Consider the following 57671-nt stretch of genomic DNA (forward strand, 5'->3'; position numbering starts at 1 on the left):
AAATAGTAGAACTATTTGAAAATCATAGATTTCCAATTCCTTATTTTGGTAAACGCTTCGCTTCTTCCCAAAATACATCCATTTCAGCTAAAGTCATATCTGCTAATGATTTTCCTAATTCACCAGCTTTATTTTCTAAATATTGAAATCGCTTCATAAATTTTTTATTGGTTCGCTCCAATGCATCTTCTGGGTTTACTTTTAAAAAACGAGCATAATTAATCATAGAAAATAAAACATCACCAAATTCTGCTTCCATTTTATCTTGATTACCCAATTGAATTTCATCTTGCAACTCTTGTAATTCTTCTTGCACTTTGTCCCATACTTGATGTGGCTCTTCCCAGTCAAAACCTACACCTTTTACTTTATCTTGAATGCGGCTAGCTTTTACTAAAGCTGGCAAACTCTTTGGTACACCTTCTAAAACCGATTTCTTTCCTTCTTTTAACTTCAATTTTTCCCAATTTCTCTTCACCTCTTCTTCATCCACCACTACTACATCTCCATAAATATGAGGATGACGGTCAATCAATTTATCACAAATAGAATTAGCCACATCAGCAATATCAAAATCATTGGTTTCACTTCCTATTTTAGCATAAAAAACAATATGTAACAACAAATCACCTAACTCTTTTTTTATTTCCTGCATGTCATTATCTAAAATAGCATCACCTAGTTCGTAGGTTTCTTCAATAGTTAAATGTCGTAGACTTTCTAGCGTTTGCTTTTTATCCCACGGGCATTTTTCTCTTAAATCATCCATGATATCTAATAATCTATTAAAGGCTTGCAATTGACTTTCTCTATTGTTCATTGTTTTTGTTATTTAGAATTCCAAAACGAATGCTGTAAAATTAAGTATTATTTTAAGAAATGATGCTATCCATCCTATATAATTAAAAATTCAACTTTTGTTAATTCACCAAAAGAAATAATTATTAATATTTATTGTTTTTCAATAAATTTTTATTTATTTTTGACAAATATTAATTACTAATCAAATACAATATGTCAAAGAAGAACAACATCGTTTTTAAAGGTTTAAGTATTATAACTTGGCTTATTTTTGTAGGTTTATGTATTGAAGCAGGTGGCTTATTGGTTAATTTCTTTATCAGTATTTTTAAACCAGAATGGATACCGAATTTGTATCAGAAATTAGATTTAACAGCAGTATACAATCAAAATAAATTCCTTTTTTTTGGAACGTATAGTTTTATCTTGTTTATTGCTGTTTTGAAAGTTGTCCTTTTCTACATGATTATTAAATTAACTTACAAAATCAATTTAGAAAAACCATTTAGCCCATTTGTTTTAAAACAAATTTCCCACATTAGTTATTACACTTTTTCTATAGGTATATTGAGTTATATTGGACAACAATCTAATAAAAACTTAATGCATAAAGGGTTTGACACCAATTCTATACATCCCTTTTTACCCGATAGTCAAGCTTTTATTCTCATGGCAGGAATTATCTATATAATTGCTGTTATTTTTGCAAAAGGAATTGAACTACAGAATGAAAATGAATTAACTATATAAGTATGCCAATAGTTGTAAATCTTGACGTAATGATGGCAAAAAGAAAAATGTCATTGAACGAGCTCTCAGAGAAAGTGGAATTAACACTCTCCAATCTTTCTATTTTAAAAACAGGTAAAGCGAAAGCTATTCGATTTAGTACGCTAGAAGCTATTTGTAAAGCTTTAGAATGTCAACCTGGCGATATTTTAGAATATATTGATTAATTTTCCTTTTTAAAGTATCTTTATAATCCATTTTAAAACAAAATTATGAATCACCAAGCCAAATCCATACGTCCTTTTATTGGGGCCAAGAATTATGAAATATCTAGAAAGTTCTATTTAAACTTAGGTTTTCAAGAAAGTATTTTAGAACCAAATATGAGCTATTTCTATTCAGGTGATTTTGGCTTTTATCTTCAAAATGCCTACGTAAAAGATTGGGTAGACAATACTATGGTTTTTATGGAAGTGGAAGATGTGTATACTTTTTGGAATGAATTACAAAAACTAGGATTACCTGAAAAATATGAAGGAGTAAAAATTGTTCCAGTTAGAGAACTTCCTTGGGGAAGAGAATGTTTTGTTCATGATCCTTCAGGAATATTATGGCATTTTGGAAATTTTAATACATAAAAAAAGTCCTAATTTAAGGACTTTTTTAGTATACGATAATTTTAAAATTATTCTGCTTTTTCTTCTTTAGCTTCTTCTGTTAAAGCTTCAACCGATACAAAACCTTTTGGCTGTAGTAAGTTGTACCAATTTAAAATCTTTTTTATATCAGAAGTATACACTCTTTCCTCATCAAATTCTGGTAATACTTCACGAAAATAAGCTTTTAATGTAGCATCATCTTCTTTGTGAGAAATAGTTGTTCCATCGTTTTCTTTTGTAGCAATTGCTTTAAAAACGTCTGATAAACGAATTTCTTCAGTATAGGTATAAACAGCTATTTCAGATAACAAACTTACATTACTTCTCATTCCTACTGTAATACGTTTTCCGTCTAATAAAGACTCTGCAACAAATCCTGTTCTTGTTTGTATTTTTAATTCATATAAACCTGGTTTCCCAGAAATAGCTAATATTTTTTGAATACTCATGTTGTTTTAAATTTTAAAGATGGCAAATATATAATTTTAGTTGAAAGATTAAAAGATTAAAAGCTGAAAGTTCAAATTTATTAAATATAGATTTAACGCCTTTTATCTTCCTTTAACTTTAGCAAATTTCATTTTATAATCTGGTCTTGCTTTACCTTCTAAAATATTATTTAATTTTTTTCCTATTAATTTCTTTTTCAAGGCAGACAAATGGTCTGTGAATAAAATCCCTTCTATATGATCATACTCATGCTGAATAACACGAGCAATTAACCCAGAATAATTTTCCGTTTTTTTATTAAAATCCTCATCATAATATTCAATTGTAATTGTCTCATGTCTAAAAACATCTTCTCTTACATCTGGAATACTTAAACAACCTTCATTAAATCCCCAAACATCGCCTTCTTCTTTAACAATTTTAGCATTTATAAATGTTTTTTTGAAAGATTTCAATTCTGCTGCTTCTTCTTTAGAAACATCATCACTATCCGCAAAAGGAGCTGTGTCAACAATAAAAATTCGAATGGGTAATCCTACTTGTGGAGCAGCTAAACCTACTCCAGATGCATGATACATCGTTTCATACATATTACTTATTGTTTCTTTTAAATTAGGATACTCTGGTGTTATTACTTCTCCTACTTTCCTTAAAACGGGTTCACCGTATCCGTATATTGATAAAATCATTAGTTAGTACATTTTAATAAAGTGCAAAATTAAACAATTAAATTATATGTTTCACTAGATTTTTTACCTCATAAAAAGATAATTTATTTACAAAAACTATTTAAAAAGATAAAAAATCTAAATAGTAAAATTTAAAGTATTATTTATCTTTTTTTAACTAAATTTACAAATAATAAATCTATATTTGCTGCCTATTATTAATTTTAACTATGCAATTTACAATTGAACAAGCTTCAGAAAAGCATTTACATTATGCCGAAGCTATTTGTAACGAAATGGAAGCCTCTGCAAAAGTTAGAGGTACTGGTATTGCTAAGCGTTCACCAGAGTATCTTCAAAAAAAGATGATACAAGGAAATGCAATTATTGCTGTAACAGAAACTGGTAATTGGGCTGGATTTTGTTATATTGAAGTGTGGAGTCATGAAAAATTTGTTGCTAATTCTGGTTTAATTGTTTCACCTGAGTTTCGGGAATTTGGCTTAGCCAAAAGAATAAAGCAAGCTATTTTTAAATTGTCTAGAAGTAAGTACCCTAATTCTAAAATTTTTGGACTAACCACAGGTTTAGCGGTTATGAAAATTAATAGCGATTTAGGTTATGAACCGGTAACGTATTCTGAATTGACTCAAGATGAAGATTTTTGGAAAGGTTGCACTTCGTGTATTAATTACGAAATTTTAGTTAGTAAAGACAGAAAAAATTGTATGTGTACTGCTATGATTTGGGATCCAGTAGAAAAAGAAAAAGACAAAAAGTTAAAAATAGAACAAAAAGTTATCGCCAAAGAGCGATTAAGTAGAATGAAGAAAAAACATTCTTTATTGAAAATAATATCAATGAAATTTAAAAAAAAAGTAAAACTTTTTTAAACCTTATTTAAAATCGAATTATAGCAATGAAAAAGAAAATCGTTTTAGCATATAGTGGTGGTTTAGACACGTCTTTTTGTGCCGTTTATCTCTCGAAAAAATTAAAGTATGAGGTGCATGCGGTAACCGTAAATACGGGAGGCTTTTCACAGGAAGAAATCGATGCTATTGAAAAACGTGCTTATGAACTAGGTGTACATTCCTACACTTGTGTAGATGCAATGGAAGATTACTATACAACTTGTGTAAAATATTTAATTTTTGGAAATGTACTAAAAAACAATACTTACCCTTTATCGGTTAGTGCAGAAAGAACCATTCAAGCAAAAACCATTGCCGATTATGCTCTTCAAATTCAAGCAGAAGCGGTAGCACACGGAAGTACAGGAGCTGGTAATGATCAAGTACGATTTGATGTCATTTTTAATATTCTTTGCCCAAATATTACTATTATAACACCAATACGCGATTTAAAACTTTCTAGAGAAGCAGAAATTCAATTTTTACAAGAGAATGGTTTTGAAATTAATTTTGAAAAAGCACTCTATTCGATTAATAAAGGCTTATGGGGAACGTCAGTTGGAGGAAAAGAAACGCTTACTTCTCATGGCTATTTACCAGAACAGGCTTTCCCGTCTCAATTAAATACGGCAGTAGCTCCTTCTACAGATGTAACACTTCATTTTGAAAAGGGAGAAATAGTAGGTATTAATAATAAAATATTTTCCAATCCTGTAGAGGCCATTCAACATCTTGAAAATATTGCAGCTCCTTATGCAATTGGAAGAGATATACATGTTGGTGATACCATTGTAGGTATAAAAGGAAGAGTTGGTTTTGAAGCTGCTGCTGCCATTTTAATATTAAAAGGACATCATCTTTTAGAAAAACACACCTTATCAAAATTTCAATTGAATCTGAAATCGCAATTAGCAGACTGGTATGGAAGTTGGCTACATGAAGGTTTGTTTTTAGATCCAGCGATGAGAGATATAGAAGCTTTCTTTGAAAGTACTCAAGATAAAGTAACTGGAAAAGTATTTATTACGCTTTTGCCTTATCGTTATATTTTGAATGGTATTGAATCTGAAAATGATTTAATGAATGCTAAATTCGGTAGTTATGGTGAAATGAATTTAGGATGGTCTGGAGAAGATGTAAAAGGGTATTCAAAAATTATTAGCAATTCACTTTCTATTTATCATAAAGTGAATGCCGCTCAAAAAGAAGTCAATGCAAACTAAAATAAAAGTAGGAATTATAGGTGCTGCCGGTTATACAGGTGGCGAACTCATTCGATTATTACTCCATCATCCAAATGTAAAAATTAACGCTGCTATCAGTAGAAGTAATACTGGTAAACCAGTTTATGCTGTACATACGGATTTATTTGGAGAAACTGAATTACTATTTAAGAATGAATATGTTAACTCAGACGTTTTATTTTTGTGTTTACCACACAAAGAAAGTAAAACTTGGTTAGAAGAAAATACCGTTTCCGATACAACTAAAATCATTGATTTAGGAAACGATTTTAGATTAGATGGTAATTTCTCAAAAGGTGAATTTATTTACGGTTTATCAGAAACCAATTGGGAAAGCATAAAAAAAACAAACTATGTAGCTAATCCTGGTTGTTTTGCAACTGCTATACAATTAGCATTATTACCATTGGCTCAAGAAAAATTATTAAATAAAGTGTACACAACGGGTATAACGGGCGCAACGGGCGCAGGACAACAATTGCAACCTACCTCACATTTTAGTTGGAGAACTAATAATATTTCGGCTTATAAAACCTTGACACATCAACATGTACCAGAAATTTGTAAAACCTTAGAACGTTTCAACAAAGAGAAAGTACAATTACAATTTGTGCCCTGGAGAGGTGATTTTACGAGAGGAATTTTTACCAGTTCTACAGTAGAAACGTATTTGTCTTTGGAATCAGTTTATGCGATTTATGAAACCTATTATAAAAACAATCCGTTTGTATTTGTCTCTCGTAATACGATTGATTTAAAACAAGTAGTCAATACCAATAAATGTTTGATTCATATTGAAAAACAAGGAGAACAAGTGGTTATCCACTCTATTATAGACAATTTAATTAAAGGAGCTTCTGGTCAAGCCATTCAAAACATGAACATTATGATGGGTTGGGAACCAACTTTAGGTTTAAAACTAAAAGCATCCGCATTTTAAAAATATTCACATTATGAAACTATTTGATGTATATCCCTTATTTGATTTAAACTTCATAGAAGCTGAAGGCAGTTATTTATGGAATGATAGAAATGAAAAATATTTAGACCTATATGGTGGTCATGCAGTTATATCTATTGGTCATAGTCATCCAACTTATGTAAAAATGATTACTAGACAATTGCATAATATTGGTTTTTATTCTAATTCGGTACGCATACCCATACAAGAAGAAGTGGCCAAACAATTAGGGAAATTAAGTGGGTATGAGGATTACGAATTTTTTATGTGTAATTCAGGAGCAGAAGCCAATGAAAATGCTTTAAAATTAGCTTCTTTCCATACCAATAAGAAAAAAGTAATTTGCTTTACAAAAGCGTTTCACGGAAGAACTGCTGCAGCTGTTGCCGCAACCGATAATAAAAAAATTATTGCACCTATAAATGAAACAGATAATTTTATCTTTTTACCTTTTAATGAAATTGAAGTTTTAGAAGATGCTTTTAAAAATAATGAGATTGCTGCTGTAATTATTGAAGGAATTCAAGGTGTGGGCGGTGTTCAAATACCTACTACTCCATTTTTACAAAAGATACGAACCCTATGCGATCGTTATCAGGCGTTACTTATTTTAGACGAAATTCAATCGGGTTATGGAAGAACGGGTAAATTCTTTGCACATCAGCATGCTAATATTAAAGCCGACATCGTTACGATTGCAAAAGGTATGGGAAATGGTTTTCCTGTTGGTGGCGTAATTATTTCTCCTGAAATTGAAGCTAAACATGGTTTGTTAGGAACTACTTTCGGAGGCAATTATCTTGCTTGTGCAGCATCAAAAGCCGTTTTGGAAGTCATGGAATCTGAAAAATTAATGACAAATGCTAAGGAAATGGGCGATTATTTGTACCAACAATTAAAAGAGGATGAAATTATCAAAGAAATCCGTTATCAAGGACTTATGTTTGGTATTGAATTAAAAATGCCTTGTGCGCCTTTTAGAAATCAATTGTTGCAAGATTTTAGAATTCTAACTGGAAATGCCTCTTGCCCTAACACACTTCGGATTTTACCCGCTTTGAACATTTCCAAAAAGGAATTGGATGTTTTCATCAGTGCTTTTAAAACCGTTTCAAAATTAAACATAAAAAAAAATGAACAAATTCTTCTCTGTTAACGATATAACAGATTTAAATATTTTAGTTAAGGAAGCTATTGCATTAAAAAAAACACCATTACAAAACCAACATCTAGGAAAAGGAAAAACTATTGGTCTGGTTTTTTTAAATTCTAGTTTGCGTACGAGGTTAAGTACTCAAAAAGCAGCTCAAAATTTAGGGTTACACACCATTATATTAAACGCAAATCAAGAAGCATGGACTTGGGAATTTGAAGATGGTGCTATCATGAATGGAAATACAGTAGAACATGTTAAAGATGCAGCCAATGTATTAAGTCAGTATTGCGATATTATTGGTATTCGTTGTTTTGCTGGTTTGACCAATAAAGAAGAAGATGTTTCAGAAAAAGTGTATTCCCTTTTCGAAAAATATGCTAAAGTTCCAGTAGTTTCTTTAGAATCTGCTACTTTACATCCTTTTCAAAGTTTAGCGGATTGCATTACCATTGCGGAACATTTACCAGTAAATAAAAAACCAAAAGTAGTATTAAGTTGGGCACCTCATATAAAACCGATTCCTCATGCTGTAGGTAATTCTTTTGCGCAATGGATGCAAGAAACTGATTACGATTTTGTGATTACACATCCTGAAGGTTATGAATTAGACCCTCAGTTTACAAATGGTGTAACCATTGAATATAATCAGGAAAAAGCGCTTGAAAATGCCGATTTTGTATATGTAAAAAATTGGTCCTCTTTTAAAAATTATGGTAAACTAATTCCTGTTGAGGAAGATTGGTTACTAACTAATGAAAAACTAAAAGCAAGTAATAACGCCAAAATCATGCATTGCTTACCCGTAAGAAGAAATGTTGAAATTAGCGATGAAGTATTAGATAGTGAAAATGCATTGGTATATCAACAAGCCAATAACAGAACCTATGCTGCTCAAATTGTATTGCAGAAAATATTAGAAAATCATGAATAAAGAAAAGGTTTTAGTAATAAAAATTGGTGGTAATAGTATCGACAACCCAAAAGAATTAGTTGCTTTTTTGGAAACTATTGCTACTATTAAAACGCCTTTTATACTCGTTCATGGTGGTGGAAAACTAGCAACAGATTTAGCCGAAAAACTTAATATTCCTCAGCAATTAATTGATGGAAGAAGAATCACAGATGCAGAGACCATTAAAATTGCAACTATGGTTTACGCGGGTTACATTAATAAAAACATTGTAGCATTACTCCAAAAAAACAATAAAAATAGTATTGGATTATCGGGTGCAGATGCTAATCTTATTCAAACCACAAAAAGAGTCCATCCAACTATCGATTATGGTTTTGTTGGCGATTTACACGCCACTAGTGTAAATATCGATTTTATAGAAAATCTATTAAGTTTTGGTTTAACCCCAGTGATAAACGCGATTACACATGATGGAAAAGGTGAATTATTGAATACCAATGCCGATTCAATAGCCAACGCTTTAGCGGTAAGTTTAGCTAGCAAATATGAGGTTTCATTATTGTATTGTTTCGAAAAAAATGGAGTTTTAACCGACCCCAGTAATGATGATTCCGTTATACATGAATTGAATCATCAACAATTTGAAGAATTAAAACAGCAAGGAATTATTTCTAAAGGGATGTTACCAAAATTAGACAATTGCTTCCATGCTTTACAAAATGAAGTACAAACAATAGCCATCTTAAAAGCAACTACTATTTTAGGCTTTTTAAACCACACCAATCATGAATACACAAGAATTATCAAATAATACAGTTACACAATTATACGAAACGGGTCTTTCATTATTAAAGCAATTAATTGCAACACCTTCTTTTAGTAAAAGTGAAGATAAAACGGCAACAATAATTGAAGATTTTTTTAAATCGAATGGAATACCAACACAAAGAAGTATGAACAATGTTTGGGCCTATAACAAACATTATGACACTTTAAAACCAACTATTTTATTGAATTCTCATCATGATACAGTGAAACCAAATTCTGGCTATACCCTAAACCCTTTTGAACCTATTGAAAAAGATGGTAAACTTTTTGGACTAGGTAGTAATGATGCTGGTGGACCATTGGTAAGTTTAATTTGTGCCTTCTTATATTTCTACGAAAAACAGAATTTAAAGTATAATCTAATTATTACTGCTACTGCAGAAGAGGAAATTTCAGGTGTAAATGGTGTCGAATCAATTTATAAGAAATTAGGACCTATTGATTTTGCTATTGTGGGCGAACCTACAGAAATGAATTTGGCTATAGCTGAAAAAGGATTGTTAGTTTTAGATTGCGAAGCTTCTGGAACCTCTTCTCATGCAGCTCATCCTAATATGGATAATGCTATTTTAAATGCCATTCAAGATATTCATTGGTTTACCCAATATAAATTTGATAAAATATCTCCTATTTTGGGAGAAGTTAAAATGACACCTACAATTATTAATAGTGGTTCCCAACATAATGTGGTTCCCAATACCTGTCATTTTACTGTAGATGTAAGAACCAACGAATGTTATTCTAATGAAGAAGTATATCAATTAATACAGGAAAAAGTAAAATCTAATGTTACAGCTCGTTCTTTACGATTGAACTCCTCTTCTATTCCATTGGAACATCCTTATGTTAAAGCAGGATTAGCTCTAGGAAGAACCTATTACGGTTCGCCAACATCTTCCGATCAAGCCGTTATTCTTTGTCCGTCTTTAAAAATAGGCCCAGGTTTATCTACTCGTTCTCACAGTAGTGACGAATTCATTTATTTGAATGAAATAAAAGATGCTATCCAAATTCATATTTCAATTTTAACCCAAATACTATAAGATGGCTACTAAAATTTGGCAAAAAAAAGAAACATCAAATGAAGAACATGCAGCAATAGTTGAAAAATTCACCGTAGGTAATGACGTGGTTTTTGATTATTTATTGGCGAAATATGATGTTCTAGGATCTTTAGCACATTGCGAAATGCTGCATCGTATTCATTTATTGACAGATGTGGAATGGGAAAGTATTCAAAAAGAATTGAAAAATATTCTAACAGCAATAAATGCAAATGATTTTGAAATTGAACCTGGAATTGAAGATGTGCATTCTCAAGTGGAACATCTATTAATTCAACGCATTGGAGACATCGGTAAAAAAATTCACAGTGGTCGTTCCAGAAACGATCAGGTTTTAACCGATTTAAAGCTCTATTATAAAGCAGAAATACAAGAAATAACTAAATATACTGAAACACTTTTCAATACCTTAATTGAATTAAGTAACCAACATAAAGATATCTTATTACCAGGATATACCCATTTACAAATTGCAATGCCTTCTTCTTTCGGACTTTGGTTTGGTGCTTATGCAGAAAGTTTAATTGACGATTTAGAATTGTTTTTAGCCGCCCACAACATCGTCAACAAAAACCCATTAGGTTCTGGAGCTGGATATGGTACTTCCTTTCCATTAAACAGAACCTTAACAACACAACTATTAGGCTTTAAAACCCTAAATGTTAATGCTGTGTATGCGCAAATGACTAGAGGAAAATCGGAGAAGGTTTTTGCAATGGCTCTAGCTGGAATGGCAGGAACTCTAGGTAAATTTGCTTATGATACCTGCTTATATTTGAATCAGAATTTTAATTTTATTTCCTTTCCAGATTCTTTAACTACAGGAAGTAGTATTATGCCCCATAAAAAAAATCCGGATGTTTTTGAAATTATGAGAGCCAAATGCAATCGCATTCAAGCGGTACCTAACGAATTAATTTTGGTTACCAATAATTTACCTTCAGGTTACCATAGAGATGTTCAGGTAACTAAAGAAATTTTATTTCCAGCTATCACTTCCTTGAAAGAATGTTTGGAAATGTTAGACTTTATGTTGGCTCATATTCAAATAAAACCCAACATTGTAGCAGATGAAAAATATAAATATATGTTTAGTGTAGAGAATGTGAACCAACAAGTGTTAGAAGGTGTTGCCTTTAGAGATGCATACAAGAATATCGGTTTGGCAATAGAAAATAATACATTTGAACCCAATTATAATGTAAATCATTCGCATGAAGGCAGTATTGGCAATCTATGCAATGATTTGATTGTGGAAAATTTTAGAAAAATATTGCATAAATTTCAATAAAAACAAAGAGAATGTCCAAAAAAATAGTGATTTTTGTCAATCTGAACTTGTTTCAGATTCTAAATTAAACAAATAATCTATATTTTAAGATTCTGAAATCGAGCATTCAACAAAGTTAAATAAATTCAGAATGACATTTTTGTAGACTTTTTGGACATCTCCGTTTTTTTATTCTTTAATTCCAAAAGGATAAGCTGTTTCTTTTTTGCATTCGTTCATTACAATGCTGCTATGGTATTGACCAATATTAGGAATATTCGAAATAACATTTACAACAAAATCATTATAACTGCGAATATCATTGGCCACAATTTTCAGCATATAATCATAATTTCCAGACAAACTAATAACGTCTAAAACCTGAGGAATAGGTGTAATAATTCTTTCAAATTCGTCTAAAGCTTCTTTTGATTGTTCTTTTAAAGTTACATTACAATATACAACAATTTCAACCCCTATTTTAAAACGATCTAACAAAGCTACATATTTCTTAATCACACCATTGCGTTCCAAATTTTTAATACGTTCGTAAGTAGGTGTAAACGAAAGTCCAATTTTTTCACCAATATCTTTTACAGAAATGGTAGAATCATTTTGTAAAATTTCTAAAATTAATTGGTCTTTAGCATCTAATTGATCTCTCATTATAGTTATCTTTTATATTGTAAATAATCCTGCAACATAATTGTAGCTGCTATTTCGTCTATTAAAGCTTTATTTTTTCTTTGACTTTTCTTTAAACCACTATCAATCATAGTTTGAAAAGCCATTTTAGAAGTAAATCGTTCGTCTACTCTATCCAAAGCCATTTGTGGAAATTCTTTTTGAAATAGAACAATAAACTTTTCGATAATTACAGCACTTTCAGAAGGCGTTCCATCCATTTGTTTGGGTTCTCCAATAATTACTTTTTCTACTTTTTCTTTCGAAAAATAGTCTTTTAAAAATGCGAGTACTGTTTCGGAAGGAATGGTTGTTAATCCAGAAGCTATCAATTGCATTTCATCCGTAATGGCAATTCCTGTTCGTTTTAATCCGTAATCTATAGCAAGTATTCTGGCCATTGTTTTGTTTTAGTATACAAAGATACGCAAAGACGCAGTGATTTACCTTTTAAAAAAGCAATAAAAAAAGGGCTTACTAGCAAAAAACTTCACTAAAAGAAGTAAATTACTAATAAGCTTTTTCTTTTTTATATTAGTTTACCAACTTCAATGTTGTACTCGTCATGGCTCTAATTTGAGTGCACAAATCGTCATTTTCATTTAACGATTCTCCAAAAGCAGGAATCATTTCTTTGAATTTATTTTGCCATTCAGCAGATTGGTATTTTTTAGCAAAACATTTACTGATAACTTCAATCATAATAGAAACTGAAGTTGAAGCACCAGGAGAAGCGCCTAATAAAACGGCTAAAGAGCCATCATCATCATTTACTACTTCGGTACCAAATTCTAGAACACCTTTACCGTTTTTATCTTTCTTAATAACTTGTACCCTTTTGCCTGCTGTTTCTAAAACCCAATCTTCGCTTTTTGCATTAGGAAAATAATGCTTCAAAGCTTCCATTCTATCTTCCTGAGATTGCATTACTTGTTCAATCAAATATTTGGTCAATGGAATATTGTGAATTCCAGCGGAAAGCATTGGTCGAATATTATCCGTTTGAATTGATTTAATCAAATCGAGATAAGAACCATTCTTCAAAAATTTAGTAGTAAAACCAGCGTAAGGGCCAAATAGCAACTCTTGTTTGCCATCAATAATTCTCGTATCGATATGTGGAACAGACATCGGTGGAGAGCCAACGGATGCTTTTCCATATACTTTGGCTTTATGTTGTTTTATAATTTCGGGATTGGTACAACGTAACCATTGTCCGCTAATTGGAAAACCTCCATATCCTTCTCCTTCTTCAATATTCGCTTTTTCTAACAAACGTAATGAACCACCACCTGCTCCAATAAACACAAAAGCTGTGTTCTTTTTTCTTGATTTTTTGGTTCCTAGGTTTCTCACTTTTACTTTCCAACTGCCGTTGTCTTCTTTTTTTAATTTTTCTACTTCAGTATCAAAAAACAACTCAATACCGTCCTGATTTTTTAAATATTCAAACAATAATCGGGTCAAAGAACCAAAGTTAACATCTGTTCCTATAGGCATATAAGTTGCTGCATGAACTTCATCTTTGGGTCTATCGTGCATTACTAATGGCATCCATTCTTCTAAAACCGTTTCATCACTACTGAATAACATTCTTTTAAAAAGACTTTTTTGAATTAAAGCTTCATGCCTTTTTTTTAAGAAAGCCACATTTTCTTTTCCCCAAACAAAACTAATATGTGGTATTGAATGAATAAAATCTTCTGGATTCTTAAGCACTCCTTTTTGAACTAAATAACTCCAAAACTGTCTTGAAACTTCATAAGCTTCAGAGATTTTTAATGCTTTAGAAATATCGATGGAACCATCTTCTTTTTCTGGAGTATAATTTAATTCACAAAATGCAGCATGACCTGTTCCTGCATTATTCCATGCATCACTACTTTCAGAAGCAGCTTCAGACAATCGTTCGTAAATTTCAATTTTACAATTGGGATCTAACTCTTTCAACAAAATCCCAAGGGTTGCGCTCATGATTCCAGCACCTATTAAGACTACATCTGGATTTTCCATTTAATTTTCTTCTTTATAAACTTATTCTTACCTAAAAAAGCTATACAAAGATAAATAAACAGATAAAAAGAAAGACATAATTATATCGTAAAAATAGTGCCTAATTCTTAAGAAATACTTAATTTTTAACGCCCAAAAAAGCGACTAAAAAAACCTTTTTCTTCTTCCACTTTTGTTGATTTATCATTTTTCTTTTCGTGATTATAAATCAATTCCATAATATATTGCACATAGGTCTTGTTTTTCTCTTCTAGAAAACCATTTAAGTATTTTTCACTATACTGAATACCGCTAGCCGCTTCTATTTGTAACAATTTTTTATATAAAGGTTCAATATGATTTGTAATTACCTCTTGCGGCACAGCTCTTCTTCTTGCAAAATAATTTTCAATTACACCTTCTTCATTTTTAGAAATTTCAAAATCAGTAATTACCCAATAATATCTTCCCGATTTAGCTAAATTTTTTACTATAGCGTGAAAATTTTGCCCACTTTGTAATTTTTCCCACAACACTTTAAAAATAACTTTAGGCATGTCTGGATGTCTAATTATATTATGTGGTTGTCCCATTAACTCATAATCTTCATATCCACAAACATCTACAAAGACTTCGTTTGCATATTCAATAATTCCACGAGCATCTGTTTTACTCATGATTACTTTAGATTTATCCCACGTTACTTCTTTATCAACAAGTACAGGTTTGTTTGCTGTTTGATTGTGTAAATTCATACTATCCATTTTTAATATTTAACTAATTGTGTTATAACTGGTACAAAACTAGATAAACATTGTTTTTTAAAACCTGATAAAAATCAGTTCTCAATTTATAAATTGCGTTATATAACAGGAATGACAGGCTTTTAAACAAAAACACCATAAAACTAACAGATCTAATTTAAAATCATACATCTGTAACTAAAAACAAATTATGATTTAAAAAAAAACAAATTATCTTTGCCTAAAATAGAAAAATAATCATGATACAATTACAGTCTACAATAGAAGAAGCTTGGGAAAACAGAGCATTATTACAAGAAGAAAAAACACAAAAAGCTATTAGAGAAGTCATTGAATTAATCGATTCTGGAATTTTAAGAGTAGCTCAACCAATAGAAAATGAAACTTCTTGGCAAGTAAATGAATGGGTAAAAAAAGCAGTGGTAATGTATTTTCCAATTCAAAAAATGGAAACCTTAGAAGCCGGAATTTTTGAATATCATGATAAAATGCCTCTAAAAAGAGGATATGCAGAAAAAGGGATTCGCGTTGTTCCTAATGCAGTGGCTAGACATGGAGCTTATATTTCTAAAGGGGTAATTTTAATGCCGAGTTATGTTAATATAGGTGCTTATGTAGATGAAGGAACTATGGTAGATACATGGGCAACAGTAGGAAGTTGTGCACAAATTGGTAAAAATGTACATTTAAGTGGTGGTGTAGGCATTGGTGGCGTTTTAGAGCCTTTACAGGCTGCTCCAGTAATTATTGAAGATGGAGCTTTTATTGGCTCAAGATGTATTGTTGTTGAAGGAGTACGCGTTGGAAAAGAGGCTGTTTTAGGTGCCAATGTAGTCTTAACAGGTTCAACAAAAATTATTGATGTAACAGGTTCAGAACCAAAAGAGTCTAAAGGTGTTGTACCTCCAAGATCTGTAGTTATACCAGGAAGTTATACCAAAAAATTCCCAGCAGGTGATTATCAAGTCCCTTGTGCATTAATCATTGGCCAAAGAAAACCTTCAACTGACCTTAAAACATCTTTAAATGATGCTTTGAGAGAATATAATGTAGCGGTTTAATGAAAATTCTCGTTATACAAAAGAAAAAGATAGGTGATGTACTTACAAGTACCGTAATTTTAGAAGCGATTAAAACTCAATTTCCTGATTACAAAGTACATTACCTAATTTATGAGAATACTAAACCCGTTGTTTTACACAATCCATATATAGATGAATTAGTTATTCTTTCAGAAACCACTAGAAAAAGTTTTAAATTATTTTTTAAGTTTCTAAATTATATTAGAAAACAAAAATATGATGTGGTTATAGATGCCTATGCTAAACCAAACAGTGTTTTAATTGCTTGGTATTCTCGTGCAAAAAAGACCATTTCGTATGAAAAATCATATACAAAGCTTTTCTTAAGCCATACAACCAGTAGAAAAGAAATTGAAGGGAGAACTACCGCTTTATCTGATCGATTGAATTTAGTAGAACCTCTTGGAATTTATAACCAAGATGTGACACCTAAAATTTTTATGCAGGAAAGTGAAATCGTTCAGGCGAAACAAAAATTAATTGAAAATAATATTGATAGTCATAAACCTATTGTAATGATTAGTGTTATTGGTAGCGAACCAACTAAAACGTTACCTCTTAAATACATGGCGCAAACTATTGATATTATCGCTTCTTATAATTCAGATATACAAATTTTATTTAATTATATTCCTTCTCAAATAGATCAAGTAAAAGAAGTATATGCCTTGTGTGAACCAAAAACACAACAACAAATTTTCCTTGATTTTTTTGAAAATGATTTGCGTGGTTTTTTAGCAGTTACCAAATTATGTAAAGCTCTTATTGGAAATGAAGGTGGCGCTACAAATATGTCTAAAGCACTTGGAATACCTACATTTAGTATTTTCTCCCCCGATATTCTAAAGAAAAAATGGTTTATTTCTGAAGATGGTGTAAAAAATGTATCTATTGAACTTTATGATTATGTACCAAATGTAGATCAAAACACCACTGTTTATGATAGATACGAACAATTCAAACCTATACTTTACAAGGAAACAATCATTCAATTTTTAAAAAGCAATATTTAAACCATGAAGATAGGTTTTGAAGCAAAAAGGGTATTTCACAATAAAACTGGGTTAGGAAATTACAGTAGAGATTTAGTACGCATGATAGCCACAAAATTTCCAGAAACTTCACTTTTCCTGTATAATCCCAAAAAAGCTAAAGAGCCTATATTTACCTATAAAAATGAAAATATTTTCGAAAGAAATCCTAAAACTAAGTTTAAAAATTATTGGAGACAAAAAGGAGTTGTAAGAGATTTATTACATGATAAAATTGAAATTTTTCATGGGCTGTCTGGTGAAATTCCTTCAGGCTTAAAGAAAAATAAGATCAAAAGCATAGTGACCATTCATGATTTAATCTTCATGCGTTATCCTAATTTATACTCCTTTTTCGATAGAGAAATTCACTTTTATAAATTTAAAAAAGCAGCGCAAAATGCAGATATTGTTATTGCAATAAGTGAGCAAACTAAAGAAGACATCATTCAATATCTAAAAATTGATGCCCAAAAAATACAAGTTGTTTACCAAGGTTGCCAACCTATTTTTAAAACAAAAATATCTGAAAACGAACTTAAAACTGTTAAAAACAAATACCTTTTACCTAATCAATTTGTACTAAATGTTGGTACCATTGAACCGAGAAAAAACGCCTTAACCATTGTTAAAGCCATTCAAAATATAGAGACAACTCTCATTTTAATTGGTAAAGAAACAGAATATGCAAAAGAAATTCATCAGTATATTACTTCTCATAATTTACAACATAAAGTACGCTTTCTTAAAGGAATTAATTCATTTGAATTAGCTGCCATCTATCAATTGGCTACAATTTTTATTTATCCATCTCTATTTGAAGGTTTTGGGATACCAATAATTGAGGCTTTATATTCTAAAACTCCAGTAATAACCTCAAATTCAGGTGTTTTTCCAGAAGCTGCCGGACCAGATTCGGTATATATAAATCCTACCGATGCTTCCGAATTAGCAACCAAAATCCAATTTTTATTAGAAAATCCTGAAAAAAGAAGCGAAATGATAGAAAAAGGCTGGCATTTTGCACAACAATTTAACGATGACGTAATTGCAAATCAACTAATGAATATTTATACCTCATTATTATCCTAAATACTGATTTAAACCATTCTTAGTTTGAATAACATGGTGCTTTTGATTATATGCTCTGATTTTAAGATTTTTATTCCATTCCTCTTTGTTTAAATAGCCTCTCTCATGATCTAAATGCAAGCAAATGGCTGAATATCGTATTTGTTTGGCTAAAACTCCATAATTAAAAAGTCTTTCTCCTACTTCCCTATCCAAACCACCATATTTCATATCTTCATTAAAACCGTTTATCGCAATTAAATCAGATTTAAAACAAGACGTATTATGTCCATTAAATGTTTTTTTGGTTGTGGTTATCCAGTTCATAAACAGAGTAAAGGGTTTAAACCGGACTAACTTAGACAATTTAAAATTCTTTTTTACATTGTTTTTGGCTAACCAAAACGGATGGAAGCATTTTTTAGAAACAATATCTATTGTTGAAATACTATTTGAAGTAGACATTGGTAATTTAAAATAACCGCCAGATAAAAAGTAACCTTTCTCTTTATATTTCAAATGAGTTGCCACAAAATCTTCTCTAGGAATACAATCGCCATCCGTAAAAAGTAAATACTCAGAGTGTGATTTTACAATTGCTTTGTTTAAAATCTTACATTTTTGAAAGCCTTTATCTTCTTGCCAAACATGAATTATGGGATATAAAAATGAAGGTTCAAATTGAGATAATAATACTTTTGTTTTTGAAGTAGAGCCATCATCTGCAATTACAATTTCAAAATCCTTCTCTGTTTGGTTTGCATAACCAACAAGAACTTTTTTGAGCCATTCTTCCGAATTGTAAGTGGTAATAATTACAGATAATTTCATTCAGGTCTTTACAAAATGCACATTAAATTGTTTTTATAAAAGATTTAAAAGTACCAAATGTATATTTTTTTTCTTTCATCCAAGTAATTAATTGATCAAATCGTTGAATCATTTGGTCTCCACTGTTTTTAGAAACATATTTAGGAAAATTAAATTTCTCAGACTGATTTAAATTGGTAAACTCCCACGGATGAAAGTATATATTTAAATACTTGTCCTTCTTTAATGTCCATTGTACTAAAAAACGATATACTCGTAATGGCAAATTATGAAAACTTAACCAAAATAAAGGAAATCGAATTAACGGGCTGACAGAAGCAGGTATTTGTAATACATTCTCTTGATAAAAAAAACGTCTCGGTTTATTAAAATTATTATAGCGCCCAGGCAAATACGTTGGATTAATTGAGGAATTATACGTGTAACCAGCGTTGTAAATTTCTTTTTCATCGACAGGATACATTCTTGGCATTCTAAAACCAATTACTTCTGTTCCTGTTAATGCTTCCAATTTTTCTTTAGATTCTTTTAAATGAGCTATTTCAAATTGACTATGATGATAATTATGTGACGCTATTTCATGTCCTTCATTAATAATACGATCAATTACATCTTTAGCATGAATGGCAAAAACAGCAGTCGAAAAAAAGGTTGCTTTTACATGATGTTTAGCTAATAAATCTAAAATAGCCATTGTACCAGTAATAGATATTTGAATTTGTTCTTCGAAAGAGATCTCTTTCCCATATTCAAAAGGCATATCAAATTCTTCTATGTCAAAACTCAATAAAACCATTAGTTAAAGTTTGTTTTTTTAATTAAATAATTTGGTCTTCTTTTCGATTGTATAAATAGTTTACCTATATAAATGCCAATAATTCCCAAGATAGTTAGGTTCAACCCTCCAAAAAAAACAATCGTACTGATTACTGAAGCCCATCCAGAAATTACATGCCCAAAATAAACACTATAAATGACGTAACCAAGATAAAATATAAAAGCAAATAAAGATAAACCCACACCTAAAAAAATAGCCATATGTAAAGGTCTGGTACTGAAAGCTGTAATACCTTGCAAAGCAAAACGAATCATTTTACTTAATGTGTATTTACTTTTTCCAGAAAAACGAGGATTTGATTTGTAATGCAAAGCATATTGATCAAACCCAATCCAGTTGATAATGCCTCGTATGAAAAGCTCGTTTTCTGAAAAATCTGAAAAAACAGCCACCACTTTTTTATCCATTAATCTAAAATCAGCAGTTCCTGGTTCAAATTTTACATCAGAAAGTTTATTCATCAAGCTATAAAAAGCTTTAGATGTTTTTTTCTTAAAATAAGATAATGTAACATCATCTTCCCTAATCGTATATACCACATCATGACCTTCTTCCCATTTTTCTAAAAGTTGGGGTAATAATTCTGGAGGATGTTGCAAATCGCCATCCATAGTAATCACAGCATCTGAAATATCTTTTACTGTGTCTACACCAGCTTTTAATGCATTTTGATGTCCAAAATTACGAGACAAAGAAATATAAAATAATTTTTCATCTTCTTTTGCGAGTTGTTCCAAACAACTTAAACTATCATCAGAACTGCCATCATCTACAAAAACAATACGATAATAATAAGGCAATAGATTCATAACACCATGAATCGTTTTGGCTATCATTTCAATGTTAGATTCTTCGTTAAAAGAAGGAATAACTATAGATACTGTTTTCTTCATTTTTGCTTACTTTCTACTATTGTTATAGATTCTTCTTTTTTTAAAACCACCATCTCATATATTATTTTAAACCAAATTAGAACACACGGCAATGCCTTTAAAGCATACGGTTTAACTAATGATTTATATAGTATTTTAGGGAATAAATCTGTAGCAGATAAACTGGTTACAATTAACGCAAATATAAGTAAAAACCAATTGAATTTTGAAATCGGTTTATCTTGTATAACAAACCAAATAGCTATTCCTGTAAAGGCTATAATATAAGTAGGTGATTCTGATCCAGAACTAAAAATTACGGTAAAAAGCAATACTGAACATAACAATAAAAACCTAAATTTCAAATTTTTATACATTTGAATTCTAAGATAAGGCAATCCAAAAACAAGTAGTCCAAAAAGCAAGAATGGTAAATTAGATAACATTGGATTACCTACGACTCTTCTGATAATTCCCATAAATGAAATATCTTGCATTGAATCTAAAGAAGCATTTTCTCCATTTTTAACCACTAATCTTTCAAACCATTCAATATAACTATTGTTAATAAATTCTGGTGTAGCTAAAGCCATTGGTAAAACGTAAAACACTAAAGACCAAATCAATAAATACATGATGAATTTAAGCTTATGTTTTGAAAAAAAGAAAAATGCTAAACCTACAATGCCATACAATTTTATGAAAGTACCAAGCATTATAAAAAAGGCGGCTCTTCCTTCTTTTTCTTCTTGAATAGACACAAAAGACATAATAATAATCGCTGTCATTATTGGATTAATCTGAAAACTGAGTGTTGTGGTAACAAACTCGTTTAAGATGATCCATAAAATAATACTATGATTGACCGATTTTACAGGCAATTTACGAATAGACCAAATTAAAATTAAAGCATTAAACACACTCCATAAAACCATACCTATAGCATTGGGTAACAAGGCAAAAGGTGCTATTAACAAACTAAAAACCGGACCGTAATGATTATGATCAAAATACTCATTAGGATATTCGGCATATAATGAGGTTTGACGAATGGTATGATAAAAAACATTTTTATAAATCAAATAGTTGTTACACTTTTGAATTAAGAATTGCTTTGTAGCTGAAAATGCTGCAATTAAAAGTAATATCGCAGAAACATACTTAGGGTTCTGAAAAAAAGACTTTTGTAAAATATTTTTGAAGTGTAAAATTAGATTCATTTATTACAACTTAATACTTTTTTTTAATTTTTTCTTACGGTGAAATCTTTTCTGAAAATCAGTTGTTAATTGCCACATGGTTTCAAAAACAACTGTTTCATCCTCTCCTGATAATTTTGCATATTCATTGCTCATAATCATTACCATTTCCTTCTTTGGTGTTAATCTGGAGAGGTTTTTCATTCTGGTTTTAAAGTTCATTTGAGTGTGAAAATTCATTCTATTTAAATCTACCAAATAGAATTGATAACTTCCATCATGTTTATTTTTTATTAATGTATTGCCTGGAGAATGATCTTTAAATTCAATTCCATTTTGATGCAATTTATAGGTAAAATGTACAAATTGTCTTAATATGTTTTCTCCATCTGGATAATCTGTTTCTACCAATTCTTTATACGTTAAATCACATAAAATATGCTCACAAACATAATAACTATCCTGCAAACCAATAAAATTAGTATTGGTCTTAAAAGCTATGGGTTGTGGTGTACCTATTCCCTTTTCTAAAAGAATACTCGCATACTCAAAAGAACGTTGGGCTTTTGATTTACGGAAATAATTATAAATAATCTGATTGATAACAATAGGTTTCTTAAATGACTTAATATTTAAAGTTAGCACTTCATCAACTTGAAACAATTTTATCGTGTTTCTTTTTCCGGCTGCTAATAATTTTCCAGAAGTATGAAAATTATCTATACTAGATAGAATAAGTTCTTTTATGTTTTTATATGTAGGAAAAATACGAAACATCTTTTTTTTTCAAAAATAAGGATATCCAATTAATTATTTAGAAACATATCTTATTTTTACTAAAATTTATTTCATGAACGTTTTTTTAGAATCTCATAATATCAATAATAAAGCAGGTGGTCTTGGAACCTTTAATTATCAATTAATTAATGCTCTTTCAAAATTAGACATTTCAAATTTAGAAATCACTCTAAATGCTAAACATCCTGAAAAGTTAAAAAAAGAATTTGGAAAAACCTTTCATTATGCCAAATATAAGAGTTTAGAACGCTATCCTTTGTTCCGAAAAAAAACAAAATATGATGTTTGGCATAGCTTAAATCAAAATACTAAAGTAGAACCATTTTTTAAACCAAAAAAATACATTCTAACCATTCATGATGTTAATTTTGTAGAGGAAATAGCTTCAGATATGAATCATGAAGTAAATAAACGATTTCTTGAAAAAATAAACCGAGCAGATGTTATTACTTACATTTCTGAATTTGCAAAGCAACAAACGCATCAGTATTTTTCTATAAAAGACAAACCAGAACATATTATTTATAATGGAAATCCATCAGAAATACTAATTGAAAATAGTTCATTTACTCCTACTAATCATCCTGTAAACAAACCATTTTTCTTTTCTATTGGTGATTTTATCCTTAGAAAAAACTTTTTATCATTAGTTCAAATGATGAAACATGTAGACGAATATTATTTAATTTTAGCAGGAAATAATGACAAAGAATATGGTTATGAAATTCAAAACTATATTAAAAAAGCAAATTTAGAAGACAAAGTATTCTTAGTAGGAAAAATTAGCGATGCTGCTAAACAGTATTATTTACAGCACTGTACTGCTTTTTTATTCCCATCTATTCGAGAAGGTTTTGGTCTTCCTCCTATTGAAGCAATGAAATTTGGCAAACCTGTCTTTTTATCAACGTATACTTCTCTTCCTGAAATAGGTGGAGATGCCGCTTTTTATTGGGAAGACTTTAATTCAGAGTATATGAAAGACTTTTTGTTTTCTAAATTAGATTCGTTTGAAAAAAACAAAGAATTTTTCATCCAAAAAATAAAAACTAGAGCAGATTTCTTTACTTGGGAAAAAGCGGCAAAAGCCTATTTAAATTTATATAAGGAATAAAATTATTTAAATAGAAACTTAAACCATTGTCCAATATTTTTCTTCATAAGAAACCAATTACTTATTTTCATTGATGAGTCGTTCTTGAAATTATTTAAAACTTCATCTAATGAATTACCATTCATAAATTTTAACGTTTTCCAATCCATTGGATCTAAATAAAAGAATCCTTCAAAATCATTATAATTGGTTTCATTAACGGCATCCCATTTTTGCATGAAACTCTCTTTGTCAATTTCTTCATTATGCCCCCAATTATCTAATTTCTTAATTAAATCCTCTCTTTCTCTCGACAAACAATCGTGTAAAGCTATAGAATTCACATAAATTGAACGGCATTTTCCATGGCGTCCTATTTTATAATCTGGAATATTGGTAGCCACCATAAACTTATCAAACAAGTCTACATACAAAACACCACCGTTAACATTTTTGTAAAGATTGATTTTAAAACAACAAATTTGAACGTGTTCTTTACTTGTAAGATAATGATTATACGATTTTAAATAATCTGTAAACTTTTTAAAGTCAAAGAAATATTCATCTGCATCTAATTGAATTAACCAATTTCCACGTCCCATTTGTTCTGCTAATAGCTTTCTCTCTCTAATTTCACAATCCATAGTAGAAAGTCCTTCTACAAAAAAATCATCTTCGTAAATGCGTATTTTATTTTTAGTGTCAAATTTTTTTACCCAATCAAAAAATGAATTATCAATATAAATATCAGAACCATTCCATGTCTTTCTATTTTTATCTACTGCCAAAAAAATAGTATCTGCCGATTCATAGACCGGCGGAATAGCAAATTTTAACAATTCGTAATCGTATGAAACTAGAAATCCAACTTGAATTTTATACATTAAAATAGCAATTTTTGTTCATTTATCATAACATTTCAAGTAACATAAAATGTTAATTTAAATCTTAATTTTTTCTTAATTTTTTACAAATATAGAATTTTAATCCTCTTAATTAAAGCTTATATTTGCATAAACTAAAAGTTAAAAAAATTAAAATGAAAAGATTATCGGTCATTATGCCAGTTTACAATGGAGAGTTATACATTGAAGAAGCAATTGAAAGTATTTTAAATCAAACATTTACCAACTTCAATTTAATCATTTTAAACGATAATTCTACTGATTCTACTGTTAAAATAATTGAAAAATTTCAAGAAAAAGATGATCGAATAATTTTAATTTCTAAAACTAAGAATTTAGGTCCTGCAAATTTAAGGAATGAAGGAATTGATATAGCTGACACTGAATATGTGGCTTTATTAGATGCCGATGATATTGCGCTATCTACTCGTTTTGAAAAACAAATTAAAGTTTTAGATAGTAATCCAAATTTAGGTCTTTGTGGTACATGGTTTACTATTTTTGGAGACAAAAAAGAAAAAGTATTACGACATGAAGTAGAACACGATGCTTTGAAAGTTCAATTTTTATACAGTTGTGGTTTAGGGAATTCTACGGTTATGTTTCGCAAGAGTGCATTAGGTGATTTACGATTTGAACATCAATATGTACCTGCAGAAGATTATGGCTTATGGAGCGAATTTATTGCTAAATCCTATTTTTATAACATTCCAGAATCGTTAGTAAGATATCGTTGGCATCCAGGAAATATCAGTCAGACCAAAGAAGAAAATTTAAGAATTGCTGAAGTTGCCATTAAAAAAAGACAATTAGAACGATTAGAAATTTCTTCAAATGACCCTAAAAGTATTTATTATGTAAATGCCGTGTGTCTAAAAAGAAAGCAAACTCCAGAAGACATAATAGGAACCATTACAGCAGCTAAAGTAGTCTTAGAAAAAAATAAGAAATTAGGCATTTACCATCAAGCTATTCTTACGAAACATATTGATGAAGTAATCATTCGAACCATTCGAAATGCTAGTAGCTACCATTCTAAATTTTATACCTTTATAAAAAAGGAATCGGGTTATTTCAAAAAGATGCCTTTACTAGACAAAATAATGTTCTTTTTTAAATGTAAAATATAATTTATTTCTTTTTTAAAAATCGATATTGCAATATTCTTTTATAATATTTTAATTTAACTGAAAAGGTTGCTTTAGGAAAATACGAAGTAAGTAATCCTTCTTGTTCTTCTGTAGCTTCATTACTCGTATATTTAATTTTTAAGGCTTCAAAAGCAGCATTTCTCAATAAAGTTTGCAGTGTTTTTTCTATATTTTTAGTATGTGATTCTGGTAAAACATCATAAATTTCTTTTAAATTCAAATAAGAAGAATAGCGTTGAAAGTATAACGATTTCAAGGAATAAACACCGCCTTCATGTATACGATATACAGCTGTTTTATAATTTAAAAACGCACCTAAACCTTCTTTCAAAAGCAAACAATATAATGAATTATCTTTCATTCTTTTTAACGAACTTAACAAAGGTAAATCTAAAGCACTTTTCAAGAAAACAGTGGTTAAGGAATAAGTACAATAGGGGTTAAAAATCGTATTAAAATCGATAGTTACCACATCTTCATTAAATCCAAATTCATTTTTCTGAAAAGTACTTCCATTAAAATTAAGGTAATCGGTCCAGCAAATTACATACTTTTGATTTGATTCTAAAAAGTCTACTTGTTTTTGTAGTTTTTCAACATCGGTCCAATAATCATCCCCTTCACAAAGCGCAATGTATTTTCCTTTACAAGCTGGAAAAGTAAAATTAGTCCAAATACTTATCCTTTTGGAATATTTATTTTCATCTTGTAAAATTAATTTAATAATACTTGGATATTTTTGTTGGTACGATTTAATTATAGAGACGGTCTGATCTGTAGAAGCGTCATCATGAATAATCACTTCAAAAGAAAAGGTTGTTTTTTGATTTAAAAAACTAATAATGGCTTGTTCGATAAATTTTTCTTGATTAAAAGTATGGCAAACAATACTAACAAACGGTAAATTATTTTCGGTTATAGTCCAATTTTTAATAATATCATTTTCCGACCTTAAATTCATCATATTTTATTTATTTTTGCTTTTGGCAAATATAGCTCAATATAGTTATTAATAAAAAATGATAAACGTAACAAAAACTTTTTTACCTTCTCAAGAAGAATATCAATCCATTTTAAAACGCGCATGGGACAAAGTTTGGTTAACTAATAGAGGTATTTTAACTTTAGAATTAGAAGAGAAATTAAAAAAGTATCTTACCATTAATAATATAATTATTACTAATAATGGTACTATTCCTTTACAAATTGCTTTAAAAATACTAGGCAATAATGGAGAAATAATAACCACTCCTTTTTCCTATGTTGCTACAACATCAGCCATTGTTTGGGAAAATTGCATTCCTGTTTTTGTAGATATTCATCCAGAATATCTAACTATTGATGAAGAAAAAATAGAAGCCGCAATTACACCAAATACCAAAGCAATATTAGCTACTCATGTTTTTGGGAATCCTTGTCATGTGGAAGTAATTGAAAGTATTGCAAAAAAACATAGTTTATATGTTATTTATGATGCTGCACATGCTTTTGGAGTAACTTATGCTGGAAATTCGCTTTTTAATTTTGGTGATGTAAGTACGTGTAGTTTTCATGCTACAAAAATCTTCCATACTGGAGAAGGTGGTGCTTTGTTTTGTAATGATGATGAGCTATATCATAAATTATTTTATAGCCACAATTTTGGACATAATGGCCCAACTGATTTTCACGGATTAGGAATCAATGCCAAAATCTCAGAATTACAATCAGCTATGGGGCTTGCAGTTTTTAATCATATAGAAACCATTTTTGAAGAAAGAAAAAAAGTGGTTCAATTTTACAACGAAAATTTAAAATTCAATACATTTTCTACTTTTAAAATTAGAGAAAAAACATCTTGGAATTATAGTTATTATCCTATCGTTTTTAAGTCAGAAGAACTATTATTACAAGCCGTTTCAATATTGAACAAAGAAAATATTTTTCCTAGAAGATATTTCTATCCTTCTTTGAACACTTTAAATTATGTTTCACCAAGTGTCATGCCAATTTCTGAATCTATATCACCAAGAATATTATGCTTACCTTTATATGTAGGTTTAGAAGAAACAGATTTAAATAAAATTGCAACGATATTAAATACTTTAGAATGTTAGAAATTGGTGGTAAAAAAGTGAACTTAGATGAAATTATTTTACATCTAAAGGATAACGCTATAGATTATCAAATTGTAGAAAACGCAACATGGCAAGATACTTACAAATTTGCAAGTATAAAAAACGTAGTACCTAATGGAATTTACTACTTTGAAAATACTGAATTTATAAGTCGTTTTAACATTGAAAATAGTATCCTAATTGTTTCTGAAGCAGTACAAGTAAGTTCTGGTAACAATTTAATTATAGTAGAAAATCCGCAATTAGCTCATTATTTACTTTGTGCTTCCATTAATAAAGTAAAAATAGATGGTATTAGTGCTTCATCTAAAATCAATTCAGAAGCTACTATTGGAGAAAATGTGAGTATTGGAGAAAATTGTGTCATTGGAAAATGTATTTTAGAAGATGGGGTTGTTTTAAAACACAATGTAGTTATTGAAGACAATGTAATCATTAAAAAAAACACCTTTATTGATAGTAATAGTGTTATTGGTGCTGGTGGATTAGCCTGGATTTGGAATTCAAATGGAGAAAGAATTATCCAGCCTCAATTAGGCGGTGTAATTATTGAAGAAGATTGTATCTTAGCTACAGACATTACTATAGTAAAAGGGTCATTATCTGAATGTACAACTATAGGAAAAGGAACGGTAATGGCTCATGGTACCAAAATAGGACATGGGGTACAATTAGGAGAGCAAGTACATATTGCCAATAATGTTAGTATTGCTGGAAATGCCCGTGTAGGAAACCGATGCTTTTTAGGAAGTGCCTGTGTCATTTCTTCAAACATATCAGTCATAGAAAATTGTATTGTAGGCGCTGGTGCGGTAGTCGTTGCACATGTGGATGAAAGTTTTGTAACCTTAGCAGGTGTTCCTGCAAAAATTATAAAGAGAAATAATTATAACGGTAAACCCAATGGTGCACCAAAACCTTTTAAAAAATAAATTATGAATACAAGTGTTATATCAAAAACAGCTCAAATAGGAAACAATGTTCAAATAGGACATTTTTGCATCATAGAAGACGATGTTAGAATTGGGGATAATGTGGTTATTGGGAATTATTGTATTTTAAAAAAAGGGGCTGTCATAGGAGACAATTGTAGATTTACGGCTTACTGTGAAATCAGAGAAAATGTAAAAGTAGGTAAAGGAAGTTCTTTTGGTAGTAGATGTACTATTTCAGCCAATGCTATTATTGGTGAAAATGTGATTATAAAATACAGTTTCGTATTAACAGATACACCTGTTTTAGAAAACAATAACGAAAAAGTAGTGGGTATAATTGGAGACAATACTTTAATAGGTGCTAATGTAACTTTAATGCCTGGATTCAATATTGGAAAAAACGCCACTATTGGTGCTTGTTCACAAGTAAGAAGTGATGTGCAAGACAATGAAATTTGGTACGGAAATCCTGCTAAATTATTCAAAACTAAGAATTCGTAATTTAGATAGTTATTCCAATGTTAATAGTAGGTTCAAAAGGCTTTGCAAAAGAGTTACTCGAAGTGTTACATCACAACCAAACTATTGATAATGTTGCTTTTTTTGATAATGTTAATTCAGATGTAAAAGGAAAATTATATGACACTTTTCCAATTATAAAGACATTTGAAGATGTTGCTATCTTATTTAAAACACAGGGAACAAAATTTACTATTGGTATTGGTAATCCGAAATTAAGAAAAAGTTTATACAACCAATTTATTGCTTTAGGAGGTGAAAATACTACTGTAATTAGTAAATATGCTAAAATTGGATTCTTCGGTAATACAATTGGTGAAGGAACTGCAATAATGACCGATGCTATTATTACCAGTAATGTAACTCTAGGAAAGTCGTGCTTAATTAATAAACAAGCGCTAATTGGTCATGATGTAATTATTGGAGATTTTTCAGAAATTGCACCTGGAGCTAAAATTGGCGGTAACGTAACCATTGGCTCTACAACATTTGTAGGTATGAATGCTACTATTTTGCAAAAAGTAACTATAGGTAACAATGTGATTATTGCAGCAGGTGCAGTAGTAACACAAAACTTACCCGATAATTGTATGGTTGCTGGTGTTCCAGCAGTAATAAAAAAACAAATTAATCCATAAAAAATGGACGTTAATACAGAAATACACAATGCCTTCGAAGTAATTAAAAACGGAGGAATTATACTCTACCCAACGGATACCGTTTGGGGAATAGGTTGCGATGCCACAAATGAAGAGGCTATTAAAAAAATATTTGCTTTAAAACAAAGAGAAGAAAGTAAAAGTATGATTGTTTTAGTAAATGGGGAACGAATGATGCATCAGGTTTTTAACGAAATTCCTGAAGTTGCTTGGCAAATTTTGGATTATTCTGAAAAGCCTACCACCTTAATTCTTGACAAACCTAAAAATGTAGCTAAAAATATTATTGCGGAAGATAATTCATTAGCTGTACGAATGGTAACTGAACCATTTTGTTATAAATTAATGGAACGTATGAAAAAACCATTAGTTTCTACTTCAGCCAATATTTCTGGTATGCCAACACCACAGTCTTTCAAAGAAATTAGCTCAGAGATTTTAAAAGGTGTAGACTATGTTGTAAATTTGAATCGCGAAAAAAGTAATGCTAAACCTTCCACAATAATTAAACTTGGATTAGATAGTCAAGTTAAAATTATTAGAAAATAGATTATATGTCAATTTATAATTAGTCAGTGTGTCACATAAATTGACTAATTTAAATGTGGACTAATTGTGACCAATTTAAAAAAATGAATTACAAGCAACATTTAGAAGATAAAATATTTGATATTGTTTCCCAAGCTGCCAACCAATTAAATTTGGAATGTTATGTTATTGGTGGGTATGTAAGAGACATTTTATTAGAACGAAATCATAAAAAAGATATTGATATTGTTGCAGTAGGCAGTGGTATTGAATTAGCCTTAAAAGTTTCCGAACTAATTCCAAATCATCCAAAAGTACAAGTTTTTAAAAACTATGGTACGGCTATGTTGCGTTATAACGATATGGATATTGAATTTGTAGGTGCTCGTAAAGAATCCTACAATAGAGACAGTAGAAAACCTATAGTTGAAAATGGATCTTTGAAAGACGATCAAGAAAGACGCGATTTTACTATAAATGCACTGGCTTTTTCCTTAAACAAAACTAATTTTGGTGAATTATTAGATCCTTTTAATGGCGTAGAAGACTTAAAAAATAAAATCATTCGCACACCTTTAGATTCTGATATTACTTATTCTGATGATCCTTTACGAATGTTACGAGCGATTCGTTTTGCTACTCAGTTGCATTTTGAAATTGAAACGCAATCGTTAGAAGCTATTTCTCGCAATAAAGAGCGAATAAAAATTATTTCTGGTGAGCGTATTGTAGAAGAGTTTAATAAAATTCTTTCCACTGAAAAACCATCTATCGGGTTTTTATTACTACATCAAACCGGATTATTAGATCTTATTTTACCTGAATTAACAGCTTTAAACAGTGTGGAAGAAGTAGATGGTCACACACACAAAAATAACTTTTATCACACCTTAGAAGTTGTCGATAATATTTGTCCAAATACCGATGATGTATGGTTGCGTTGGGCTGCGTTATTACACGATATAGGTAAAGCACCCACGAAAAGATTCAATAAAAAACAAGGTTGGACCTTTCACGGACATGAATTTTTAGGAGGCAAAATGGTAAAGCGCATTTTCGAACGTTTACATATGCCTTTGAATCAAAAACTAAAATTTGTTCAAAAAATGGTTACTATGAGTTCGAGACCTATCGTACTGGCTCAAGATATAGTTACAGATTCGGCTGTGCGAAGATTGGTCTTTGATGCAGGTGAAGATGTAGAAAACTTAATGACCTTATGTGAAGCTGATATTACTACGAAAAACCCTAAAAAATTTAGCAAATATCATAACAACTTTAAAATTGTTCGTCAGAAAATTGTAGAAGTAGAAGAACGAGACCATGTTCGCAATTTTCAACCACCTATCACAGGTGAAGAGATTATGAACTTGTTTGGTTTAAAACCAGGAAGAGAAATTGGAGTACTTAAAGAAGCCGTAAAAGAAGCCATTTTAGAGGGAGAAATTCCAAATGAGTATGAAGATGCTTTGGCTTTTGTAATACAAAAAGCGGAGAAAATGGGCTTACAAAAAGTCGATTAAATGATGCTTAACTTATGTTTTCAATTATATATTGAATGTAACTAAACTATGAAAAAATATTTTTTACCCATAACTAAAATTGCCTTAGTACTTGTATACCTTGTAATTGTAGCTGGGGCTTTGGTACGTATGACGGGTTCCGGAATGGGTTGTCCAGACTGGCCAAAATGTTTTGGCTATTATATTCCACCAACTGACGAAAAAGAATTACTGTTTACTCCGAATAGAGCTTACAAAAAAGGAATGGTAATTATAAAAGAGGAAACGCTTTTGGTTGCCAAAACAGATTTTACTACTACAGCAACTTTTTCAAAGGAGGATTGGGAAAAATATACCAAACATGATTATGCTATTTTTAACCCTTCACATACTTGGGTAGAATACATCAATCGCTTGTTTGGTGCTTTAGCCGGAATTGCTTGTTTTGCAAGTTTTATTGTTTCATTTTGGTTTTGGAAAACCAATAAAAAATTAGTGCTCTATACCTTTATAATTTGCTTTTTAATGGGATTTCAGGCTTGGCTTGGGAAAACTGTTGTAGATTCGGTTTTAAATCCTGTAAAAATTACAACACATATGCTCGCCGCATTTTTAATTGTCGGACTTCAATTGTATTTAATTTTCTATTTTCAGAAAAGTCAAACTAAAGAATATACCTACCATTCAAAATTTAAAACAGCTGTAATCATTACATTGGTTTTAACCTTAGTTCAAGTTGTTTTAGGAACTGCAGTTAGAGAACATGTAGATACGATTTCTGAAACGGGTTTACCAAAGGAAACTTGGTTACAAAGTCCTACGCTATCTTTCTATATTCACAGAAGTTTTTCTATTTTGGTTACCCTTGCAATTGGCTATTTAGTGTATTTAAATTCCAAATTAAAATTGGGTTATACCAAAATAAAATTTGTAGTAGTCATCGTTTTATTTGAAATTCTTTCAGGTATTGCTATGTACTATTTTCATTTCCCTTTTGGATCACAAACCTTACATATTGTATTATCTTCGCTCTTATTTGGATTTTTATTCTATTTGGTTTTAGAGAGTTTTCAAAGTAGAAAGCAACTGAGTTAATTATTCTAACCACGTTTTAAAATCGTTTACACGTTCACGAGCCACAATAACCTCATCTTCTTTATAGGAAGGAAGTATAATTTTTAATCGAGAATTCGTATGCACTTGAATTTCTTTAATTCCTTTTAAGGGTAAAATGAATTTTCTATTAATACGGAAGAAATCTTTAGGATTTAAATCGTTTTCTAATTGCTCCATTGTCGTATCTAAAAGATAATCTCTATTATCGAAAGTGTGCAAGTAAGTGCCTTTGTTTTCACTAAAAAAACATTCTACTTCTTGAATCGGAATAACTTTTATTTGTTGGCCAATTTTTACCGAAAAACGGGCTTTATATTCTCTTTCCACTGGATTAACTAACATTCTCTTAATGGCTTCGAAATCTAAACTTACTGCCGCATTAGCATGGGCTCTAGCTTTAAATTTAGAAACAGCTGTTTCTAAATCATCTTCATCAATCGGTTTTAATAAATAATCGATGCTATTTAATTTAAAAGCACGTAACGCATATTCATCATAAGCAGTGGTAAAAATAATCGCACTTTTAATGTCTATTTGCTCAAAAATTTCAAAAGACAAACCATCAGACAATTGAATATCTAAGAAAATCAGATCAGGATGTGTATTATTTTGGAACCAATTTAAAGCTTCTTCTACAGAATGCAACATTTGTGTTACTTCTAATCCTAGCTTTTCAACTTTGCGTTGCAACAATCTTGCTGCTGGTTTTTCATCTTCAATTATGATAATATTCATATTACATTTTTTTAATCAAATACATGGCTTTCTAAAGTAGGCCAAATCTCTTTTAAAGTTATTTTTGGTTGCTTACAAAGATACACAGGAATATTATTTTCCTCGTCTATCGCATAATTATGTTGTATTGTTTTTAGAAGTTGGTACTCCCTAAAAACTTTTTCAATTACGGGTTTTTCAATTCCCAAGGTAATAATAATTTCACCCGATGTGGTTCCTGAACCCCATAACCAAAAACTGCCATGACTACAAACGGGTTCTGGCAAATTATATTTTTCTCCTAAAATAGACAAAGCACCAGCTTCTCCATAATTTTCAGCTAAAAGGATACACTTTTGTTTTTCTTCTTCAGATAATGAATTATAAATAGAAGCAATACAAGCAACTTGTTCTTCCCAACCGAACATATCAGCATAATCACTTGTTAAAATATACCTTCCATTTTCTTGTGGTTCCAATTTTTCATAGGTTATATAAGCTTTAATAGGTAAAATAGGAATGGATTTTGGAATAAAATAAAATGATAATAGCGTGATACACCCTACAACACTATACAAGACTACATTCTTGTTTGCCGTTAACTTTTCTAATTTATAGGCTCCAAAGGCAAATACAACTGGGTAAGCTGCATAAAAATAATATCCTTTGGATTTTAAAACCCACATTAATAAAAATACGAGTATAAAGGTAAAACCAACTGCCTTATAGTGTTGTATTGACTTATCAAAAAACAGCGCCCAAACTCCAATTAAAGCAAGAAGTAAAGTAAATGGTGCATGCAATTGATTTTTTACAAAATCGAATGCATCTAATTGCTCTAGTTGTATTTCATTTAATTTTTGAAAATGCTTCAGAATGGGAAAATCATGAGTAATTTGCCAAATGACATTCGGTAAAACAATTATCAAAGCGATTAGACCTGTTAGATAGAACCATTTGTTTTGTAGGATTTTTTTCCCTTGCGTAAGGATTAAACTCACTACAATACTTAGTAATAAAATGAATATGGTATATTTATTTAGGAATCCAATTGCCAATGTTAAACCGGTATACACTAAATAGTGATTTTGCTGTGTTTTCAAAAAACGAATCAAGTAATAAAAACTGATCGTCCAAAACAATTGATCAAAAGCAACAGGTTGGAACAACATATGATTTCTATAGAAAGCGATAAAAATTACTATTGAAAGTCCAGCAAGGAAAACCGCTTTTTTCTTACCTCCTATTTCAATAACTATCTTACAACAAAGTATTAAAATAGCAATGCCAGCTAAAGTGGGAAACAAGCGTGTGCCAAACAAGGAATACCCAAACAAAAAATGAGACAATTTACCTACAACTGCTATGAAAGGAGGAAATTCCATGTAACCCCAATCGAGGTGTTTACTTACCGAAAGGTGCAACAATTCATCTCTATGAAAACCATAATTTTGATTTCCAAAACAATGGATGAGCAATTTAAATAAAGATAATCCTAAAATGATGGGCCAATATTTTTTCATAGTTGTGGCATTATTGTAACAGTTTGATTATTCCCATCTCTCGTCTTTCTCTTTGTCCATTAGCTCTTTTATTTTTTTAGATTCCCAATCATTACCTAAGATAAAATTAGGTAAAAACACAGATAAACCATGTGCTACTAAACCAATTCCCCAAAACATTGCGGTAAAAAAGTTATGCCATTGAAAATAACTTTCTCCTTCTTTTAAGTTTTGAATGTTTACAATCACAATCATAATATTAATGACAACATATACTAGAGCATGTGTGTAAAATCCTTTAATTCTTTTTACACGTCGTAAGGCTTCTTGGTATTTTATTTCTTCAGGAGTGGTTGGATAAAAATCCGTTTCTCCTCTTCTTTCCATTCTACTTTGTATTCTATCTTGTAAGCTCATTTTATTCCAATTTATTATTTTGTTGTTTCTCGTCTTGCATAAACTCTTGTACTTTTCTTTCTTCCCACTCTTTACCAAAAATAGGTAACGAATAAAAAACGACTATCCCATGAATGACTAAACCAATACCCCAAAGTAAAAGCTGCCAATAAAACCAGTGATCAAACCAAAAATCATTGGGATACGTAATATAGTTAACGAGGTATAAAACCAAATTGATTACGATATAGGAAAATAAATGTCCATAAAATCCTTTTATTTTTTCTACTCTCTTTTTGGCTTTATAATAGTTTATGTCTTCTCTCATTTCTTTTTATTGATATTTTGTATTTTCCTTTTTTTCTTCTTCCATAAATTGTTTGATCTTTTTTTCTTCCCAAGATTTATTAAAAAATGGAAAAAAATCAAATACTTTCATGGCTTGAAAGAACACTCCTAATCCCCAACCTAGCATTGGATATAAAAACCATAAGTGCTGTGGTGAATATCTTAAATTAATAAAAGCTAAAAAAGAAATGACTAAAATGTAACTGATTAAATTACTAAAAAAACCTTTAATTTCTTTGACTTTCTTCTGTGCTTTTTGATAGCGCTCAAATTCATTATTCTGTTGCATAACTACTTCCAATTTTGTTTTTTTATTCTTTCTTCTTCCATGATTTGTTTTACCTTTTCCTCTTCCCATTGGGTTCCTAAAAAGCGTTCTCCTAAAAATAAACGAATGCCTTGTACTGCAATAACAAATGTCCAACACCACATAAAAAACCCATTAATGAAACGGATTGGAAAAAAATTAATAGGTACGTTACAATACGTTTTCAATACATAAAGGATTACTCCAATACAATAGATAAATAAATGAATATAAAAGTTTTTAATTTTTTGAACTTTTTCTCTAGCTATCGTTTCTAGAATTTCTTTTGCGTCTTTTTCTCTTTCCATGATTATCTCCATTTTGCTTGTTCGTTATCATCCTTTTCTAAAATCTCACGAATTTTTTTCTCTTCCCAAGATTTGCCATAACCAAAAGTTTCCAGTGCGTGAAAAGTGACTCCTAATCCCCAACCTAACATGGGGAACCAAAACCATTGAAACCCACTGGTTTTATAATTTATAAAGATTAAAACTGGAATAACACAGCAATACGAAATTAAATTGCCATAAAATCCTTTTAGTTTTTCAACACGCTCTTTTGCTCTGGCATAGGCCATTTTTTCTGAATATATATTTTTTGATTCCATAATGGTAACTTGTTTGGTTAAAATAGGTAAGAAAACTTTAAAATGAATCTCATTTTCTTCCACTAATACATTTCTTTTGGTTAAAATAGCATATCGGTTCACAATGTTTTGTAATCCAACTCCTTTTCTGTCTTGCAATACTTCTTTCTTTTGAAGGTTATTGCTAATGGTTAATTGATTGTCTTCTATCGCAATGGTAATATGCAAAGGTTTTGACTCACTAACCACATTGTGTTTGATACAGTTTTCCAATAATAACTGAAGCGATAACGGTACTACTTTAGCATCTTCATTATTTAATTGATCGGGTAATTCATACGTAATACTATTTTCAAATCGCATTTTTAACAGATTCATATAGGTTTTCGCAAACTGTAACTCCTCATCAACAGAAACCAATTCCTTATCGCGTTGTTCTAGAACATATCGGTAAATTTTAGATAACGAAGTGGTAAATCGTTGTGCATTATCAGGATTTTCTTCAATTAATGAACTTAATACATTCAAACTATTAAATAAGAAATGAGGATCCAACTGGTTTTTTAAACTTTCAAATTTTGCAGAAGCGGTACCAGCAATGATTTTTTGTTCTTTTAATTTGTTTTCTTGATATGCCTTATAAAAATAGACCAAGTGCACAATTAAGGTTACAAACACAGTGATAATCATCGCTACCAAATAATTGGATGGCTTTTCAGTTCTAAAAAACTCATCGATAGTTTTATTTTCAAATCCTACATCTTCTAACATTCGAAGTAAAAAGATAATGAACCCGGAGATTGCAAAAGAAGCTAAGAAACCAACTACCAATCGTTTTAAATGAAATCTGTTTTTTTCAAAATGTTTATCTAATTGAATAAATACAACTGCATTGGCTGCATATAATGCTACTGTATAAAGCATTGTAAATATAAAATTCCACTTTAAGTCTTCTAATCCAGGTAATTTTTGATTAACTACAAAGTTTATGATTTGTAATCCTAAAAAAATTACGATACCTATTACAAATGCTTTTTTTATTTCTTTTAGATAATTCATTGCTTGCTTATTACTTACATTTCGCTAATTCTTCTTGTGCTCTATCCAATCCCCAAGTTGGATGAAATGGTGTTTCCGGTTTAAAGTTAGCAAAAAGTTCTAATGATTTCTCTAACTGCGCACACATTGGTTTGGTATCTTGACCAAAATAACTTGCCATACCAATCTCAAAAGAGGCTTTTTGAAATACTACTCTCGGATTTTCTGGAGCAATCTGATACGCTTTATTATAAATATACATGACGTCTCCTGATAATTTTTGTCCGTTAACCATAGGATCATATACTATCCAACCAGTGTGAATCATGGCTTGCATTACTAAAACTTCTGGATTGTCTAAAGCTACTCTATTCATTTTATCTTGTGCTTTTTGAGCTTCTTCAAGCAACGCTTTTACTTTTACTTTGTCATTCATATAACGAAACGATTGTACGGTATTAATAAAAGCGATATAATAATTCGGTAACCAATTGGTCTCGTCTACTGCTGCAATTCTTTCAAAAACTGCAATGGCTTCTGTAGGTTTATCATTTTTCCAAAGTTCTAAAGCTTGTTGCATGCCTTTCTCATATTGCGCATGTGCGGTTACAACTGAAATAATAAAGAAAGTGAAGATGGTGATAATTCGTGTCATGATGTTTGATTTTAAATTGTTACTAATGATAACTGTTCGTTTTTTAATTGTTATTGCTTTTTGATAGAACAAATTTCGGTCAGTTCCTTCTATTTTAAAATTGATACTTACCGAACTGTTGTTTTTTGAGGATGAATTGTATTTCTTAAGGAATTAGTGATTAGGAATTAGGAATTAGGGCGTATAGAAACCTTTTTTGCTTTTTATAATTCGCTTTAAGCTTCTAAATACTAGCTTTTAGCATTACATCATTTACTTTTAGTATTAAATTATTTACTTTTAGTAAACATTTATTTACTTTTAATAAAAAATAAAATACTTTAAGTATCAAAATATTTACTTTAAGATACTACTTATTTACCTTTAGTAAATAAAATAGTGCTTTTCGCTGCTACTAATCGATTGTAATGTGTAGTACTACATCTTCTTTTATAATAAATTTAGCATCTTTATACTTAGGAGGACCAAAAGATCCTTTGGCATTATTCGAAGATGCATACGCTTCTTTTGGAATACCAAAAAGATTTTTATCCATCTCGTTATTGTTGTTTTCATCATGATAAATGGAAACGGCATACTCCCCTTTTTCCAAATTTTCAAACACTACTTTAGCTTCTTCGTTATGTATCGATGCATCCAAACTCAGAAAAGTAGCTTTTAAAAAAGTAGCTTCAGAAGTATACAATCCTACTTTTACTTTTCCTTTATTGTTTTTGAAACCTGACATGTTAACTTCTAGAGTATACGTTTGCGCATTTAAATAACTGCATAGCATCAGACATGCTGTAATCATTGTTGTTTTCATATGGTGTTTATTTATTGTGTTTACTTTATTTTAATTTGTTAAAGACGAAGTACGAAGTACGAATCTCTACATACCGATTTACAAATTATTCAGATTATTCGTTTTCTTATTATCACTTATTGTCCAAAAGAAACCTACAAAAAAGAATTGATTGGCTGGTTGAGTAACGGCTTGTCTTTGAAACTGTCCGTTACCGTCTGGAGTATTGGCATATTGATAGCCAAAAACATTTGAAGCATTTAAGACATTGGTCACAGAAAAGAATAAAATCTTTTGTTGGGAAACTAAATACGCCCAACTCAAACTTAAGTTATTGAATGATTTTGTTTTTTCATTCATAAAATCAGTACTATTTGGATTGTTATAAGGTCTTCCAGAATTAAACGTATAAGTCGCGCTTATTTGTGATTTTAATTGGTCAACCCAATATTTCGTAACCACAGAGAAGTTGTGATTGGCAATAAAACTAGGTGTAACTTCTTTTGAATAATTTTTATAATCTCTTTCCGAATCTATGTAGGAGTAGGAAATCCAGTAATCTAAATTTTTAACGGTTTTATTATCTCTCCAAAACAAATCAATCCCTTTGGCATACCCAAAACCATTATTGTTATAATTGCTGTTATAAGTAGCCAAGTTTCCATCATATTTTACTAAATCAGCATACCTTTTATAATAGGCTTCAGCACGCAACATTCTTTTGTCTTTGTTATACATATAATTGAATATATAATGCTGGGTTTTTTCATAATCTAAGTGGGTATTGAATTTCAAATAATCTTGATTAGCAGTTTGATTGAAGTTTCCGTAAGCCATAGAGAACTGACTATTTTCGGCTACTTTATAAGCAAATGAAACTCGAGGTTCTAGGGTGTAATCTGAAATTAAAGTACTTTTAGAAGAACGCAATCCTACATTCATGGCTACTTTTTTAGAGAAAAAGATTTCCGCTTCTGAGAACAAAGCAGCCATATTATTTTGGTAACCATAGTCAAAACGGTTCGATGCAGCTGGAGTAAAATTTTCATCGAAATTCGTATGGAAAAAATCACCTCCAAAGTTTAACTTTATTCTATTGGTAATCGTTTGACGAAATTTCAACTTATAATGTAAAGCTCTTTCGTTATTTTTGAGTACATCATTGGCAAGATTCAATTCATTTTGGCCATAACCAAAACCAAAACCGGTTTGCAATTGTAAATTATCATTTAGATAACCTTTATAGCTCGTATTGAAATAAAAGTTTTTATTTTGAATGGCAATACTTCTTTTAGCATCAAAATTCACATCTTTTTGATTGATATCGAATGTCGTATAATCAAAGGCACCATATACTTTCAATAAACCATTCTTAAACTTTCTACGATACACACTCTCTCCAGAATAAGCTTGAACCGGTTTATTCCAATCTATTTTTTGAGGAACAAGTACTTGATATGGAGCAAAATTAAAATATCCTGCATTAAAGGTTAACGAACTCTTTTCCCATTTTTGGGTATTCCCTAAACCTACTCCCAAAGACATAATGGAAATATCAGTCTGACTTTGTACCGGTTCATTAATCGTGTTTAACAACAAAACACTCGACAAAGCATTTCCATATTCAGCACTATATCCTCCAGTTGAAAAAGTAACCCCATCAAACAAAAAAGGTGAAAAACGACTACGCGTAGGCAAATTATTTGCAGTTGCTCCATACGGTTGTGCTACACGAATACCATCTACAAAAGTTTGAGTTTCATCACTTTCTCCTCCTCTCACAAACAGTCTTCCACTTTCACCAACCGTTTGCGTTCCTGGTAAGGTTTCTAAAGCGCCAATAATATTACCAACCGAACCAGCAGTTGTAACAATATCTAAAGGTTTTAAAGCTGTTGTTTTACTATTATCACCCGCTTTAAACGTTCCAGCAGAAACGACAACCGCATCCAAAGTATTTACATTTTCTTTTAAAACATACTTTTTTGACTGATACTTTTCAATCGTAATTTTACTCGTTATTGTTTCATAGGATAAAAAACTGATTTGTAAAATTTGCTCTCCTGAAGCAGTGGTTTCAAATTCAAAATTTCCCTTTACATCAGAAATTGTTCCATCATAAGTCCCTTTGATAAAAATATTAGCCCCATAGATAGGTTGGCCAAATTCATCCTGGACAGCACCTGAAATTTTAGTTTGAGAAAAACCGAATAAAGAAGTGAAGCATACTAAAAGTTGTAAAACCGTTTTCATTTTTAATTGTTGTTTAATTAATTTGATGCAGCAAAATTGGGGTAACGCTTACGGCTTTTCAATTTAATTCTACCCAACTGTAATTTTTCGTTACTGAATTGTAAGCAGAAACATTTTATTACATTTACCAAAAAAAAAATGGAATACCAACAAATTATCAATTCAATTTACAATGAAGTACTTCTTTTGGAAAATAATGGAACCGTTGCAGATTATATTCCGGAACTTGAAAAAGTAAATTCCAATAAATTTGGTATTGCCTTAATAGATAATCATCAAAACAAGTATTCCATTGGTGATGCCAAAGAAAAATTTTCCATACAAAGTATTTCTAAAGTCCTCACAACCGCTATTATTTTTTCTAAAATTGGAAATGATTTATGGCAACGCGTAGGTTTTGAACCATCAGGAAATGCTTTTAATTCTTTAGTACAATTAGAATATGAAAATGGAATTCCTAGAAATCCTTTCATTAATGCAGGAGCGCTAGTAATTGCTGATTTAATTATTTCTCATTTTGAAAACCCTAAAGATTATTTTTTACAATTTATTAGAGAGATTGCAGAAAATGACACCATTCATTATAACGAAACAGTAGCGCAATCGGAAAAAGAAAACGGCTTTAGAAATGCAGCTTTAGTAAATTATATAAAATCATTTCGGAACATTGAAAATCATCCAGAAACGGTACTCGATTTCTATTATCATCAATGTGCCATTGAAATGAATTGCAAAGATTTAGCGAAAGCATTCCAATTATTTTCAAATAATGGTATGATTCCAAAAAGTAAAACCAAATTTTTAACAACCAGTCAGTGCAAAAGAATGAATGCGTTAATGCAAATGTGCGGTTTTTATGATCAAGCAGGAGAATTTACTTTTAAAGTAGGTCTCCCTGGTAAAAGTGGTGTAGGTGGTGGTGTGGTGGCTATTTATCCTAATCAATATACCGTAGCGGTTTGGAGTCCAAAATTGAATAAAAAAGGAAATTCGTATTACGGATTAGAAACTCTAGAAAGATTAACGACAATTACCGAAGCCTCAATATTTTAGAAATAATCTTATCAACAATACTAAAAACGTAAACATAAATGGCAAATAATCCTTATTTTTGCCTTTCCTAAAATTTCAAAATTATGATTTATAAATTCCGAGCAATACTCGATGCAGAAGAAGATATTTTTAGAGATATTGCTATAGAAAAAGAAGCAACCTTAGAAGATTTACATAATGCTTTAGTAAATGCATTTGGTTTTGATGGCACAGAAATGGCTTCTTTTTATACTTGTGATGAAAACTGGAATCAGGAAGATGAAATCCCTTTATTTGATACAGGTGATGTTCCAGGAGAAACAAGAATTATGAATAACTTCATATTAGAAGACAATTTAGACCAACATCAAACTAAAATTATTTATGTATATGATTTCTTTAATATGTGGACATTCTTAGTGGAATTAGCCGCTATTGAAGAAAAAGTAGATGGTGAAACGTATCCTTCCCTATTATATTCACACGGTCAACTCCCTTTAGATGCTCCAGACAAGAATTTTGAAGCTGATGATTTTGGTTCTGATTTTGAAGACGATTACGATGAAGATGATTTAGATATGTTTGATGGAGATGATAGTTTTGAAGATTTCGGTTTTGAAGAAAATTGGAATTAAAAAATTAGTCAATATGTAAATGTGATAATGTGCTATTGGTACGGGTTTCGCAAACATAAAATGACACATTGACAAATTAATAATTGACACATTTAAAAATGATAAACTTATTTAATACACATATTGAAAACCTATCTGTTCACAGAGTAGGTAACAAAAGTAGAAATGAAAGCACCTTTTTGTCTGAAAATCCATACGGTTTGAATGATGAAATCATGCCTTTATTAAAAGAATATTTCTTTAAACCTTTTCGTGAAAAAGAAGAAAATTATTATCAATTTGCTCACGAAGTAGATTTAGAATACAATGAAATGTTCAACTTGGCTTCTCAAGTTTTTAATAATCCTACAGATATTCATGAGGTTTCAAAAAAGATAACCCAACATCTTTTTGAACAATCCAATCATCCTCATATCAAAAATGGGGAAGTATATGTTACCTATTTTACGAATGTTTCCATCGATAATAATACGGTAGATGCAATAGGTGTTTTTAAAAGCGAAATACAAACTGATTTCTTACAATTTGAAGAGAATGGTACTAATTTAGACATGATTTTACAACAAGGAATCAACTTAAATAAATTAGATAAAGGATGCATTATTTTTAATTTTAAGAAAGAAGAAGGCTATAAAATTTTAACGGTTGACAGCAATCGTTATGATGCTCGTTATTGGTTAGAACACTTCTTATCTGTTGATGTGTTTCAAGATGAAAATTTCATTACCAAAAAATACTTGAAATTCTGTCAAGACTTTGCCAAAGATGTGGTATTACCAGCTGAAGATAAACAACAAGAAGTTTTATTCATGAATAGAGCGGTAAATCACTTCGCTAAAAATGACGAATTTGAAGAAACGGCTTTTTTAAATGAAGTGATGCAAAATCCTGAATTTATTCCTGAATTTAAAAATTATAAAGTAGATAAAGGAGCCAAATATAGTATTGAAGACGTTTCTAATTTTCCAATTGCCAATGCAGCCGTAACAGATGCTAGGAAAAAAATGAAAAACACCATTCAGTTAGATACTAATATCCAGATCAAATTAGATTTTATTAATCCTGAAAGTGCTGAGAAATTTGTTGAAAAAGGTTGGGATGAAGAAAAACAAATGTATTATTATTTGGTTTATTTCAATAAAGAACAAAAAAGTTAAAGAATTAAAAAAAGCCCTTTAAAAGGGCTTTTTGCATCATATAAATAATTTTAAAAAACGAACATCGCTCTTTCTCCCATTAATTCATTTACTTCTTCGGCTACTTGTTCTAAAATAGCTTCATCTGTAAAATTAGTAATTACTTTATCTATTAAAGCAACAATAGTTTCCATATCTTCCTCTACTAAACCCCTCGTAGTAATTGCTGGAGTTCCAACGCGTATGCCAGAAGTTACAAAAGGAGATTTATCATCAAAAGGAACCATATTTTTATTGACAGTTATTTCAGCTTTTACTAATGCATTTTCAGCTTCTTTACCTGTAATATTTTTATTTCTTAAATCAATTAACATCATGTGATTATCTGTTCCTCCAGAAATTAAATGATACCCTCTTTTCACAAATGCTGAAGCCATAGCCTGAGCATTCTTCTGTACTTGCATGGTGTATCTAAAAAATTCATCAGTTAATGCTTCTCCAAAAGCAACAGCTTTAGCGGCAATAATGTGCATTAATGGCCCTCCTTGGTTACCTGGAAAAACAGCCATATCTAAAATGTGAGACATCATTCTTATTTCTCCTTTAGGTGTTTTTAAACCCCAAGGGTTCTCAAAATCTTTACCCATCATAATCATGCCACCACGCGGACCACGTAATGTTTTATGAGTCGTAGTAGTTACAATATGACAATGTGGAATAGGATCATTTAATAAACCTTTAGCTATTAAACCAGCTGGATGTGATATATCTGCTAAAAGTATTGCTCCTACACTATCAGCAATTTTTCTAAAACGCTCAAAATCCATATCTCTAGAATAAGCAGAAGCACCTGCGATAATCATTTTTGGTTTTTCCGCTAATGCAATTTCTTGAATTTTATCGTAATTTAATCTTCCCGTTTCTTGTTCTACACCATAGAATACAGGATTATAAAGTTTTCCAGAAAAATTTACAGGTGAACCATGTGTTAAGTGCCCACCGTGAGACAAATCAAAACCTAAAATAGTATCTCCTGGTTGCAAACAAGCGGCAAAAACGGCTGTGTTGGCTTGAGAACCTGAATGTGGTTGTACATTTACATACGCAGCTCCGAAAAGTGCTTTTGCTCTATCAATAGCAATTTGTTCAACAATATCTACTACTTCACAACCTCCATAGTAGCGCTTACCAGGATAACCTTCAGCATATTTATTGGTTAGCACAGAACCTGCTGCTTCCATCACCTGATCACTTACAAAGTTCTCAGATGCAATTAGTTCAATTCCATGAATTTGTCTGTCTTGTTCATCCAGAATAAGATCAAAAATTTGTTCGTCGCGTTGCATTTCTTAGTAATTCGTTAAAATTTATTCAAAATTACAAAAAAGGTTTGTTAAATTAGCAGTAAAGTTTATATTTGATGTATAATTTTTCAACAAAAAACTAACAAAACATTATGCCAAATATAGCAAACGATCCTACTAGAAAATCATGGATAAATGTTCCCGAACATAGCGATTTCCCGATACAAAATATTCCTTTTGGAGTTTTCATCACAAAAGAAGATGTGATTACCATTGGAACTCGAATTGGAAATTCGGCCATCGATATGGGAGCCTTACAACAACTTGGTTATTTCGAAGGGATTGACCTTACAGACGACATGTTTATGCAAGATACTTTAAATGATTTTATATCCGATGGTAAAAAAACATGGCGTTTGGTTCGTAACCGATTAGTTGAAATTTTTGACTCTGAAAATCCAAAATTAAGAGACAATCAAAAACACAAGGACGTAGTCATTTTTGATGTAAAAGATATCGAGATGTTATTACCAGTACAAATAGGTGATTACACCGATTTTTATAGTTCTAAAGAACATGCTACTAATGTAGGTAAAATGTTTCGAGATCCAGAGAATGCCCTACTTCCAAACTGGCTTCATATTCCTGTAGGATATCATGGTAGAAGTTCCACAATAGTTCCAAGTGGTGCGGCTGTTAGAAGACCAAACGGACAAACTTTTCCTGCAGATGCAACACAACCTGTTTTTGGACCATCTAAGTTAGTAGATTTTGAATTAGAAACTGCTTTTATTACTACAGACGCTAATTTAATGGGAGAGCCTATTCCTGTAGATCAAGCAGAAGAGTATATTTTTGGAATGGTTTTATTTAATGATTGGAGCGCAAGAGACATTCAAAAATGGGAATATGTTCCTTTAGGTCCCTTTTTAGCAAAGAATTTTGCTTCTTCGATATCTCCATGGATTGTCACTATGGATGCATTAGAAGCATTTAGAGTAAAAGGACCAGAACAATCTCCTACTCCATTACCTTATTTGCAACAAAAGGGGAAAAATGCTTTTGATATTCATCTTGAAGTAGCTATTCAACCTGAAAATACAGAAGAAACTATCGTTTCAAAATCCAATTTTAAATATATGTACTGGTCTATGGCGCAACAATTAGCGCATCACACTGTGAATGGTTGTCGTGTAAATTCTGGTGATATGATGGGAAGTGGCACTATTTCTGGACCTACTTCAGATTCATATGGTTCTATGCTAGAAATAACTTGGGGTGGAAAAAATCCGGTTACCATGAAAGATGGTAGTGAAAGAAAATTTATTAATGACAATGATACCGTTATAATCAGAGGATATTGCCAAAATGAGGCTATCAGAATAGGTTTTGGAGAATGTTCTAGCAAACTACTTCCTGCTATATCAATTAAATAATTTTTTATATTTTTATTTTATTAGCATTAAAATTAGATAACATTCTATATAACAATTGTTTAAAAAGACTCCAAAATTATTTTTTTTGGAGTTTTTTTTAGCCCTGATGGAAGTGGCATCCTTTTTGTTTTACAAAAAAACAAAAAGATATAACGGACAGCAGGTTACTGCTCCTAAAAAATTTTATCTTTGCCTAAATGATTTATTTATGAGAAAAATTACTTTTATTATTTTATTCTTTATTATTGTTAGTTGTGGTGTAAAGCAAACACAATCCATGTTAAGTAATGGTAATTATGACGGCGCAATTGAAAATGCAGTCAATTCTTTACGAACTAACAAAAACGCAAAAGGAAAACAAGATTATGTGTATTTATTAGAAGAATCGTTTGCTAAAGCTAAAGCTAGGGATGAATCTAACTTAAATCTATTAATTAAAGAAAATAATCCTGCAAATTATGAGCGAATCTATAATTTGTATACTCAATTAAGAAATCGTCAAGAAAGAATTAAACCTCTTTTGCCTTTGCAATTGCTAAAAGAAGGTAGAAATGCTATTTTTCCAATGGATGATTATTCTGATGAAATAATTAGTAGCAAAAATAATTTGTCTGGCTATTTGTATGCCAATGCAAAAAAATTAATGACATCCAAAAATAAGATGGATTTTCGTCAGGCATTTGATGATTTAAACTATTTAGATCAATTGAATCCAAATTATCAAGATGTTAGAACATTAATGGATCAAGCGCAATTAAAAGGAACTGATTTTGTTCATGTGTATACCAAAAATGAAACTAACCAAGTTATTCCTGCTCGATTACAAGACGATTTATTAGATTTTAGTACTTACGGAATTAACGATAAATGGACTGTATATCATAATAATCGTCAAAAAAACATTACCTATGATTATGGTATGATCGTAAACTTTAGAAATATTGCCATTTCTCCTGAACAAGTAAGAGAAAAACAATTTATTAAAGAAAAACAAATTAAAGACGGTACAAAAACGCTTCTAGATAGTAATGGAAATGTAGTGAAAGATAGTCTTGGTAATGCTATTAAAGTGGATAATTTTAAGTCTATTTCTGTAAATATTTATGAATTTACACAATTTAAATCATGTCAAGTAACTGCTAAAGTAGATTATATTGATTTTAGAACAAATCAATTAATTGATGCTTTCCCTGTTACTAGTGAATTTGTTTTTAATTATATCTATGCGAATTATAATGGTGACAAAAGAGCTTGTGATGAAAATTATTATCAATACTTTGATAGAAGAGCTGTTCCGTTTCCTAGCAACGAACAAATGATATATGATACTGGTGAAGATTTAAAAGCAAAACTAAAGGGAATTATTACAAATAATAAGTTTAGACGATAAAAAATAGAATTATTTTCACTACTTTTACTAAAGTTGTTAATTTTTAATAAATCATTGTATGAAAAAAATTATCTTATTAATTGCTCTATCATTTTTTGTTGTTAGTTGTAATACATATAAAGCTTCAGATATCGCATCTAAAGATAAAAAGACGAAACATGTATTAGTGTTTGTAAACAATACTTCTAAAAAACATATCAGTAACCAAGAAAAAATGCAACTGATTAATGCTACAGATTTTAAAAAAACCAAAGATATTGTTTATCATACTGAAAAAGAAGATGCTATTGATTATGATTACGGGTTAGAGCTAATTGTGAAAGAAATTGAAATTAAAACAAAAAAAATAGCTCCAAAAGAAATTCCTCGTCATTACAATGCATACAACAAAAGAGAGTATTTTGACTTAGAAACAAGAGTAACACCAGTTCCTGTTGCTTCTATTTCTGCAAAACAAGATAAATTAATTTCACATAGAATATATAAAAGTTGTAATCTTGTTGCTGAAATCAATCTAATTGATTTGAAAAAACAAAAGTTAATTGACAAAAAAAATATAGAAATCAAAACTAATTTCTCAAAGGTATATAATGTAACCAAAGAAGAAGGCTATTTAGTCGACCAAAATGAAAATGATTATTATGATTTGAATAACATAGGAATTATGAGAAATGAAGCTCCTTTAAAAAACTATAAAGTTTCTACAACATACAATGTTAATTATGAACCTACTGATAAAGAATTAACTCAAGAAACATTATTTAAACTAAAAAACAAACTTATTGGTTTCACAAATAAAATCTAAGTTTTTATAAAAAGCTTATAACTAAAAAAGGTTTGTTAGTTCTACAGGATTAACAAACCTTTTTTTAGTTTGCCTTCCTTATAAAATACACAAAAAAAATGTATTTCATTTTATATAATGAATTAAATTACATTATATTAACTTTTATTAGAAACAAAATGCTATTTTTATGTTTACATAACAAACAAATAGTAATCATGAAAAAAAGACTTTTTTACTTCTTGCTGTGTGCAAGTAGTATGTGCTTTGGCTATGCCCAAAATTTAAAAAATCTCAAAAGGATTAATCTAGAATCCTATTTTACAAATCCTGTAGTTTCTCCTAACGGAAAATTTGCTTTACTAACGAATCAGCACTTTAAAGGAGTGTATTTATTAAATCTTAGTAATCAAGAAATTCAGCTTATTACTGACAAAGAAGGAAGTGGTTATGCCTACACATGGAATGAAAAAAGCAACTCCTTTTATTTTAAACAAAAAAATGAAAATGAGTTTTTTTATAATTCTAAAACGTACAGTTACTCCATTTTAGATCAAACAATTGAAGAGCTTCCGGAGATTAATGCCAATTATTTACCTTCTTTTAAGGGATTAAAAGAAAACGATGAAGATAACATTGTTGTTTTTACCAATTTAAATACTTTGCAAATTTTTGCTAGAAATTTGCTTACTCAAGAAGAATGGATAGTTACTCAAGATGACGGACAATTTTATAATGCACTACTCTCTCATGATGGTAAAAAAGTAGCCGTACATAAAGGAGCTGATATATATGTTTATGATATTAATGGTCAAAAAGAAGGCATTAAAATTGGCACTGGTATTGCAACTTCTTGGTCTCCAAATGACAATTATTTAATTGGTTTTTTAGACCAAAGTTCTGATGGACATACTATTGAAAATTCAGAGATTTATTTATTTAATCCAAAAGAATATCGTCCAAAAAAGATAACTAATACTGAAGTAATTTCAGAAATGTTTCCATCATTTATTGATGAAAATACCATTTTATTTTCAGATGATAAAACAGGACGAATTTTTTCTTTTAATATTAAATAAAAAACTTATGAAAAAACTATATATTTCTCTTTTATTTTTAGCATTTACATTGGGTATAAATGCCCAAATAATAGTAATTGACCCTGGTCATGGTTATGGATCAACTACCAGTAATAATCCAGATGGAAGAACCGCTACAGAAATTGAAACTGCTTTAGCTGTAGGTTTAAAAACACGAACTTTAATTCAAAATAATTGTAGTGCATTAACGGTACAAATGACCAGAACAACCAACATAAATGGATGGATTTCAGTAACACAAAGAGCACAAATGGCTAATAACTGGAATGCCGATCGATTAGTAAGTATTCATTGTAATGCTGGTGGTGGAACAGGAACTGAAACCTTCTATTGTACTTATGATGATAGCAATACAACTCCCGACATTAATTTTTCAAAAAAAATACAAGCAGATATGGTTACCAATGGTTCTTTTAACAATAGGCGTTGTGTAGAAGATAATTCTTATTTGGCTTATCATTTAGGTGTTTTAAGATATTCATCTGCAACTGCCTGTTTGAATGAAATTGGCTTTGTAGATAATACTACAGATGCTGCAAAATTAAACAGCAACACATGGAGAGATAAATTTGCATTATCTTATTTTAACTCGTTAAAATCGAATTTAAATATTAGTTGTAACGCAACAGCTTCTCCTGGCAGTTTTACACTAACAGCAACTCCTGAATGTGTTAACAATTCGAGTCGTATTAATCTAACCTGGACAACATCTGCAAATGCTACTTCTTATGATATTTATCGAAATGGTTCGTTATATGCTAGCAATATTACGGGAACTTCATTTTTAAACACTTATGTAACAAATGGAACAACATACACTTATTATATTAAAGCTAAAAACAGTACTGGTTCGATAAATAATTCTAATGGTACTTTAACTCGAACTGCCACTTGTATTCCGGGTTCATTTACTTTAACCACTACTGCGACCTGTAGTGGTTCTTCTAGTGCCATAAATCTAACCTGGACAACTTCTTCTGGAGCAACTTCTTATGATATATATAGAAATGGTAATCTCTATGCTAGTGACGTTACTGGAAACTCTTTCTTAAATACCTATCTCATTAATGCAGGATCAACCTATACTTATTACATGAAAGCTAAAAATAGTTCTGGCACTTTAAATAATTCTAATGGAACTCGTTCTGTAACAGCTACAAGTTGCAGTAGAACAATAAATAATAATGATGTGTTATTAGCAAACAATGAGATTAAAGTGTATCCAAATCCTGCTGTCAATGAAGTAACACTTGAATTGAATCAAATTAAAGGAAAAGGAATTATGATAAGCTTATTTGATATTTCTGGAAAACAAATACAAGAATTACAATTTCAGTCAAAAGAAGATTCTTTAAATCAATCTATTGATATTTCTAAACTGAATAGCGGTATTTATTTTATGAAGATTACGGTTAATAATGAAGAACATATTAAAAAATTTATTAAGAATTAAAAAAAGGCGCTTTAAAAAGCGCCTTTTGTATAACTATAAATTTGTGGTGCAACTTTTAAAATTTACAAAAATAAACAGGTTTATGAATATCTATCTTATTTTTGGTCTCTTGTAACAAACCCGTTTTTGGGTCTCTTGTATATACCACAATAGTATTAGAACCTTGATTAGCAACCAAAACGAAATCTTCTTTGTCAGAAAGTATAAAATTCCTTGGACTTAACTCGGTTGGAATAGTTTGTATTTTTTCTAAAGTTATTCCATTATTGGTTTTTAAAACTACTAATTGATTGTCTTCTCCCCTAACCGAAACATACAAAAATTGATTATCATTACTTAACTTTATTTCAGCCGCAGAACCTAATCTTGTCTCTTTATCCGTTAAACTTATTACTTTATTGAGTTGTAATTTATGCTCTGAGTAATCAAATACAGCAACTTCATTGGTCAACTCAAAAACAACATATAAGGTGTTCCCTTCTTTATTAAAAACAATATGTCGAGGTCCTGAACCTAATGGCATTTTTGTAGAAATTGTTTCTTCAGGATATAATACAAACTCATTTTCGTCTTCAATAAATGGAATAATATCAATAGTATCATTTCCTAAATCGGCCACAAAAAGGCTTTTTTCATTAGGATGAAAAACAACACAGTGAACATGAGCTTTTTCTTGTCTTTCTTTAGTTACACTATTCCCTTCATGCTGAATTACTTTAGGATTGTTTATTATTTCACCCGTTTTAGTTATTGGATATACAGCTAAATTTCCACCCGAATAATTGCCCACAACTATTGCTTTTTCATTTGGACTAAAAGCAAGTGTACAAGGATCGTCTCCCAAACTTGGAACCGTAGAAATCTTTTGAAACAGTTGTTTTTCTTTATCATAAGAAAAAGTGTGTAGTAATCCTCCATTTTCACTCTGAATTTCACCTACACTAGCAAAAATGCTTTTAGAATCATTGCTGACTACGAAGGAAGGATTAAGCAAACTATCAATTGTATATTTTAATACTACCTTTTGTTTATCTGGAAAAAAAGAAATCAAATTAATACCTTGAGAAAGAGAATCTGTATAAGTTCCTATTAAATAATTTTCAGAAATAATTTCAACTTCTTTTGATACAACATTACTTTCAGTTGTTTTTTCCTTTTTACAAGATACCAAGGCAAATAAAGCAATATAAATACTACTTACAATTTTCTTATTCATAATACAAATTGTTTTAATTCAGTCGCATCAATGGCATCGTGTGAAGCTGAATAAATAGTCTTTCCATTTCGAATAACCAAAATTTGAGGTGATTGATGCATAACATTATAACGAACAGCTATTTCATTAGATACCTCTCTGTAATTTAATAAGTCTAAAAGATACCAATCCATTTCGCTATCCGTAAAAGAATATGCTTCATCAAATCGTTTTAAAGCAAACCGACTAATACTACATCTTGTACTATGTTTAAATAGCACTATTGGTTTTTCAAAAGAAGCGGTATCAATTGCGTTTAATTCTTCTATATTGGTTAAAGTATAAAACTTCGGTTCTATATTAGATTCCTGATTTTCTTGGCTTGGAGTACCAAAAAGTTTATTTAAAAAACTCATCTTTTTATTTTTTACAAAGTTAGGAAAAGTATCATTGAAATACGAATAAAACAAAATTTAGAACAGATACTATTTTTCTAAAACTGCTTTTTGCTTACTTAAAAATGCTACGTCTTCAAAGAGCTTATGTTCATTCATAAATTTAATTAATTGATTCAACCGATCTATATCCTTATATTTTAGATTCCATGAAAGTTTACGTAAACAAACGGAACATAAAGCATTAGGCCTCGAATCTCCTTCTGCCAAATTGTTAACCCCATTCATCAAACATTTTGCTTCAATACAATGAGCTAAAGAAAACATATGACTAATTTCATGGCTTGATGTTTTTATAATTCGCCTTAAACAAATAGGATACGTTTCTTTATTTAACCCATTTTCTGTATATCTAAAAATAGAAGATACTGCTGTCCTCTTATCATAACTAGCCAATCCAAAAACAAAATTCCATTTGGGATTTGGATACAAATCTTTTGCTGTTAAAGCCATGAAGACTATCGCGTCCTTAGGCATTTTAGATGGTAAAAGAGAATGAATTATATAACTGGCATCAAATTGATGATTGCCATGGTGTATTCTTTGTTTATCAGATGGAATTTCCAATTCCGATATGGCCTCTAATTGAATGGTTTCTAAACCAAAAAACAATCGTATATAAGTTATATTCCAATCAATGATTTTCTTTTCCCAATCGGTAAAAATTCCTATGGGTTGAATGTATATTTTATTCTTGTTTTTTGTAGGCTTTACTATTTTTTTATTTTTAAAATACTGTTCAAATGATTGACCATTTTCATCATGCACACTTAACCAATCTCCAGGTTGTGGATCGGGTAAAGGTAGATTTAAAAGATGTAATTCATCATAATTAGGCAATTTAAAAGATGATGATGTTACAATTGTTTTATGCTTTATCTTATTTTGTTCATTATTCTTTTCTGTACAAGAAAAAAGAAAAAGGGAAAACAGTATATAAAAAAAGTACTTCATAATTTTTGCGTGTTACAGTCATTTTTGTAGTAAAAAAGACTTTTTGACTTGTTTTAAAGGTTTTTCTATGTAGTAAACATTCAAAAAGCAGTCATTTTGTCATAAAACAAACATTGGAATACAAATTGACTACATCTGAATAAAACAACAATACTAGAAATAAAAAAATATGAATTTTAATAATTATACAATCAAATCACAAGAAGCCATTCAACACGCACAACAAATTGCGCAAGGTTTAGGGCATCAACAAATAGAGAACGAACACATCTTTAAAGGTATTCTAGAAGTAGATGAAAATGTAACTCCATTTCTACTAAAAAAACTTAATATAAACGTTGAATTATTTAAAAAAGTATTAGATAGCACTATTCAAAGTTTTGCAAAAGTATCTGGTGGAGATATTATGCTTTCTCGTGAAGCTGCCAACACATTAAGTGAAGCATCTATCATTGCTAAGAAAATGAACGATGAATTTGTATCTATAGAACACTTAATCTTAGCTATTTTCAAATCTAAAAGTAAAGTTGCCCAAATTTTAAAAGATCAAGGGGTAACCGAAAAAGAATTAGAAAGCGCTATTACAGAACTAAGAAAAGGAGAACGTGTTACTTCTGCTTCCGCTGAAGAAACATATAATGCCTTAAACAAATATGCTAAAAACTTATGTGAGTTAGCCAAAAATGGAAAATTAGATCCCGTTATTGGCAGAGATGAAGAAATTAGACGCGTATTACAAATTTTAACACGTAGAACAAAAAATAACCCAATGCTCATTGGTGAGCCTGGTGTAGGTAAAACAGCCATAGCTGAAGGATTAGCACATCGTATTGTGGATGGAGATGTACCAGAAAATCTAAAAGATAAAATAATTTATTCTTTAGATATGGGTGCCTTAATTGCTGGTGCAAAATATAAAGGAGAATTTGAAGAACGTTTAAAATCTGTGGTAAAAGAAGTAACTTCAGCAGAAGGAGATATCGTTCTTTTTATAGACGAAATTCACACTCTAGTAGGAGCTGGTGGTGGTGAAGGTGCGATGGATGCTGCCAATATTTTAAAACCAGCTTTAGCTCGTGGAGAATTAAGAGCTATTGGAGCAACTACATTAGATGAATACCAAAAATACTTTGAAAAAGATAAAGCCTTAGAACGTCGTTTTCAAAAAGTAAATGTAGATGAACCTGATACAGAAAGTGCCATTTCTATATTGAGAGGTATTAAAGAAAAATATGAAACACATCATAAAGTGCGTATAAAAGACGATGCTATCATTGCTGCAGTGGAATTATCACAACGTTACATTACCAATCGTTTTTTACCTGATAAAGCTATCGATTTAATGGATGAAGCAGCGTCAAAATTAAGAATGGAAATTAATTCTAAACCTGAAGAATTAGACGTATTAGATCGCAAAATAATGCAATTAGAAATTGAAATTGAAGCGATTAAAAGAGAAATAGAATATTCGTCGAACACTTATGAAAAAAACAGTAGTGTGAGACAAAATGATGAAATTAAATTAAAAAGTTTAGGTTTAGAATTAGCCAATTTAAAAGAAGAACGCAACGAAATTTTTGCTAAATGGAAGTCAGAAAAAGAAGTGGTAGATAATATTCAAACTATAAAACAAGAAATTGAAGATTATAAAGGAGAAGCAGAAAGAGCGGAAAGAGATGGTGATTATGGAAAAGTGGCTGAAATTCGTTATGGAAAAATTAAAGAAGCACAAGAAAAACTTGATACTTTACAAAAAGAATTAGAAGAAAATCAATCTGGCACTTCATTAATTAAAGAAGAAGTAACCCATGAAGATATTGCTGAAGTAGTAGCAAAATGGACAGGAATTCCTGTTACCAAAATGTTGCAAAGTGATAGAGAAAAATTATTGCATTTAGAAGATGAATTACACAAACGCGTGGTAGGCCAAGAAGAAGCAATTGAAGCTATCAGTGATGCTGTAAGACGAAGTCGCGCTGGTTTACAAGACACTAAAAAACCTTTGGGTTCTTTCCTGTTTTTAGGAACAACAGGTGTTGGTAAAACCGAATTAGCCAAAGCATTAGCAGAATATCTTTTTGACGATGAAAATGCGATTACTCGTATCGACATGAGTGAATATCAAGAACGTCACAGCGTAAGTCGCTTAGTAGGTGCACCTCCAGGTTATGTAGGCTATGATGAAGGCGGACAACTTACAGAAGCGGTAAGAAGAAAGCCATATTCTGTTGTGTTATTAGATGAAATTGAAAAAGCACATCCAGATACTTTTAATATTTTATTACAAGTACTAGATGAAGGCCGTTTAACCGATAATAAAGGACGCTTAGCCGATTTTAAAAATACGATTATAATTATGACTTCAAATATGGGAAGTCATATTATACAAGAAAAGTTTGACAACTTAAAAGGAAATATCGAAGCCGCTACAGAAGCAGCCAAAGTAGAAGTTTTAGGATTATTAAAACAAACGGTTAGACCAGAATTTATCAATAGAATTGATGAAATAGTAATGTTTACACCTTTATCAGAAAATAATATTAGACAAATTGTAAGCTTACAATTAAAAAGCTTAACTAAAATGTTAGCGCATCAAAATATTACTATGGATGCTACACCAGAAGCTATCGATTATTTAGCAATGAAAGGATATGATGCTGAATTTGGTGCCAGACCTGTAAAAAGAGTCATCCAAAGAGAAGTTTTAAACCAACTCTCAAAAGAAATTTTAGCAGGACATGTTACCAACGATAGTGTTATCTTATTAGATAGTTTTGATGGAAAATTAGTTTTTAGAAATCAATAAAAAAAGATAAAAAACAGAAGAGTTTTTAGTTAGATTGGTTAGTTAATGAAAAGCACTTTACATT

The 57671-nt window shown here is 30.4% G+C and carries 60 protein-coding genes; 32 read left to right on the forward strand and 28 right to left on the reverse strand.

Annotation, left to right across the window (positions count from 1 at the left end; genetic code table 11):
- Positions 1–40: 40 nt before the first annotated feature.
- The gene (gene mazG / locus CX675_RS15270) at positions 41–820 is read right to left on the reverse strand and encodes a nucleoside triphosphate pyrophosphohydrolase (RefSeq protein WP_130736120.1); all 780 of its coding nucleotides are present in this window, start codon (positions 818–820) and stop codon (positions 41–43) included.
- A gap of 194 nt (positions 821–1014) precedes the next feature.
- On the opposite strand from mazG, the gene CX675_RS15275 reads away from it, so the two are divergent.
- The 3 genes from CX675_RS15275 to CX675_RS15285 are packed head-to-tail and all read left to right on the forward strand — an operon-like array spanning position 1015 to position 2168.
- On the forward strand, positions 1015–1551 hold the full coding sequence (locus CX675_RS15275; RefSeq protein ID WP_130736121.1) for a DUF2975 domain-containing protein: 537 nt from the start codon (positions 1015–1017) through the stop codon (positions 1549–1551).
- Positions 1552–1553: 2 nt separating this feature from the next.
- Positions 1554–1757 carry a helix-turn-helix transcriptional regulator gene (locus CX675_RS15280; protein ID WP_130736122.1) on the forward strand — a complete coding sequence of 68 codons (204 nt, stop codon included), beginning with the start codon at positions 1554–1556 and terminating at the stop codon, positions 1755–1757.
- A 45-nt stretch (positions 1758–1802) separates the two neighbouring features.
- Complete coding sequence (locus tag CX675_RS15285; RefSeq protein ID WP_130736123.1) at positions 1803–2168, forward strand: glyoxalase; 366 nt, start codon at positions 1803–1805, stop codon at positions 2166–2168.
- Between the two features lie 47 nt (positions 2169–2215).
- On the opposite strand, the gene CX675_RS15290 is transcribed toward CX675_RS15285, so the two are convergent.
- Positions 2216–2638, reverse strand: a complete 423-nt coding sequence (locus tag CX675_RS15290; RefSeq protein ID WP_130736124.1) for a DUF5606 domain-containing protein — start codon at positions 2636–2638, stop codon at positions 2216–2218.
- Between the two features lie 102 nt (positions 2639–2740).
- On the reverse strand, positions 2741–3328 hold the full coding sequence (gene def / locus CX675_RS15295; protein ID WP_130736125.1) for a peptide deformylase: 588 nt from the start codon (positions 3326–3328) through the stop codon (positions 2741–2743).
- A gap of 209 nt (positions 3329–3537) precedes the next feature.
- Here def and CX675_RS15300 point away from each other — a divergent pair, with 209 nt between their 5' ends.
- The 8 genes from CX675_RS15300 to argH are packed head-to-tail and all read left to right on the forward strand — an operon-like array spanning position 3538 to position 11678.
- Positions 3538–4200, forward strand: coding sequence for a GNAT family N-acetyltransferase (locus CX675_RS15300; RefSeq protein ID WP_130736126.1), 663 nt, complete (start codon positions 3538–3540; stop codon positions 4198–4200).
- A gap of 26 nt (positions 4201–4226) precedes the next feature.
- Positions 4227–5444 carry an argininosuccinate synthase gene (locus CX675_RS15305; protein WP_130736127.1) on the forward strand — a complete coding sequence of 406 codons (1218 nt, stop codon included), beginning with the start codon at positions 4227–4229 and terminating at the stop codon, positions 5442–5444.
- Positions 5434–6405 carry an N-acetyl-gamma-glutamyl-phosphate reductase gene (gene argC, locus CX675_RS15310; RefSeq protein WP_130736128.1) on the forward strand — a complete coding sequence of 324 codons (972 nt, stop codon included), beginning with the start codon at positions 5434–5436 and terminating at the stop codon, positions 6403–6405. The genes CX675_RS15305 and argC overlap by 11 nt, the downstream gene beginning before the upstream one ends.
- 13 nt (positions 6406–6418) lie before the next feature.
- Positions 6419–7582 carry an aspartate aminotransferase family protein gene (locus tag CX675_RS15315; RefSeq protein ID WP_130736129.1) on the forward strand — a complete coding sequence of 388 codons (1164 nt, stop codon included), beginning with the start codon at positions 6419–6421 and terminating at the stop codon, positions 7580–7582.
- Positions 7560–8513 carry an acetylornithine carbamoyltransferase gene (locus tag CX675_RS15320; RefSeq protein ID WP_130736130.1) on the forward strand — a complete coding sequence of 318 codons (954 nt, stop codon included), beginning with the start codon at positions 7560–7562 and terminating at the stop codon, positions 8511–8513. The genes CX675_RS15315 and CX675_RS15320 overlap by 23 nt, the downstream gene beginning before the upstream one ends.
- A complete protein-coding gene (gene argB / locus CX675_RS15325) occupies positions 8506–9306 on the forward strand; it encodes an acetylglutamate kinase (RefSeq protein WP_130736131.1) in 801 nt (266 codons plus the stop codon). Before CX675_RS15320 ends, argB begins: the two co-directional genes overlap by 8 nt.
- On the forward strand, positions 9281–10366 hold the full coding sequence (locus CX675_RS15330) for a M20 family metallo-hydrolase (protein WP_130736132.1): 1086 nt from the start codon (positions 9281–9283) through the stop codon (positions 10364–10366). Before argB ends, CX675_RS15330 begins: the two co-directional genes overlap by 26 nt.
- Before the next feature lies 1 nt (position 10367).
- On the forward strand, positions 10368–11678 hold the full coding sequence (gene argH / locus CX675_RS15335) for an argininosuccinate lyase (protein WP_130736133.1): 1311 nt from the start codon (positions 10368–10370) through the stop codon (positions 11676–11678).
- A 168-nt stretch (positions 11679–11846) separates the two neighbouring features.
- Here argH and CX675_RS15340 read toward each other — a convergent pair whose 3' ends face one another.
- The 4 genes from CX675_RS15340 to CX675_RS15355 all read right to left on the reverse strand — a co-directional run bounded on the left by CX675_RS15340 (position 11847) and on the right by CX675_RS15355 (position 15088).
- Positions 11847–12323, reverse strand: coding sequence for an Lrp/AsnC family transcriptional regulator (locus CX675_RS15340; RefSeq protein ID WP_130736134.1), 477 nt, complete (start codon positions 12321–12323; stop codon positions 11847–11849).
- A 5-nt stretch (positions 12324–12328) separates the two neighbouring features.
- Positions 12329–12742: a Holliday junction resolvase RuvX gene (gene ruvX, locus CX675_RS15345; protein ID WP_130736135.1), complete on the reverse strand. Its 414-nt coding sequence runs from the start codon at positions 12740–12742 to the stop codon at positions 12329–12331.
- A 133-nt stretch (positions 12743–12875) separates the two neighbouring features.
- The gene (locus CX675_RS15350) at positions 12876–14354 is read right to left on the reverse strand and encodes a malate:quinone oxidoreductase (protein ID WP_130736136.1); all 1479 of its coding nucleotides are present in this window, start codon (positions 14352–14354) and stop codon (positions 12876–12878) included.
- Between the two features lie 125 nt (positions 14355–14479).
- Positions 14480–15088, reverse strand: coding sequence for a PAS domain-containing protein (locus tag CX675_RS15355; protein ID WP_130736137.1), 609 nt, complete (start codon positions 15086–15088; stop codon positions 14480–14482).
- 248 nt (positions 15089–15336) lie between these two features.
- Here CX675_RS15355 and CX675_RS15360 point away from each other — a divergent pair, with 248 nt between their 5' ends.
- Genes CX675_RS15360 through CX675_RS15370 form a run of 3 tightly spaced genes read left to right on the forward strand, consistent with a single transcriptional unit; the run spans position 15337 to position 18302 of the window.
- A complete protein-coding gene (locus tag CX675_RS15360) occupies positions 15337–16158 on the forward strand; it encodes a 2,3,4,5-tetrahydropyridine-2,6-dicarboxylate N-succinyltransferase (protein WP_130736138.1) in 822 nt (273 codons plus the stop codon).
- Positions 16158–17192: a glycosyltransferase family 9 protein gene (locus CX675_RS15365; RefSeq protein ID WP_130736139.1), complete on the forward strand. Its 1035-nt coding sequence runs from the start codon at positions 16158–16160 to the stop codon at positions 17190–17192. The genes CX675_RS15360 and CX675_RS15365 overlap by 1 nt, the downstream gene beginning before the upstream one ends.
- Positions 17193–17195: 3 nt before the next feature.
- Positions 17196–18302 (forward strand): glycosyltransferase family 1 protein, encoded by a 1107-nt coding sequence (locus CX675_RS15370; protein WP_130736140.1) that lies wholly within the window; start codon positions 17196–17198, stop codon positions 18300–18302.
- Here CX675_RS15370 and CX675_RS15375 read toward each other — a convergent pair.
- Genes CX675_RS15375 through CX675_RS15395 form a run of 5 tightly spaced genes read right to left on the reverse strand, consistent with a single transcriptional unit; the run spans position 18294 to position 22798 of the window.
- Positions 18294–19112, reverse strand: coding sequence for a glycosyltransferase family 2 protein (locus tag CX675_RS15375; protein WP_130736141.1), 819 nt, complete (start codon positions 19110–19112; stop codon positions 18294–18296). The genes CX675_RS15370 and CX675_RS15375 overlap by 9 nt on opposite strands.
- A gap of 22 nt (positions 19113–19134) precedes the next feature.
- Positions 19135–19908 (reverse strand): polysaccharide deacetylase family protein, encoded by a 774-nt coding sequence (locus CX675_RS15380; protein WP_130736142.1) that lies wholly within the window; start codon positions 19906–19908, stop codon positions 19135–19137.
- The gene (locus CX675_RS15385) at positions 19908–20843 is read right to left on the reverse strand and encodes a glycosyltransferase family 2 protein (RefSeq protein WP_130736143.1); all 936 of its coding nucleotides are present in this window, start codon (positions 20841–20843) and stop codon (positions 19908–19910) included. The genes CX675_RS15380 and CX675_RS15385 overlap by 1 nt, the downstream gene beginning before the upstream one ends.
- Complete coding sequence (locus CX675_RS15390) at positions 20840–22042, reverse strand: glycosyltransferase family 87 protein (RefSeq protein ID WP_130736144.1); 1203 nt, start codon at positions 22040–22042, stop codon at positions 20840–20842. Before CX675_RS15390 ends, CX675_RS15385 begins: the two co-directional genes overlap by 4 nt.
- Before the next feature lie 3 nt (positions 22043–22045).
- Positions 22046–22798, reverse strand: a complete 753-nt coding sequence (locus CX675_RS15395) for a lipopolysaccharide kinase InaA family protein (RefSeq protein ID WP_130736145.1) — start codon at positions 22796–22798, stop codon at positions 22046–22048.
- Between the two features lie 73 nt (positions 22799–22871).
- Between CX675_RS15395 and CX675_RS15400 the strand changes: the two genes are divergently transcribed.
- Positions 22872–23933 (forward strand): glycosyltransferase family 1 protein, encoded by a 1062-nt coding sequence (locus tag CX675_RS15400; protein WP_130736146.1) that lies wholly within the window; start codon positions 22872–22874, stop codon positions 23931–23933.
- A gap of 2 nt (positions 23934–23935) precedes the next feature.
- On the opposite strand, the gene CX675_RS15405 is transcribed toward CX675_RS15400, so the two are convergent.
- Positions 23936–24796 (reverse strand): hypothetical protein, encoded by an 861-nt coding sequence (locus CX675_RS15405; protein WP_130736147.1) that lies wholly within the window; start codon positions 24794–24796, stop codon positions 23936–23938.
- Between the two features lie 155 nt (positions 24797–24951).
- Between CX675_RS15405 and CX675_RS15410 the strand changes: the two genes are divergently transcribed.
- Positions 24952–25947, forward strand: coding sequence for a glycosyltransferase (locus CX675_RS15410; RefSeq protein ID WP_130736148.1), 996 nt, complete (start codon positions 24952–24954; stop codon positions 25945–25947).
- Between the two features lies 1 nt (position 25948).
- Here the strand turns inward: CX675_RS15410 and CX675_RS15415 are convergent, their stop codons facing one another.
- Positions 25949–26932, reverse strand: a complete 984-nt coding sequence (locus CX675_RS15415; protein ID WP_205728642.1) for a glycosyltransferase — start codon at positions 26930–26932, stop codon at positions 25949–25951.
- A gap of 55 nt (positions 26933–26987) precedes the next feature.
- On the opposite strand from CX675_RS15415, the gene CX675_RS15420 reads away from it, so the two are divergent.
- The 7 genes from CX675_RS15420 to CX675_RS15450 all read left to right on the forward strand — a co-directional run bounded on the left by CX675_RS15420 (position 26988) and on the right by CX675_RS15450 (position 33323).
- Entirely contained in the window at positions 26988–28064 is a 1077-nt protein-coding gene (locus CX675_RS15420) for a DegT/DnrJ/EryC1/StrS aminotransferase family protein (protein ID WP_130736149.1), read from the forward strand.
- The gene (locus CX675_RS15425; protein WP_130736150.1) at positions 28058–29017 is read left to right on the forward strand and encodes a DapH/DapD/GlmU-related protein; all 960 of its coding nucleotides are present in this window, start codon (positions 28058–28060) and stop codon (positions 29015–29017) included. Before CX675_RS15420 ends, CX675_RS15425 begins: the two co-directional genes overlap by 7 nt.
- Before the next feature lie 3 nt (positions 29018–29020).
- Positions 29021–29521 carry a DapH/DapD/GlmU-related protein gene (locus CX675_RS15430; RefSeq protein ID WP_130736151.1) on the forward strand — a complete coding sequence of 167 codons (501 nt, stop codon included), beginning with the start codon at positions 29021–29023 and terminating at the stop codon, positions 29519–29521.
- 17 nt (positions 29522–29538) lie between these two features.
- Positions 29539–30177: an acetyltransferase gene (locus tag CX675_RS15435; protein WP_130736152.1), complete on the forward strand. Its 639-nt coding sequence runs from the start codon at positions 29539–29541 to the stop codon at positions 30175–30177.
- 3 nt (positions 30178–30180) lie between these two features.
- Positions 30181–30747 carry an L-threonylcarbamoyladenylate synthase gene (locus CX675_RS15440; protein WP_130736153.1) on the forward strand — a complete coding sequence of 189 codons (567 nt, stop codon included), beginning with the start codon at positions 30181–30183 and terminating at the stop codon, positions 30745–30747.
- Between the two features lie 83 nt (positions 30748–30830).
- Positions 30831–32249: a CCA tRNA nucleotidyltransferase gene (locus CX675_RS15445; RefSeq protein ID WP_130736154.1), complete on the forward strand. Its 1419-nt coding sequence runs from the start codon at positions 30831–30833 to the stop codon at positions 32247–32249.
- Between the two features lie 48 nt (positions 32250–32297).
- The gene (locus CX675_RS15450; protein ID WP_130736155.1) at positions 32298–33323 is read left to right on the forward strand and encodes a heme A synthase; all 1026 of its coding nucleotides are present in this window, start codon (positions 32298–32300) and stop codon (positions 33321–33323) included.
- Here CX675_RS15450 and CX675_RS15455 read toward each other — a convergent pair whose 3' ends face one another.
- The 10 genes from CX675_RS15455 to CX675_RS15500 all read right to left on the reverse strand — a co-directional run bounded on the left by CX675_RS15455 (position 33324) and on the right by CX675_RS15500 (position 41927).
- Positions 33324–34079: a LytTR family DNA-binding domain-containing protein gene (locus CX675_RS15455; RefSeq protein ID WP_130736156.1), complete on the reverse strand. Its 756-nt coding sequence runs from the start codon at positions 34077–34079 to the stop codon at positions 33324–33326.
- Positions 34080–34090: 11 nt separating this feature from the next.
- The gene (locus CX675_RS15460; protein ID WP_130736157.1) at positions 34091–35581 is read right to left on the reverse strand and encodes a glycosyltransferase family 39 protein; all 1491 of its coding nucleotides are present in this window, start codon (positions 35579–35581) and stop codon (positions 34091–34093) included.
- A gap of 27 nt (positions 35582–35608) precedes the next feature.
- Positions 35609–35977, reverse strand: a complete 369-nt coding sequence (locus CX675_RS15465; RefSeq protein ID WP_130736158.1) for a 2TM domain-containing protein — start codon at positions 35975–35977, stop codon at positions 35609–35611.
- A gap of 1 nt (position 35978) precedes the next feature.
- The gene (locus tag CX675_RS15470) at positions 35979–36284 is read right to left on the reverse strand and encodes a 2TM domain-containing protein (RefSeq protein ID WP_130736159.1); all 306 of its coding nucleotides are present in this window, start codon (positions 36282–36284) and stop codon (positions 35979–35981) included.
- Positions 36285–36290: 6 nt separating this feature from the next.
- Complete coding sequence (locus CX675_RS15475) at positions 36291–36662, reverse strand: 2TM domain-containing protein (protein ID WP_240723662.1); 372 nt, start codon at positions 36660–36662, stop codon at positions 36291–36293.
- On the reverse strand, positions 36596–36919 hold the full coding sequence (locus CX675_RS15480) for a 2TM domain-containing protein (RefSeq protein ID WP_165396064.1): 324 nt from the start codon (positions 36917–36919) through the stop codon (positions 36596–36598). Before CX675_RS15480 ends, CX675_RS15475 begins: the two co-directional genes overlap by 67 nt.
- Before the next feature lie 2 nt (positions 36920–36921).
- Positions 36922–38256 carry a 2TM domain-containing protein gene (locus CX675_RS15485; protein WP_130736162.1) on the reverse strand — a complete coding sequence of 445 codons (1335 nt, stop codon included), beginning with the start codon at positions 38254–38256 and terminating at the stop codon, positions 36922–36924.
- A 10-nt stretch (positions 38257–38266) separates the two neighbouring features.
- Positions 38267–38890, reverse strand: coding sequence for a hypothetical protein (locus CX675_RS15490; RefSeq protein WP_130736163.1), 624 nt, complete (start codon positions 38888–38890; stop codon positions 38267–38269).
- Positions 38891–39284: 394 nt separating this feature from the next.
- Positions 39285–39695: a DUF2141 domain-containing protein gene (locus tag CX675_RS15495; RefSeq protein WP_130736164.1), complete on the reverse strand. Its 411-nt coding sequence runs from the start codon at positions 39693–39695 to the stop codon at positions 39285–39287.
- Positions 39696–39773: 78 nt separating this feature from the next.
- Positions 39774–41927 carry a TonB-dependent receptor gene (locus CX675_RS15500; protein ID WP_130736165.1) on the reverse strand — a complete coding sequence of 718 codons (2154 nt, stop codon included), beginning with the start codon at positions 41925–41927 and terminating at the stop codon, positions 39774–39776.
- A gap of 138 nt (positions 41928–42065) precedes the next feature.
- On the opposite strand from CX675_RS15500, the gene CX675_RS15505 reads away from it, so the two are divergent.
- The 3 genes from CX675_RS15505 to CX675_RS15515 all read left to right on the forward strand — a co-directional run bounded on the left by CX675_RS15505 (position 42066) and on the right by CX675_RS15515 (position 44751).
- Positions 42066–42980: a glutaminase gene (locus CX675_RS15505; protein WP_130736166.1), complete on the forward strand. Its 915-nt coding sequence runs from the start codon at positions 42066–42068 to the stop codon at positions 42978–42980.
- Positions 42981–43063: 83 nt separating this feature from the next.
- Positions 43064–43594 carry a hypothetical protein gene (locus CX675_RS15510; protein WP_130736167.1) on the forward strand — a complete coding sequence of 177 codons (531 nt, stop codon included), beginning with the start codon at positions 43064–43066 and terminating at the stop codon, positions 43592–43594.
- A gap of 98 nt (positions 43595–43692) precedes the next feature.
- On the forward strand, positions 43693–44751 hold the full coding sequence (locus tag CX675_RS15515) for a nucleoid-associated protein (RefSeq protein ID WP_130736168.1): 1059 nt from the start codon (positions 43693–43695) through the stop codon (positions 44749–44751).
- Between the two features lie 50 nt (positions 44752–44801).
- Here the strand turns inward: CX675_RS15515 and glyA are convergent, their stop codons facing one another.
- The gene (glyA, locus tag CX675_RS15520) at positions 44802–46076 is read right to left on the reverse strand and encodes a serine hydroxymethyltransferase (protein ID WP_130736169.1); all 1275 of its coding nucleotides are present in this window, start codon (positions 46074–46076) and stop codon (positions 44802–44804) included.
- 110 nt (positions 46077–46186) lie between these two features.
- Here glyA and fahA point away from each other — a divergent pair, with 110 nt between their 5' ends.
- From fahA to CX675_RS15545, 5 genes are all read left to right on the forward strand, one after another.
- Positions 46187–47470 (forward strand): fumarylacetoacetase, encoded by a 1284-nt coding sequence (fahA, locus tag CX675_RS15525; RefSeq protein WP_130736170.1) that lies wholly within the window; start codon positions 46187–46189, stop codon positions 47468–47470.
- Positions 47471–47678: 208 nt separating this feature from the next.
- On the forward strand, positions 47679–48860 hold the full coding sequence (locus tag CX675_RS15530) for a hypothetical protein (RefSeq protein WP_130736171.1): 1182 nt from the start codon (positions 47679–47681) through the stop codon (positions 48858–48860).
- Between the two features lie 58 nt (positions 48861–48918).
- On the forward strand, positions 48919–49665 hold the full coding sequence (locus CX675_RS15535) for a hypothetical protein (protein ID WP_130736172.1): 747 nt from the start codon (positions 48919–48921) through the stop codon (positions 49663–49665).
- Between the two features lie 197 nt (positions 49666–49862).
- On the forward strand, positions 49863–50723 hold the full coding sequence (locus CX675_RS15540) for a hypothetical protein (RefSeq protein ID WP_130736173.1): 861 nt from the start codon (positions 49863–49865) through the stop codon (positions 50721–50723).
- A 7-nt stretch (positions 50724–50730) separates the two neighbouring features.
- Positions 50731–52197: an N-acetylmuramoyl-L-alanine amidase gene (locus tag CX675_RS15545; protein WP_165396065.1), complete on the forward strand. Its 1467-nt coding sequence runs from the start codon at positions 50731–50733 to the stop codon at positions 52195–52197.
- Positions 52198–52252: 55 nt separating this feature from the next.
- Here CX675_RS15545 and CX675_RS15550 read toward each other — a convergent pair whose 3' ends face one another.
- From CX675_RS15550 to CX675_RS15560, 3 genes are all read right to left on the reverse strand, one after another.
- Positions 52253–53413 carry a lactonase family protein gene (locus CX675_RS15550; RefSeq protein ID WP_130736175.1) on the reverse strand — a complete coding sequence of 387 codons (1161 nt, stop codon included), beginning with the start codon at positions 53411–53413 and terminating at the stop codon, positions 52253–52255.
- Positions 53410–53808: a bacillithiol system redox-active protein YtxJ gene (gene ytxJ, locus CX675_RS15555; RefSeq protein WP_130736176.1), complete on the reverse strand. Its 399-nt coding sequence runs from the start codon at positions 53806–53808 to the stop codon at positions 53410–53412. The genes CX675_RS15550 and ytxJ overlap by 4 nt, the downstream gene beginning before the upstream one ends.
- Before the next feature lie 69 nt (positions 53809–53877).
- Positions 53878–54801, reverse strand: coding sequence for an archaemetzincin (locus tag CX675_RS15560; RefSeq protein WP_130736177.1), 924 nt, complete (start codon positions 54799–54801; stop codon positions 53878–53880).
- A 169-nt stretch (positions 54802–54970) separates the two neighbouring features.
- Here CX675_RS15560 and clpB point away from each other — a divergent pair, with 169 nt between their 5' ends.
- Positions 54971–57607, forward strand: a complete 2637-nt coding sequence (clpB, locus tag CX675_RS15565) for an ATP-dependent chaperone ClpB (RefSeq protein WP_130736178.1) — start codon at positions 54971–54973, stop codon at positions 57605–57607.
- Positions 57608–57671: the final 64 nt, after the last annotated feature.

The organism is Flavobacterium sp. J27 (genome assembly GCF_004303025.1).
Classification (GTDB): Bacteria; Bacteroidota; Bacteroidia; order Flavobacteriales; family Flavobacteriaceae; genus Flavobacterium.

What these genes read in the sequence shown, in the direction of transcription:
- CX675_RS15300 (WP_130736126.1), top strand. Translation starts at nt 3,538, where the DNA reads ATGCAATTTACAATTGAACAAGCTTCAGAAAAGCATTTACATTATGCC.
- mazG (WP_130736120.1), bottom strand. Translation starts at nt 820, where the DNA reads ATGAACAATAGAGAAAGTCAATTGCAAGCCTTTAATAGATTATTAGAT.
- CX675_RS15365 (WP_130736139.1), top strand. Translation starts at nt 16,158, where the DNA reads ATGAAAATTCTCGTTATACAAAAGAAAAAGATAGGTGATGTACTTACA.
- CX675_RS15500 (WP_130736165.1), bottom strand. Translation starts at nt 41,927, where the DNA reads ATGAAAACGGTTTTACAACTTTTAGTATGCTTCACTTCTTTATTCGGT.
- CX675_RS15490 (WP_130736163.1), bottom strand. Translation starts at nt 38,890, where the DNA reads ATGACACGAATTATCACCATCTTCACTTTCTTTATTATTTCAGTTGTA.
- CX675_RS15370 (WP_130736140.1), top strand. Translation starts at nt 17,196, where the DNA reads ATGAAGATAGGTTTTGAAGCAAAAAGGGTATTTCACAATAAAACTGGG.
- CX675_RS15505 (WP_130736166.1), top strand. Translation starts at nt 42,066, where the DNA reads ATGGAATACCAACAAATTATCAATTCAATTTACAATGAAGTACTTCTT.
- CX675_RS15305 (WP_130736127.1), top strand. Translation starts at nt 4,227, where the DNA reads ATGAAAAAGAAAATCGTTTTAGCATATAGTGGTGGTTTAGACACGTCT.
- ruvX (WP_130736135.1), bottom strand. Translation starts at nt 12,742, where the DNA reads ATGGCCAGAATACTTGCTATAGATTACGGATTAAAACGAACAGGAATT.
- CX675_RS15560 (WP_130736177.1), bottom strand. Translation starts at nt 54,801, where the DNA reads ATGAAGTACTTTTTTTATATACTGTTTTCCCTTTTTCTTTTTTCTTGT.
- CX675_RS15430 (WP_130736151.1), top strand. Translation starts at nt 29,021, where the DNA reads ATGAATACAAGTGTTATATCAAAAACAGCTCAAATAGGAAACAATGTT.
- CX675_RS15480 (WP_165396064.1), bottom strand. Translation starts at nt 36,919, where the DNA reads ATGGAAAGAGAAAAAGACGCAAAAGAAATTCTAGAAACGATAGCTAGA.
- CX675_RS15460 (WP_130736157.1), bottom strand. Translation starts at nt 35,581, where the DNA reads ATGAAAAAATATTGGCCCATCATTTTAGGATTATCTTTATTTAAATTG.
- CX675_RS15450 (WP_130736155.1), top strand. Translation starts at nt 32,298, where the DNA reads ATGAAAAAATATTTTTTACCCATAACTAAAATTGCCTTAGTACTTGTA.
- CX675_RS15405 (WP_130736147.1), bottom strand. Translation starts at nt 24,796, where the DNA reads ATGTATAAAATTCAAGTTGGATTTCTAGTTTCATACGATTACGAATTG.
- CX675_RS15315 (WP_130736129.1), top strand. Translation starts at nt 6,419, where the DNA reads ATGAAACTATTTGATGTATATCCCTTATTTGATTTAAACTTCATAGAA.
- CX675_RS15470 (WP_130736159.1), bottom strand. Translation starts at nt 36,284, where the DNA reads ATGAGAGAAGACATAAACTATTATAAAGCCAAAAAGAGAGTAGAAAAA.
- CX675_RS15330 (WP_130736132.1), top strand. Translation starts at nt 9,281, where the DNA reads ATGAATACACAAGAATTATCAAATAATACAGTTACACAATTATACGAA.
- CX675_RS15400 (WP_130736146.1), top strand. Translation starts at nt 22,872, where the DNA reads ATGAACGTTTTTTTAGAATCTCATAATATCAATAATAAAGCAGGTGGT.
- CX675_RS15320 (WP_130736130.1), top strand. Translation starts at nt 7,560, where the DNA reads ATGAACAAATTCTTCTCTGTTAACGATATAACAGATTTAAATATTTTA.
- fahA (WP_130736170.1), top strand. Translation starts at nt 46,187, where the DNA reads ATGCCAAATATAGCAAACGATCCTACTAGAAAATCATGGATAAATGTT.
- CX675_RS15510 (WP_130736167.1), top strand. Translation starts at nt 43,064, where the DNA reads ATGATTTATAAATTCCGAGCAATACTCGATGCAGAAGAAGATATTTTT.
- ytxJ (WP_130736176.1), bottom strand. Translation starts at nt 53,808, where the DNA reads ATGAGTTTTTTAAATAAACTTTTTGGTACTCCAAGCCAAGAAAATCAG.
- CX675_RS15390 (WP_130736144.1), bottom strand. Translation starts at nt 22,042, where the DNA reads ATGAATCTAATTTTACACTTCAAAAATATTTTACAAAAGTCTTTTTTT.
- clpB (WP_130736178.1), top strand. Translation starts at nt 54,971, where the DNA reads ATGAATTTTAATAATTATACAATCAAATCACAAGAAGCCATTCAACAC.
- CX675_RS15535 (WP_130736172.1), top strand. Translation starts at nt 48,919, where the DNA reads ATGAAAAAAATTATCTTATTAATTGCTCTATCATTTTTTGTTGTTAGT.
- CX675_RS15395 (WP_130736145.1), bottom strand. Translation starts at nt 22,798, where the DNA reads ATGTTTCGTATTTTTCCTACATATAAAAACATAAAAGAACTTATTCTA.
- CX675_RS15445 (WP_130736154.1), top strand. Translation starts at nt 30,831, where the DNA reads ATGAATTACAAGCAACATTTAGAAGATAAAATATTTGATATTGTTTCC.
- argC (WP_130736128.1), top strand. Translation starts at nt 5,434, where the DNA reads ATGCAAACTAAAATAAAAGTAGGAATTATAGGTGCTGCCGGTTATACA.
- CX675_RS15350 (WP_130736136.1), bottom strand. Translation starts at nt 14,354, where the DNA reads ATGGAAAATCCAGATGTAGTCTTAATAGGTGCTGGAATCATGAGCGCA.
- CX675_RS15385 (WP_130736143.1), bottom strand. Translation starts at nt 20,843, where the DNA reads ATGAAGAAAACAGTATCTATAGTTATTCCTTCTTTTAACGAAGAATCT.
- argB (WP_130736131.1), top strand. Translation starts at nt 8,506, where the DNA reads ATGAATAAAGAAAAGGTTTTAGTAATAAAAATTGGTGGTAATAGTATC.
- CX675_RS15360 (WP_130736138.1), top strand. Translation starts at nt 15,337, where the DNA reads ATGATACAATTACAGTCTACAATAGAAGAAGCTTGGGAAAACAGAGCA.
- CX675_RS15550 (WP_130736175.1), bottom strand. Translation starts at nt 53,413, where the DNA reads ATGAATAAGAAAATTGTAAGTAGTATTTATATTGCTTTATTTGCCTTG.
- CX675_RS15355 (WP_130736137.1), bottom strand. Translation starts at nt 15,088, where the DNA reads ATGAATTTACACAATCAAACAGCAAACAAACCTGTACTTGTTGATAAA.
- CX675_RS15410 (WP_130736148.1), top strand. Translation starts at nt 24,952, where the DNA reads ATGAAAAGATTATCGGTCATTATGCCAGTTTACAATGGAGAGTTATAC.
- def (WP_130736125.1), bottom strand. Translation starts at nt 3,328, where the DNA reads ATGATTTTATCAATATACGGATACGGTGAACCCGTTTTAAGGAAAGTA.
- CX675_RS15340 (WP_130736134.1), bottom strand. Translation starts at nt 12,323, where the DNA reads ATGAGAGATCAATTAGATGCTAAAGACCAATTAATTTTAGAAATTTTA.
- CX675_RS15275 (WP_130736121.1), top strand. Translation starts at nt 1,015, where the DNA reads ATGTCAAAGAAGAACAACATCGTTTTTAAAGGTTTAAGTATTATAACT.
- CX675_RS15285 (WP_130736123.1), top strand. Translation starts at nt 1,803, where the DNA reads ATGAATCACCAAGCCAAATCCATACGTCCTTTTATTGGGGCCAAGAAT.
- CX675_RS15375 (WP_130736141.1), bottom strand. Translation starts at nt 19,112, where the DNA reads ATGAAATTATCTGTAATTATTACCACTTACAATTCGGAAGAATGGCTC.
- CX675_RS15420 (WP_130736149.1), top strand. Translation starts at nt 26,988, where the DNA reads ATGATAAACGTAACAAAAACTTTTTTACCTTCTCAAGAAGAATATCAA.
- CX675_RS15475 (WP_240723662.1), bottom strand. Translation starts at nt 36,662, where the DNA reads ATGGGAAGAGGAAAAGGTAAAACAAATCATGGAAGAAGAAAGAATAAA.
- CX675_RS15495 (WP_130736164.1), bottom strand. Translation starts at nt 39,695, where the DNA reads ATGAAAACAACAATGATTACAGCATGTCTGATGCTATGCAGTTATTTA.
- CX675_RS15425 (WP_130736150.1), top strand. Translation starts at nt 28,058, where the DNA reads ATGTTAGAAATTGGTGGTAAAAAAGTGAACTTAGATGAAATTATTTTA.
- CX675_RS15380 (WP_130736142.1), bottom strand. Translation starts at nt 19,908, where the DNA reads ATGGTTTTATTGAGTTTTGACATAGAAGAATTTGATATGCCTTTTGAA.
- CX675_RS15415 (WP_205728642.1), bottom strand. Translation starts at nt 26,932, where the DNA reads ATGATGAATTTAAGGTCGGAAAATGATATTATTAAAAATTGGACTATA.
- CX675_RS15455 (WP_130736156.1), bottom strand. Translation starts at nt 34,079, where the DNA reads ATGAATATTATCATAATTGAAGATGAAAAACCAGCAGCAAGATTGTTG.
- CX675_RS15530 (WP_130736171.1), top strand. Translation starts at nt 47,679, where the DNA reads ATGAGAAAAATTACTTTTATTATTTTATTCTTTATTATTGTTAGTTGT.
- glyA (WP_130736169.1), bottom strand. Translation starts at nt 46,076, where the DNA reads ATGCAACGCGACGAACAAATTTTTGATCTTATTCTGGATGAACAAGAC.
- CX675_RS15515 (WP_130736168.1), top strand. Translation starts at nt 43,693, where the DNA reads ATGATAAACTTATTTAATACACATATTGAAAACCTATCTGTTCACAGA.
- CX675_RS15465 (WP_130736158.1), bottom strand. Translation starts at nt 35,977, where the DNA reads ATGAGCTTACAAGATAGAATACAAAGTAGAATGGAAAGAAGAGGAGAA.
- CX675_RS15485 (WP_130736162.1), bottom strand. Translation starts at nt 38,256, where the DNA reads ATGAATTATCTAAAAGAAATAAAAAAAGCATTTGTAATAGGTATCGTA.
- argH (WP_130736133.1), top strand. Translation starts at nt 10,368, where the DNA reads ATGGCTACTAAAATTTGGCAAAAAAAAGAAACATCAAATGAAGAACAT.
- CX675_RS15290 (WP_130736124.1), bottom strand. Translation starts at nt 2,638, where the DNA reads ATGAGTATTCAAAAAATATTAGCTATTTCTGGGAAACCAGGTTTATAT.
- CX675_RS15440 (WP_130736153.1), top strand. Translation starts at nt 30,181, where the DNA reads ATGGACGTTAATACAGAAATACACAATGCCTTCGAAGTAATTAAAAAC.
- CX675_RS15280 (WP_130736122.1), top strand. Translation starts at nt 1,554, where the DNA reads ATGCCAATAGTTGTAAATCTTGACGTAATGATGGCAAAAAGAAAAATG.
- CX675_RS15540 (WP_130736173.1), top strand. Translation starts at nt 49,863, where the DNA reads ATGAAAAAAAGACTTTTTTACTTCTTGCTGTGTGCAAGTAGTATGTGC.
- CX675_RS15435 (WP_130736152.1), top strand. Translation starts at nt 29,539, where the DNA reads ATGTTAATAGTAGGTTCAAAAGGCTTTGCAAAAGAGTTACTCGAAGTG.
- CX675_RS15545 (WP_165396065.1), top strand. Translation starts at nt 50,731, where the DNA reads ATGAAAAAACTATATATTTCTCTTTTATTTTTAGCATTTACATTGGGT.